We start from the raw sequence: 57,671 nt of genomic DNA on the forward strand, positions 1-57,671 counted from the left end.
GCTTCTCGACATCCTCACCTTTCTTGCCGATCACGATACCGGGACGGGCGGTGTGGATGGTGATGCGTGCGGTTTGAGCCGGGCGATGAATATCGATACGGCTTACGGACGCGCTTTTTAGTTTGTCCTGGAGGTACTCACGAACCTTCAGGTCGGCCAGCAGATAGTCCGCATAAGTGCGCTTATCCGCGTACCAGACCGAAGTGTGCTCCTTGACGATACCCAGGCGAATGCCATTGGGATGTACTTTCTGACCCATCTGATCGACTCCGTTACTTGTCCGCAACCTTGACCGTGATATGGCAAGACCGCTTCACGATGCGATCAGCACGACCTTTGGCACGCGGCATGATGCGCTTGAGCGAACGACCTTCGTTTACGAAGACGGTGGAGACCTTCAGGTCGTCCACGTCGGCGCCTTCATTGTGCTCGGCGTTGGCAACAGCCGACTCCAGCACCTTCTTCATGATTTCAGCGGCTTTCTTGCTGCTGAAAGTCAACAGGTTGAGCGCTTCGCCCACCTTCTTCCCGCGAATCTGGTCGGCGACCAAGCGGGCTTTCTGGGCGGAGATACGAGCGCCCGACAGCTTAGCGGCTACTTCCATCTTCCTTACCCCTTAACGCTTGGCTTTCTTGTCAGCCGCATGACCGCGATAGGTGCGGGTAGCAGCGAACTCGCCGAGTTTGTGGCCGACCATGTCTTCGTTCACCAGAACGGGGACATGTTGACGACCGTTGTGCACAGCGATGGTCAGGCCGACCATCTGCGGCAGGATCATCGAACGACGCGACCAGGTCTTGATCGGCTTGCGTTCGTTTTTTTCCACCGCGACTTCGATCTTCTTCAACAGGTGAAGATCGATAAAAGGACCTTTCTTCAGAGAACGGGGCACAGTCGAATCCTCTACTGATTACTTGCCGCGACGGACAATCATCTTGTCGGTACGCTTGTTGGAGCGCGTCTTGAGACCCTTGGTCTTGACGCCCCACGGCGAAACCGGATGACGGCCACCGGAAGTACGACCTTCACCACCACCGTGCGGGTGATCGACCGGGTTCATGGCAACACCACGAACAGTCGGACGCACGCCACGCCAGCGGGTGGCACCGGCCTTACCCAGCGAACGCAGGCTGTGCTCACCGTTGGACACTTCGCCCAGGGTGGCACGGCACTCGGACAGCACCTTGCGCATTTCACCGCTGCGCAGACGCACGGTGACGTAGGCGCCTTCACGGGCGACCAGCTGAGCGGAGGTACCCGCGGAACGAGCGATCTGAGCGCCTTTGCCAGGCTTCAGCTCGATACCGTGGATGGTGCTACCGACCGGCACGTTACGCAGCGGCAGGTTGTTGCCGGCCTTGATGGGCGCGCCAGCGCCGGACAGCAGCTGGTCACCGGCAGCAACGCCCTTGGGGGCGATGATGTAGCGACGCTCGCCATCGGCGTACTTCAGCAGAGCGATGTGTGCAGTACGGTTCGGATCGTATTCGATACGCTCAACGACGGCAGGGATGCCATCCTTGTTGCGACGGAAATCGACCAGACGATAGTGCTGCTTGTGACCACCGCCGATGTGGCGAGTGGTGATACGACCATTGTTGTTACGGCCGCCGGACTTGCTCTTCTTCTCCAGCAAAGGAGCGTAGGGCGCGCCTTTGTGCAGATCAGAGTTGACCACCTTGACCACAAAGCGGCGGCCAGCGGAGGTCGGCTTGCATTTTACGATTGCCATGATGCCCCCTGATTACTCGGCGCTGCTGGAAAAGTCGAGATCCTGGCCCGGCTGGAGCGCGATGTACGCTTTTTTCCAGTCGTTACGCTTGCCCAGACCACGAGCGGTGCGCTTGGTCTTGCCCTGGACGTTCAGGGTGCTGACGCTGCGAACCTTGACCTCGAACAGCTGCTCGACGGCCTTCTTGATTTCCAGCTTGGTTGCATCGGTGGCAACCTTGAATACGAACTGCTTCTGGCTGTCCGCCAGCATGGTGGCCTTCTCGGAGATGTGCGGGCCAAGCAGCACTTTGAATACGCGTTCCTGGTTCATGCCAGCAGCTCCTCGAATTTCTTCACGGCGGACACAGTGACCAGCACCTTGTCGTAGGCGATCAGGCTGACCGGGTCGGAACCCTGGACATCACGCACGTCGACGAAAGGCAGGTTGCGGGCGGCCAGATACAGATTCTGGTCGACAGCGTCGGTCACGATCAGCACGTCGCTCAGGCCCAGGCCGTCCAGCTTGCTGACCAGGGTCTTGGTCTTGGGCGCGTCGACGGCGAAGTCGTCAACCACGACCAGACGATCCAGACGGACCAGCTCGGCGAGGATGGAGCGCAGTGCAGCGCGGTACATCTTCTTGTTCAGCTTCTGGCTGTGATCCTGGGGCTTGGCTGCGAAAGCCACGCCACCGGAACGCCAGATGGGGCTGCGGATGGTACCGGCACGGGCACGACCGCTGCCCTTCTGACGCCAGGGCTTCTTGCCGCCGCCGCTGACTTCGGAACGGGTCTTCTGGGCACGGGTGCCCTGACGACCGCCAGCCATGTAGGCAACGACTGCCTGGTGAACCAGGGTCTCGTTGAATTCACCGCCGAAGGTGTGCTCGGAGACTTCGATAGCTTGAGAGCCATTCACATTGAGTTGCATGTTCTCTCTCCTCTCAACCACGGGCCTTGACAGCGGGACGCACGATCACGTCACCACCCGGCGCGCCGGGGACGGCACCCTTGACCAGCAGCAGGTTGCGCTCGGCGTCTACACGCACGACTTCCAGCGACTGAACGGTTACACGCTCCGCACCCAGGTGACCGGACATTTTCTTGCCCTTGAACACTCGACCAGGAGTCTGGCACTGGCCGATGGAACCAGGTGCACGGTGGGAAACGGAGTTACCGTGGGTGTTGTCCTGACCACGGAAGTTCCAGCGCTTGATGGTACCGGCGTAGCCCTTACCTTTGGACTGACCAGTGACATCAACCATCTGACCGGCTTCGAACAGGGCTACGGTGACTTCGTCGCCAGCCTTGTACTCACCGTCTTCCAGGCGGAATTCGAGGACGCTACGACCAGCAGCAACGCTGGCCTTGGCGAAGTGACCGGCTTGCGCCTTGGTCACGCGGGAAGCACGACGCTCGCCCACGGTTACCTGAATGGCACGGTAGCCATCGGTTTCTTCGCTTTTGAATTGGGTTACGCGATTCGGCTCGATCTCAATGACCGTAACCGGAACGGAAACGCCTTCTTCGGTGAAAACGCGGGTCATACCGCATTTACGACCGACTAAACCAATCGTCATGTTGAGAACCTCTTGAGTGTACGGGGCTTTCACCCGCTATGGCCGCCCATTTCAGAGCGTTACACGACTGAAACCTTGACGGTCTCAGCCGAGGCTGATTTGCACTTCAACGCCAGCGGCGAGATCGAGCTTCATCAGCGCATCGACGGTCTTGTCGGTGGGCTGAACGATGTCGAGCACGCGCTTGTGGGTACGAATTTCGTACTGGTCACGAGCGTCCTTGTTGACGTGCGGAGAAATCAGCACTGTGTAACGTTCCTTGCGGGTTGGCAGAGGAATCGGACCACGCACCTGAGCACCAGTACGTTTCGCGGTTTCCACGATTTCCTGGGTAGATTGATCGATCAGGCGATGATCAAAAGCCTTCAACCGAATACGGATTTGTTGATTTTGCATTTGACCTCAGACTCCAAGCTTTCCCCTCGGGCAAAAAGGTGCCCGATTAAAGGAGGCGCAATTCTAAGGATGTCGCCGACAGCTGTCAAGAACGCCTCTTTTGCCATCTGTCAATTTCATGAGGCAAGAAAAAAGGCCCCGAAGGGCCTTTTTTCGTTTCAGATCAATCGATTACTCGATGATCTTGGCAACCACACCGGCGCCGACGGTACGACCGCCTTCACGGATGGCGAAACGCAGACCATCTTCCATCGCGATCGGAGCGATCAGGGTGACAACCATCTTGATGTTGTCGCCCGGCATCACCATCTCGACGCCTTCCGGCAGTTCGCAGTTACCGGTCACGTCGGTGGTGCGGAAGTAGAACTGCGGACGGTAGCCCTTGAAGAACGGGGTGTGACGACCACCTTCTTCCTTGGACAGCACGTACACTTCGCACTCGAACTTGGTGTGCGGCTTGATGGTGTTCGGCTTGGCCAGAACCTGGCCACGCTCCACGTCTTCACGCTTGGTGCCACGCAGCAGCACGCCGACGTTCTCGCCAGCACGGCCTTCGTCCAGCAGCTTGCGGAACATTTCAACGCCGGTGCAGGTGGTCTTGACGGTGGCCTTGATACCCACGATCTCGACTTCTTCCTGGACCTTGACGATGCCACGCTCGACACGACCGGTTACCACGGTGCCGCGACCGGAGATCGAGAACACGTCTTCGATCGGCATCAGGAACGGCTTGTCGATGGCGCGCTCGGGCTCGGGGATGTAGGAGTCCAGGGTCTCTACCAGCTTGCGCACGGCGGAAACGCCCATCTCGTTGTCATCCTGACCGTTCAGAGCCATCAGCGCGGAGCCGATAACGATCGGAGTATCGTCGCCCGGGAAGTCGTAGGTGTTCAGCAGATCGCGAACTTCCATTTCGACCAGTTCCAGCAGCTCGGCGTCGTCAACCATGTCGGCCTTGTTCAGGAACACGACGATGTAGGGAACGCCTACCTGACGGGACAGCAGGATGTGCTCGCGGGTCTGCGGCATGGGGCCGTCAGCAGCCGAGCAAACCAGGATCGCGCCGTCCATCTGGGCAGCACCGGTGATCATGTTCTTCACGTAGTCGGCGTGGCCGGGGCAGTCGACGTGCGCGTAGTGACGGATCGCCGAGTCGTACTCAACGTGGGAGGTGTTGATGGTGATACCGCGAGCCTTTTCTTCCGGCGCGTTATCGATCTGGTCGAAACCACGAGCGGAACCGCCCCAGGTATCGGCACAGACCTTGGTCAGCGCTGCGGTCAGAGTGGTCTTGCCATGGTCAACGTGACCGATGGTGCCCACGTTCAGGTGCGGTTTGTTACGTTCGAATTTTTCTTTAGCCACGAGATAAAACCTCTAGTCAAAGCGCTGATTAAGCTTGTTTCTTGATGATGGCTTCGGCGATGTTCGACGGAGCTTCGGCGTACTTGGAGAACTCCATGGAGTAGCTTGCGCGACCCTGAGACATGGAGCGGACATCCGTAGCGTAGCCAAACATCTCGCCCAGCGGAACCTCGGCACGGATGACCTTGCCGGTCACGGTGTCTTCCATACCCTGGATCAGGCCACGACGACGGTTCAGGTCGCCCATGACGTCGCCCATGTAGTCTTCCGGGGTCACGACCTCGACCTTCATGATCGGCTCGAGCAGCACGGCACCACCCTTCTGGGTGAGCTGCTTGGTCGCCATGGAGGCAGCGATCTTGAACGCCATCTCGTTGGAGTCGACGTCGTGGTAGGAACCGTCGAACACAGCGGCCTTCAGGCCAAGCAGCGGATAGCCGGCAACGATACCGTTCTTCATCTGCTCTTCGATGCCCTTCTGGATCGCCGGGATGTATTCCTTCGGAATCACACCGCCCACGACTTCGCTGACGAACTCCAGACCTTCCTGACCTTCGTCGGCCGGTGCGAAGCGAATCCAGCAGTGACCGAACTGGCCACGACCACCCGACTGACGAACGAACTTGCCTTCGATCTCGCAGGTGTTGCGGATGGTTTCGCGGTAGGCGACCTGAGGCTTACCGATGTTCGCTTCCACGCCGAATTCGCGCTTCATGCGGTCCACCAGGATGTCCAGGTGCAGCTCGCCCATGCCGGAGATGATGGTCTGACCGGACTCTTCGTCGGTCTTGACGCGGAACGAGGGGTCTTCCTGGGCCAGCTTGCCCAGTGCGATGCCCATCTTTTCCTGGTCGGCCTTGGTCTTCGGCTCGACGGCGACCGAGATCACCGGCTCCGGGAAGTCCATGCGCTCGAGGATGATCGGCTTTTCGATCGAGCACAGGGTGTCACCGGTGGTGACGTCCTTCATGCCGATCAGTGCGGCGATGTCGCCAGCGCGAACTTCCTTGATCTCTTCACGGGTGTTGGCGTGCATCTGCACCATACGGCCGACGCGTTCCTTCTTGCCCTTCACCGAGTTGATGACGGAGTCACCGGAGCTCAGTACACCCGAGTAGACGCGGGCGAAGGTCAGGGTACCCACGAAGGGGTCGGTGGCGATCTTGAACGCCAGAGCTGAGAAGGGCTCGTTGTCGTCTGCATGACGCTCGTCGGTGATTTCCTCGTTGTCCGGGTTGGTACCCTTGATCGCGGGAATCTCGATGGGCGCCGGCAGGAAGTCGATCACGGCGTCCAGAACCAGGGGCACGCCCTTGTTCTTGAAGGACGAACCGCAGACGGCCGGGACGATTTCGCAGGCGATGGTACGCTGACGCAGGCCGGCCTTGATCTCGTCGATCGACAGCTCGCCCTCTTCCAGGTACTTGTTCATCAGCTCTTCGTTGGCTTCGGCAGCAGCCTCGACCATGTTGGAGCGCCACTGCTCGGCATCGGCCAGCATGCCCGCAGGAATCTCTTCCTCGCGATAGGTCATGCCCTGGTCGTCATCGTTCCAGAAGATGGCCTTCATCTTCAGCAGGTCGATCTGGCCCTGGAAGTTCTCTTCCGCGCCAATGGCCAGCTGAACCGGGACCGGAGTGTGGCCCAGGCGCTTCTTGATCTGCTCGACGACGCGCAGGAAGTTGGCGCCGGCACGGTCCATCTTGTTGACGTAGACGATGCGCGGTACGCCGTACTTGTTGGCCTGACGCCATACGGTTTCGGACTGAGGCTCGACACCGGAGGTGCCGCAGAACACCACGACCGCACCGTCCAGCACGCGCAGGGAACGCTCCACCTCAATGGTGAAGTCCACGTGGCCGGGGGTATCGATGATGTTTACGCGGTACTTGTCGTACTGCTTGGTCGAACCGGACCAGAACGCGGTGGTGGCAGCGGAGGTGATGGTGATACCACGCTCCTGCTCCTGCACCATCCAGTCCATGGTCGCAGCGCCGTCGTGAACCTCACCCATTTTGTGGTTCACGCCGGTGTAGAACAGAATCCGCTCGGTAGTAGTCGTCTTACCTGCGTCCACGTGGGCGCAGATACCGATGTTCCGATAGCGGTTAATAGCGGTTGTACGAGCCATAAGGTCCTCGCTTGATTGGAAGCGCTAGGCTTAGAAGCGGTAGTGCGAGAAGGCCTTGTTGGCTTCTGCCATGCGATGCACGTCTTCGCGCTTCTTGACTGCGGCACCCTTGCCTTCAAAAGCGTCCATGAGTTCACCCGCCAGGCGCAGAGCCATGGACTTCTCACCACGCTTGCGCGCGGAGTCCACCAGCCAGCGCATGGCCAGGGCATTACGACGGGAAGGACGAACCTCAACCGGCACCTGGTAGGTAGCACCGCCGACACGGCGGGACTTCACTTCGACCAGCGGAGCGATGGCGTCGAGCGCTTTTTCGAAAACTTCCAGGGGTTCGGCATTCTTGGAACGCTCTTTGACCTTGTCCAGAGCACCATAAACGATACGCTCGGCAACGGCTTTCTTGCCGCTCTCCATCACGTGGTTCATGAACTTGGCCAGGATCTGGCTTCCGTATTTCGGATCGTCAAGTATTTCGCGCTTGGCCGCTACACGACGTCTTGGCATTGATAAGCCCTCAAAACGGTCTTCAGGTTAGCTCGGGACTCGTTGCCCGACCTTACTCTTATCGACTCGAACAAAAAGAAAGGTGGTTACTTCGGACGCTTGGTGCCGTACTTGGAACGGCCCTGCTTGCGGTCCTTCACACCGGTGGTGTCCAGCGAGCCGCGCACGGTGTGATAACGCACACCCGGCAGATCCTTGACCCGGCCACCGCGGATCAGCACGACGCTGTGTTCCTGCAGGTTGTGACCTTCACCGCCGATGTAGGAGGTGACTTCGAAGCCGTTGGTCAGACGCACACGGCAGACCTTCCGCAGTGCGGAGTTGGGCTTCTTGGGAGTGGTGGTGTACACGCGGGTGCACACGCCACGACGTTGCGGGCAGTTTTGCAGCGCAGGTACGTCGGATTTCTCGACGATACGCTTGCGTGCACTACGCACCAGCTGGTTGATAGTTGCCATCTATAGCTCCACTGATTGTCTTGCGACATAAACGAAATAGCAGAACGTCAGTCCTGCCCATTTTCGGGGAACGAAAGTCTAAAGAGCTTCGGCGCCCCAGTCAAGACAAAGCCCCCGGACACCTGGGGCGCCGGGGGCTTTGTCAAGCGAGACCTGCTACCGAACTCAGCTGGCGCTGGAGTTCAGCGCTTCGGTCAGGGCGGCTTCGGCCTCGCTGGCGCTCACGCGCTGCGGCTTGCCGAGTTCGCGCTGGCGCTTGCGCTCGCTGTGGTAGGCCAGACCGGTACCGGCCGGGATCAGACGACCCACCACCACGTTTTCCTTCAGGCCGCGCAGGAAGTCGCGCTTGCCAGTCACGGCGGCCTCGGTCAGGACACGGGTGGTCTCCTGGAAGGAAGCGGCCGAGATGAAGGACTCGGTGGACAGCGAAGCCTTGGTGATACCCAGCAGCACGCGCTCGTACTTGGCGACGAAGCGATCATTGCCGACCAGCTGCTCGTTCTCTTCCAGGACGTGGGTCAGTTCGACCTGATCGCCCTTGATGAAGCTCGAGTCGCCGGTGTCGCTCACCTCGACCTTGCGCAGCATCTGCCGCAGGATGGTCTCGATGTGCTTGTCGTTGATCTTCACGCCCTGCAGGCGGTACACGTCCTGGATCTCGTTGACGATGTACTTGGCCAGCGCGCTGACACCCAGCAGACGCAGGATGTCGTGCGGGTTGCTCGGACCGTCGGAGATGACTTCGCCGCGGCTTACCTGCTCGCCTTCGAAGACGTTCAGGTGGCGCCACTTCGGAATCAGCTCCTCGTAGGGATCGGTGCCATCGGTCGGGGTGATGACCAGACGACGCTTGCCCTTGGTTTCCTTGCCGAAGGAGATGGTACCGCTGATCTCCGCCAGGATTGCCGGCTCCTTGGGACGACGCGCTTCGAAGAGGTCGGCCACGCGGGGCAGACCACCGGTGATGTCGCGGGTCTTGGAGGTTTCCTGGGGGATACGGGCGATAACGTCACCCACATGCACCTTGGCACCGTCGCTCAGGTTGACCAGCGCGTTCGGCGGCAGGAAGTACTGGGCCGGTACGTCGGTACCCGGCAGCAGCAGGTCCTTGCCGTTGGCGTCGATCAGCTTGACCGCCGGACGGATGTCCTTGCCGGAAGTCGGGCGATCCTTGGCGTCGAGCACCTCGATGTTGGTCAGACCGGTCAGTTCGTCGGTCTGGCGCTTGATGGTGATGCCCTCCTCCATACCGACGAAGGCCACGGTACCGTCCATCTCGGTGACGATGGGGTGGGTGTGCGGGTCCCACTTGGCGACGATGGCGCCAGCGTCGACCTTGTCGCCTTCCTTGACCGAGATCACCGCACCGTAGGGCAGCTTGTAGCGCTCGCGCTCACGACCGAAGTCGTCGGCGATCGCCAGCTCACCGGAACGGGACACGGCAACCAGGGCACCGTCGGCACGTTCGACGTGCTTCAGGTTGTGCAGGCGGATGGCACCGCCGTTCTTGACCTGGACGCTGTCGGCCGCGGAAGTCCGGCTGGCCGCACCACCGATGTGGAAGGTACGCATGGTCAGCTGGGTACCCGGCTCACCGATGGACTGGGCGGCGATGACGCCGACCGCCTCACCGATGTTGACCTGGTGACCACGGGCCAGATCGCGACCGTAGCACTTGGCGCAGATGCCATGACGGGTTTCGCAGGTGATCGGCGAACGCACCACGACTTCGTCGACGCTATTGAGCTCGAGGAACTCGACCCAGCGCTCGTCGACCAGGGTGCCAGCCGGCACGATGATCTCTTCGGTACCCGGCTTGGGCACGTCGCGGGCGATGACCCGGCCCAGAACGCGCTCACCCAGGGGCTCGACCACGTCGCCGCCTTCGATGTGCGGGGTCATGATCAGGCCGCGCTCGGTACCGCAGTCGACCTCGGTCACCACCAGATCCTGGGCCACGTCGACGAGACGACGGGTCAGGTAACCGGAGTTCGCGGTCTTCAGGGCGGTATCCGCCAGACCCTTACGGGCACCGTGGGTGGAGATGAAGTACTGGAGTACGTTCAGGCCTTCACGGAAGTTGGCGGTAATGGGCGTCTCGATGATGGAGCCGTCCGGCTTGGCCATCAGGCCACGCATGCCGGCGAGCTGACGAATCTGGGCCGCGGAACCCCGGGCGCCGGAATCGGCCATCATGTACATGGAGTTGAAGGACTCCTGGTCGACTTCCTTGCCCTCGCGGTCGATGACCTTCTCTTTCGAGAGGTTGGTCATCATCGCCTTGGACACTTCGTCGTTGGCCTTCGACCAGAGGTCGATCACCTTGTTGTACTTCTCGCCCTGGGTCACCAGGCCGGAGGCGTACTGGCTCTCGATCTCCTTCACCTCGGCGGTGGCGGCATCGATGATGCGTGCCTTCTCGTCCGGGATGACGAAGTCATTGACGCCGATGGAGACGCCGGACAGGGTCGAATAGGCGAAACCGGTGTACATCAGCTGGTCGGCGAAGATGACGGTGTCCTTCAGACCCACCACGCGGTAGCAGTGGTTGATCAGCTTGGAGATGGCCTTCTTCTTCATCGACTGGTTGACCACGTCGTACGGCAGACCGGCGGGCACGACCTGGAACAGCAGCGCACGGCCAACGGTGGTGTCGACGATGCGGGTGTTCTTGGTCAGGCTGCCGTCCTTGTGACGGATGGTCTCGTTGATGCGCACCTTGACCTTGGCGTGCAGCGCGGCTTCGCCGGCACGGAAGACGCGATCGACTTCCTGCAGGTCGGCGAACACGCGGCCTTCGCCCTTGGCGTTGATGGCTTCACGGGTCATGTAGTACAGACCCAGAACCACGTCCTGCGACGGCACGATGATCGGCTCGCCGTTAGCGGGCGACAGAATGTTGTTGGTCGACATCATCAGGGCGCGCGCTTCCAGCTGGGCTTCCAGCGTCAGCGGCACGTGCACGGCCATCTGGTCACCGTCGAAGTCGGCGTTGTACGCGGCGCAGACCAGCGGGTGCAGCTGGATCGCCTTGCCTTCGATGAGGACCGGCTCGAACGCCTGGATGCCCAGACGGTGCAGGGTCGGGGCGCGGTTGAGCAGCACGGGGTGTTCGCGGATGACTTCGGCGAGAACGTCCCAGACCTCGGGCAGTTCGCGCTCGACCATCTTCTTGGCGGCCTTGATGGTGGTCGCCATGCCACGGGCTTCCAGCTTGCCGAAGATGAACGGCTTGAACAGCTCCAGGGCCATCTTCTTGGGCAGACCACACTGGTGCAGACGCAGGGTCGGGCCCACGGTGATCACGGAACGACCCGAGTAGTCGACGCGCTTGCCCAGCAGGTTCTGACGGAAACGACCCTGCTTGCCCTTGATCATGTCGGCCAGGGACTTCAGCGGGCGCTTGTTGGAACCGGTGATGGCACGACCGCGACGGCCGTTGTCCAGCAGGGCGTCAACGGCTTCCTGCAGCATGCGCTTCTCGTTGCGCACGATGATGTCGGGCGCGGCGAGGTCGAGCAGCCGCTTGAGGCGGTTGTTCCGGTTGATGACGCGACGATAGAGATCGTTCAGGTCGGAGGTCGCGAAGCGGCCGCCATCCAGCGGCACCAGCGGACGCAGGTCCGGCGGCAGCACGGGCAGCACGGTCATGACCATCCACTCCGGCTTGTTGCCGGAGCCCTGGAAGGCTTCCATCAGCTTCAGGCGCTTGGACAGCTTCTTGATCTTGGTCTCGGAGTTGGTCTGCGGAATCTCTTCGCGCAGGCGGCCGATCTCGTGCTCCAGATCAATGGCGCCGAGCAGTTGGAACACGGCTTCCGCACCCATGCGGGCATCGAAGTCGTCGCCGAACTCTTCCAGGGCCTCGAAGTACTGTTCGTCGTTGAGCAGCTGGTACTTCTCGAGGGTGGTCATGCCCGGGTCGATCACCACGTAGCTCTCGAAGTAGAGCACGCGCTCGATGTCACGCAGGGTCATGTCCAGCAGCAGGCCGATACGGGACGGCAGCGACTTCAGGAACCAGATGTGGGCGACGGGCGAAGCCAGTTCGATGTGGCCCATGCGCTCGCGGCGCACCTTGGCCAGGGCGACTTCCACGCCGCACTTCTCGCAGATCACGCCGCGGTGCTTGAGGCGCTTGTACTTTCCGCACAGGCACTCGTAGTCCTTGACCGGGCCAAAGATCTTGGCGCAGAACAGACCATCGCGCTCGGGCTTGAAGGTACGGTAGTTGATGGTCTCCGGCTTCTTCACTTCACCGAACGACCAGGAACGAATCATCTCGGGCGAGGCCAGACCGATACGGATGGCATCGAACTCTTCGAGTTGACCCTGGTTTTTCAACAGATTGAGCAAGTCTTTCAAGGCCTTTCCTCCTCACGGACCGGAGACGACCGCCGCGCGGTCGTCTCCTCTAGGGTCTCGTGTTATTCGGTTTCCAGTTCGATATCGATGCCGAGCGAGCGGATTTCCTTGATCAGTACGTTGAAGGACTCGGGCATGCCGGCCTCCATGCGGTGATCCCCGTCCACGATGTTCTTGTACATCTTGGTCCGGCCGTTCACATCGTCCGACTTCACCGTCAGCATTTCCTGCAGGGTGTAAGCCGCGCCATAGGCCTCCAGTGCCCAGACCTCCATCTCCCCGAAACGCTGACCACCGAACTGCGCCTTACCACCCAGCGGCTGCTGGGTAACCAGGCTGTAGGAGCCGGTGGAACGGGCGTGCATCTTGTCGTCCACCAGGTGGTTCAGCTTGAGCATGTACATGTAGCCAACGGTGGTGGTGCGTTCGAAGGCGTTGCCGGTGCGACCGTCATACAGACGCATCTGGCCGCTCTCGGGCAGATCGGCCAGCTTCAGCATAGCCTTGATCTCGCGCTCCTTGGCACCGTCGAATACCGGCGTGGCCATGGGAACACCGCCACGCAGGTTCTTCGCCAGGTCGAGGATTTCCTGATCGCTCAGGTCGTCCAGCTTCTCCTGACGGCCACCGATCTCGTTGTAGATCTCGTGCAGGAAGCCACGCAGTTCGGCGACCTTGCGCTGCTCTTCGATCATCACGTTGATCTTCTCGCCCAGGCCCTTGGCCGCGAGGCCCAGGTGGGTTTCGAGGATCTGACCGACGTTCATCCGCGAAGGTACGCCCAGCGGGTTCAGCACGATGTCCACCGGCGTGCCGTTGGCGTCGTAGGGCATGTCTTCGACCGGCATGATCACCGAGACCACACCCTTGTTACCGTGGCGACCGGCCATCTTGTCGCCCGGCTGGATGCGGCGCTTGATGGCGAGGTAGACCTTGACGATCTTCAGTACGCCCGGAGCCAGGTCATCGCCCTGCTGCAGCTTGCGCTTCTTGTCTTCGAACTTGTCGTCCAGCAGCTGGCGACGGTCGGACAGGTAGGCCTGGGCCTTTTCCAGCTGCTCGTTGTGAGCATCTTCCGCCATGCGCAGCTTGAACCACTGGCCGCGCTCGAGGCCGTTCAGGTACTCGTCGGTGATAACGGCACCCTTCTTGACCGCCGGACCGCCTTCGGCGACCTGACCAACCAGAGCCTGACGCAGACGCTCGAAGGTCGCGCCTTCGACGATGCGGAACTCTTCGTTCAGGTCCTTGCGGATCTCGTCGAGCTGGGACTTCTCGATGGCCAGGGCGCGGGAGTCGCGCTCGACACCGTCACGGGTGAAGACCTGGACGTCGATGACGGTACCCTTGGTGCCGGTGGGCACGCGCAGGGAGGTGTCCTTAACATCGCTGGCCTTTTCGCCGAAGATGGCGCGCAGCAGCTTCTCTTCCGGGGTCAGCTGGGTTTCGCCCTTGGGCGTGACCTTGCCGACCAGGATGTCACCGGCACCGACTTCGGCACCGACGTAGACGATACCGGCCTCGTCCAGCTTGTTCAGCGCAGCCTCACCCACGTTCGGGATGTCGGAGGTGATCTCCTCCGGGCCGAGCTTGGTGTCACGGGCCACACAGGTCAGTTCCTGGATGTGGATAGTGGTGAAGCGGTCTTCCTGGACAACGCGCTCCGACAGACAGATGGAGTCTTCGAAGTTGAAGCCGTTCCAGGGCATGAAGGCCACGCGCATGTTCTGACCCAGTGCCAGCTCGCCCATATCGGTCGAGGGGCCATCGGCCAGGATGTCGAACTTGGCCACCTGATCACCCTTGCTCACCAGCGGACGCTGGTTGATGCAGGTGTTCTGGTTGGAACGGGTGTACTTGGTCAGGTTGTAGATGTCGACGCCGGCTTCACCGGTCTCGACTTCGTCATCGTTGACCCGCACCACGATACGGCTGGCATCGACGGAGTCGATCACGCCACCCCGACGGGCCACGACGCAGACGCCGGAGTCACGGGCGACGTTGCGCTCCATGCCGGTACCCACCAGCGGCTTGTCCGAACGCAGGGTCGGTACGGCCTGACGCTGCATGTTCGAACCCATCAACGCGCGGTTGGCGTCGTCGTGCTCGAGGAACGGAATCAGCGAGGCGGCGACGGAGACGACCTGCTTGGGCGAAACGTCCATCAGGGTGACGTCTTCGGGCGCCTTGACGGTGAATTCGTTCAGGTGACGCACGGCCACCAGCTCGTCGATCAGCCGGTTGTTCTCGTCCAGCCCGGCGGAGGCCTGGGCGATCACGTGGTTGGCTTCTTCGATGGCCGACAGGAAGACGATCTCGTCAGTGGCCACGCCGTCCTTGACCATGCGGTACGGGCTTTCGAGGAAGCCGTACTGGTTGGTGCGGGCATAGGCAGCCAGGGAGTTGATCAGGCCGATGTTCGGACCTTCCGGCGTTTCGATCGGGCAGACCCGGCCGTAGTGCGTCGGGTGTACGTCACGGACTTCGAAGCCGGCGCGCTCACGGGTCAGACCGCCCGGGCCGAGTGCGGAGACACGGCGCTTGTGGGTGATCTCCGACAGCGGGTTGTTCTGGTCCATGAACTGGGACAGCTGGCTGGAACCGAAGAATTCCTTGATCGCGGCGGCCACCGGCTTGGCGTTGATCAGGTCTTGCGGCATCAGGCCTTCGCTTTCGGCCATGGACAGGCGTTCCTTGACGGCACGCTCCACCCGCACCAGGCCCACGCGGAACTGGTTCTCGGCCATTTCACCGACGCAACGGACGCGACGGTTGCCCAGGTGGTCGATGTCGTCGACGATGCCCTTGCCGTTACGGATGTCGACCAGGGTCTTGAGCACGTCGACGATGTCTTCGCGGCTCAGGACGCCCGAGCCTTCGATGGCGTCGCGACCGATACGGCGGTTGAACTTCATGCGGCCGACGGCGGACAGGTCGTAACGCTCGGCGCTGAAGAACAGGTTGTTGAACAGGGTCTCGGCAGCTTCCTTGGTCGGCGGCTCGCCAGGACGCATCATCCGATAGATCTCGACCAGGGCTTCCAGCTGGTTGCCGGTGGAATCGATCTTCAGGGTATCGGAGATGAACGGACCACAGTCGATGTCGTTGGTGTACAGCGTCTCGAGCCGTACGACATTGGCCTTGGCCATCTTGGCCAGCATGTCCAGGGTCAGCTCGGTGTTGCACTCGGCGATGATCTCGCCGGTGGACGGGTGCACGATGGCCTTGGCAGTGGTACGGCCAATGACGTAATCGAAGGGCACTTCCAGCTCGGTGATGCCGGACTTCTCCAGCTGGTTGATGTGGCGAGCGGTCACGCGACGGCCCTGCTCCACGATCACCTTGCCGGTTTCGTCCTTGATGTCGAAGCTGGCGATGTCACCACGCAGGCGCTGGGGCACCAGTTCCAGATTCAGGGTCTCGCCCTTGATGTGGAAGACGTTGGTGTCATAGAAGGCATCCAGCACTTCTTCGGTGCTGTAGCCGAGCGCGCGCAGCAGTACCGAGGCCGGCAGCTTGCGGCGACGGTCGATACGCACGAACACGGCGTCCTTGGGGTCGAACTCGAAGTCCAGCCAGGAGCCGCGGTAGGGAATGATGCGCGCCGAGTACAGCAGCTTGCCCGAGCTGTGGGTCTTGCCGCGGTCGTGATCGAAGAACACGCCCGGGCTGCGGTGCAGCTGGGACACGATGACACGCTCGGTACCGTTGATGATGAAGGTACCGTTCTCGGTCATCAGGGGGATTTCCCCCATGTAGACTTCCTGCTCCTTGATGTCCTTGATCGCCTTGTTCGACGACTCGCGGTCGAAAATGATCAGACGAACCTTGACCCGCAGCGGGACGGCGAAGGTCACGCCGCGCAGGACGCATTCCTTCACATCGAAAGCCGGCTCGCCCAGGCGATAGCCGACGTATTCCAGGGCCGCATTGCCGGAATAGCTGATAATCGGGAAAACGGACTTGAAGGCCGCATGCAGGCCGATATCGCGGAACTGGTCTTTGCCTGCGCCCGCCTGCAGGAATTCGCGGTACGAATCCAGTTGGATAGCCAGCAAATAGGGCACGTCCATGACGTGCGGCAACTTGCTAAAGTCCTTGCGGATACGTTTTTTCTCAGTGTATGAGTAAGCCATCAGCGTTCCCCAGCTTGGTCACCAGCTTGTTTGGCCTCTCCGACGGGAGCAGCCGGAAAATCGTGCAAACCCTTGGTTTGCCGCACCCCGAGAGCGAGGTGGATACAGCGCGTTTTGCCAGGCGGATATGCTCGCCCTGCACAAAACGGCAAAAGGCCGGTGGCGTTCGCCACCAGCCATCAGCCGAACGTGAGACGTTCTGGCTGTAGACGCAAGAACCGAACTTACTTGAGCTCGACCTTGGCGCCTGCTTCTTCCAGAGACTTCTTGGCAGCCTCGGCTTCCTCTTTGGAAACGCCTTCCTTGACCACGCCCGGGGCGCCGTCAACGACAGCCTTGGCTTCTTTCAGGCCCAGACCGGTCAGTTCACGAACGACCTTGATGACGTTCACTTTCTTGTCGCCGGCTTCGGTCAACATGATGGTGAATTCGGTCTGCTCTTCGACGACAGCAGCGGCAGCAGCCGGGCCAGCGGCAACGGCGGCAGCGGCGGTCACGCCGAACTTCTCTTCCATCGCCTTGATCAGTTCCACCACTTGCATGACGGACATTTCGGATACGGCGTTGATGATGTCTTCGTTGGTCAGAGCCATGACTCTATATTCCTATAACAGGGTGCGGCTTCAGGCCGCAAATAATAAGAAAGACTTGCAGGAAACGCAGCACGCCTGATCAGGCGGCGGCAGCTTCCTTTTGGTCGCGAATGGCGGCGAGGGTACGAGCCAGCTTGCTGGTAGCGCCCTGGATGACGCTCATCAGCTGGGACACAGCTTCGTCGTAGGTCGGCAGCGATGCCAGTACGTCGATCTGGTTAGCCGGAATGAGCTTGCCTTCGAACGCGGCGGCCTTGATCTCGAACTTGTCCTGACCCTTGGCGAAATCCTTGAAGATACGGGCGGCAGCGCCCGGATGCTCCTGGGAGAACGCGATCAGGGTCGGGCCCTTGAAGGTGTCGTTGAGGACGTCGAAAGACGTACCTTCAACGGCACGACGCAGCAGGGTGTTACGTACGACACGTACATAGACACCGGCCGCGCGGGCCTCTTTACGGAGTCCGGTCATGGCACCCACAGTCACGCCACGGGCATCGGCCACGACAGCGGACAGGGCACCTTGGGCAGCCTCGTTGACTTCAGCGACGATAGCCTTCTTGTCTTCGAGTTTGATTGCCACGGGTTTAACTCCTGGATGTTACCGTTTCGCCCGATGGACTGGGCGGCGTTTTGGTGTCTGACTCGGTAACCGAATCGGGAGCACCATCTGCGTAGGCTAGGGTTTCCCCGGTTTAAGACCTGCGTCCCCTACGGTCTTGGACAGCCCCCGCCAGGCAGGGACCCCAATCTTGGCGCCGTGCCCGAGGGCACGGCGACTTGCAACTTGCTTAGGCTTCCAGGGAAGCCTGGTCGATCTGCAGACCCGGGCCCATGGTGGAGCTCAGGGTGATGCGCTTGACGTAGATGCCCTTGGAGGTCGAGGGCTTCAGGCGCTTCAGGTCGGCCAGCAGAGCTTCAACGTTCTGCTTCAGCTTCACGGGCTCGAAATCGATCTTGCCAACGGAAGCGTGGATGATGCCGTTCTTGTCGGTACGGAAGCGCACCTGACCAGCCTTGGCATTCTTGACGGCGGTAGCGACGTCCGGGGTCACGGTGCCAACCTTGGGGTTGGGCATCAGACCGCGCGGGCCGAGCAGCTGACCCAGCTGGCCAACAACGCGCATGGCGTCCGGCGAGGCGATGACGACGTCGTAGTTCAGGTCGCCGGCCTTCATTTCGGCAGCCAGTTCGTCCATGCCGACTTTCTCGGCACCAGCGGCCAGTGCAGCTTCGGCATTGGCACCCTGGGTGAACACGGCAACGCGAACCGACTTGCCAGTGCCGTTGGGCAGCACGGTGGCGCCACGGACGACCTGGTCGGATTTACGCGGATCCACGCCCAGGTTCACGGAGACGTCGATGGACTCCTTGAACTTGATGGTGGACAGCTCGGCCAGCAGGGCTGCAGCTTCTTCGAAGCCGTACTGCTTGCCAGCCTGGATTTTTTCGGCGATAGCCTTTTGACGCTTAGTGAGCTTGGCCATTACACGCCCTCCACATTCAGACCCATGCTACGAGCGGAACCGGCGATGGTACGCACGGCGGCGTCCATATCGGCGGCGGTGAGATCGGCATTCTTGGTCTTGGCGATCTCTTCCAGCTGGGCGCGGGTGACGGTACCGACCTTCTGGCTGTTGGGACGAGCGGAGCCGCTCTGAATGCCAGCAGCCTTCTTGAGCAGCACGGAAGCCGGGGTGCTCTTGATTTCGAAGGTGAAGCTGCGGTCGCTGTACACGGTGATGATCACCGGGGTGGGCAGACCGGGCTCCATGCCCTGGGTGCGGGCATTGAACGCCTTGCAGAATTCCATGATGTTGACGCCGTGCTGACCCAGCGCCGGACCGACCGGCGGGCTCGGGTTGGCTTGAGCGGCCTTAACCTGCAGCTTGATGTAAGCCTGAATCTTCTTAGCCATGTGCTACTCCAATGATGGGTTCAACGCCCCGCGGGGCTCCCCAATTACTTGCTATATCCCAGTGACGACAAAACCCCGCAGCCTGGGCTACGGGGTGAGGGATGCGGACAACCTAGACCTTTTCGACCTGGCTGAACTCAAGCTCCACAGGGGTCGACCGACCAAAGATCAGTACCGCCACGTGGATGCGACTCTTCTCGTAATTCACTTCTTCGACGACGCCGTTGAAGTCGGCGAACGGACCATCTACCACCCGAACCGTTTCGCCAGCCTCGAACAGGGTCTTCGGCTTGGGCTTGTCGCTGCTGTCGGAGACACGACGCAGGATGGCGTCCGCCTCACGATCAGTGATGGGTGCCGGCTTGTCGGCGGTACCGCCGATGAAGCCCATGACCCGAGGGGTATCCTTGACCAGGTGCCAGGTCCCTTCGTTCATTTCCATCTGCACCAGGACGTAGCCCGGGAAAAACTTGCGCTCGCTCTTGCGCTTCTGGCCATTGCGCATTTCCACCACTTCTTCGGTGGGCACGAGAATGTCGCCGAACTGGTCTTCCATTTCGTGCAGCTTGACGCGCTCGATCAACGAACGCATGACATGCTTCTCGTAACCCGAGTAGGCATGCACGACGTACCAACGCTTAGCCACGGCGAACCCTTTCAACCAACAATCGTGGAAACCAGCCAACCGAGCAGGGAGTCGAGCCCCCACAACAACAAAGCCATCACGAGCACCACGGCAACCACGATCAGCGTGGTCTGAGTGGTCTCTTGCCGGGTAGGCCAGACAACCTTGCGAATCTCGGTACGGGCGTCTTTCAGCAAGCCGAAGAAGGCCTGCCCCTTGGCGGTCTGCAGGGCAACAAAGGCAGCAATGGCTGCCAGCACCAACAGACCTACCACTCGATACAGGATGGACTGAGCAGCGAAGTAGTGGTTGGCAACAACACCGACCGCTACCAGAACGACAACCACCAGCCACTTCAGCGCATCGAAGCGCGACTCTTTGGCTTCCGCCTTGATGCTCATTGCATGAATCCTGTAAGGAGTGCCAGATGGGAATCTGGCAGGCCAGGAGGGAATCGAACCCCCAACCTGCGGTTTTGGAGACCGCCGCTCTGCCAATTGAGCTACTGGCCTGTAACTTGAATCAGGCCGACCATTATGCCGGCCTGACAGCCCAAGATCAATCGATTACTCGATGATCTTGGCAACCACACCGGCGCCGACGGTACGACCGCCTTCACGGATGGCGAAACGCAGACCATCTTCCATCGCGATCGGAGCGATCAGGGTGACAACCATCTTGATGTTGTCGCCCGGCATCACCATCTCGACGCCTTCCGGCAGTTCGCAGTTACCGGTCACGTCGGTGGTGCGGAAGTAGAACTGCGGACGGTAGCCCTTGAAGAACGGGGTGTGACGACCACCTTCTTCCTTGGACAGCACGTACACTTCGCACTCGAACTTGGTGTGCGGCTTGATGGTGTTCGGCTTGGCCAGAACCTGGCCACGCTCCACGTCTTCACGCTTGGTGCCACGCAGCAGCACGCCGACGTTCTCGCCAGCACGGCCTTCGTCCAGCAGCTTGCGGAACATTTCAACGCCGGTGCAGGTGGTCTTGACGGTGGCCTTGATACCCACGATCTCGACTTCTTCCTGGACCTTGACGATGCCACGCTCGACACGACCGGTTACCACGGTGCCGCGACCGGAGATCGAGAACACGTCTTCGATCGGCATCAGGAACGGCTTGTCGATGGCGCGCTCGGGCTCGGGGATGTAGGAGTCCAGGGTCTCTACCAGCTTGCGCACGGCGGAAACGCCCATCTCGTTGTCATCCTGACCGTTCAGAGCCATCAGCGCGGAGCCGATAACGATCGGAGTATCGTCGCCCGGGAAGTCGTAGGTGTTCAGCAGATCGCGAACTTCCATTTCGACCAGTTCCAGCAGCTCGGCGTCGTCAACCATGTCGGCCTTGTTCAGGAACACGACGATGTAGGGAACGCCTACCTGACGGGACAGCAGGATGTGCTCGCGGGTCTGCGGCATGGGGCCGTCAGCAGCCGAGCAAACCAGGATCGCGCCGTCCATCTGGGCAGCACCGGTGATCATGTTCTTCACGTAGTCGGCGTGGCCGGGGCAGTCGACGTGCGCGTAGTGACGGATCGCCGAGTCGTACTCAACGTGGGAGGTGTTGATGGTGATACCGCGAGCCTTTTCTTCCGGCGCGTTATCGATCTGGTCGAAACCACGAGCGGAACCGCCCCAGGTATCGGCACAGACCTTGGTCAGCGCTGCGGTCAGAGTGGTCTTGCCATGGTCAACGTGACCGATGGTGCCCACGTTCAGGTGCGGCTTGTTACGTTCAAACTTTTCTTTAGCCATCGACACTCTCTCCCTTCACGAATTGAGCAAAGCAATGCCGCCATTAAAACAAAGGCAGATATTTTCATATCTGCCTTTTTAAGATGGAGCTCATGAGCGGATTTGAACCGCTGACCTCACCCTTACCAAGGGTGTGCTCTACCAACTGAGCTACATGAGCGAAACATTTGCCAGTCAAACTGGAGCGGGTAGCGGGAATCGAACCCGCATCATCAGCTTGGAAGGCTGAGGTTCTACCACTGAACTATACCCGCAGAGCCTAACGCTCTAGCAATCTGGTGGAGGGGGAAGGATTCGAACCTTCGAAGTCTGCGACGTCAGATTTACAGTCTGATCCCTTTGGCCACTCGGGAACCCCTCCAAAGTGAGGCGGCATTTTCTTCATCTGCCCTCCTCTTGTCAAGGATCTTTTTAAAATCTCCTTAACAATCAGTGCTTTCGCCTCGCTCGCTAGCGTTATCAGCGAAAGCGGGCGCAGTTTATGCAACCACGGCGGAGTGCGCAACCCCAAAACGCAAAAAAAGCTTAAAAAACAAAGGCCGCCCTAGCGGCGGCCTTTGTTTGCAGACGGCGACCCCCTATTACAGCTGGGGACCGGCCGCCACGATGCCTTCGGAGACGCCGGAGAACTTCTTGAAATTCTCGACGAACTTGCCGGCCAGCTCCCGAGCGGCGGCGTCATAGGCGGCGCCATCCTGCCAGGTGTCGCGCGGATTGAGCAGAACGCTGTCCACGCCTGGCACGGCGATCGGGACATCGAGATTGATGACCGGCACATGGCGAGTCTCGGCACCGATGAGGGCGCCGCTCTGAATGGCCGCGATCACCGCGCGAGTGGTGGGGATGTTGAAGCGCTTGCCCACGCCGTAGCCACCACCGGTCCAGCCGGTGTTGACCAGGTACACCTTGGACCCGAAGCCCTGGATGCGCTTGATCAGCAGATCGGCGTACTCAGCCGCCGGGCGCGGGAAGAAGGGCGCACCGAAGCAGGTGGAGAAGGTCGACTTGATGCCGGGACCGGAACCCATCTCGGTCGAGCCGACCAGGGCGGTGTAGCCGGACAGGAAGTGATAGGCCGCCTGCTCATTATTAAGGATGGAAACCGGGGGCAGCACACCGGTGAGGTCGCAGGTCAGGAAGATGACCGCATTGGGCTCGCCACCCAGGTTGTGCTCGGCGCGCTTGTCGATCAGCTCGCGCGGATAGGCCGCCCGGCTGTTCTGGGTCAGGCTGTCGTCGGCATAGTTGGGCTGACGGGTCTGGGGATCCAGGACCACGTTCTCCAGCACGGCGCCGAACTGGATGGCCTTCCAGATCACCGGCTCGTTCTTCTCGGACAGGTCGATGCACTTGGCGTAGCAGCCACCTTCCATGTTGAAGACCGTGCCCACGCCCCAGCCGTGCTCGTCGTCACCGATGAGGTAGCGGCTCTGGTCGGCGGACAGGGTCGTCTTGCCGGTGCCGGAGAGGCCGAAGAACAGGGTGACATCCCCCTCCTCGCCCACGTTGGCGGCGCAGTGCATCGGCAGCACATCCTTTTCCGGCAGCAGGAAGTTCTGCACCGAGAACATGGCCTTCTTCATTTCGCCGGCGTAGCGCATGCCGGCGATCAGCACCTTGCGGGCCGCGAAGTTGATGATGACGGTGCCGTCGGAATTGGTGCCGTCACGCTCGGGCTCGCAGACGAACTCGGGCGCATTGAGGATCTCCCAGGCCGGCTTGGACTGGGGATTGTATTCGGCCGGATTGATGAACAGGCAGCGGCCGAACAGGTTGTGCCAGGCGGTCTGGGTGCGCATGACGACGGGCAGGTAGTGCTCGACATCGGCGCCTACATGGACGTGGGAGACGAATTGATCACGCTCGTCCAGGTAGGCGCTGACGCGCTCCCACAGCGGGGCGAACTTCTCCTCCGGGAAAGGCCGGTTGATCGGCCCCCAGTGGATGGCGTCGCGCGTGGAGGCTTCCTCGACGATAAAGCGATCTACCGGCGAACGCCCCGTGCGATGCCCCGTCTTGACGACCAGCGAGCCATTGGCGGCCAGCTCTCCTTCGCCACGTCGCAGGGACTCTTCCACTAACTGCGCGACGCTGATATCGGTATACACGTTGGCTTTCGTCATTTCGTTCCCCATGGCCCTGGGCCGTTCCTCATGCTTGTAGCTCTTACACGGCAGAACTACACGTTGCGGGATTATGCCAGAAAGCCTTCGGGCTTTTGCAACGGCTAGTGCCGGGTATTTCCTGGGGTTTGCGTGCCGCCGCCCGCAAAAATCTGCGCGATATCGGCGGCGTCGAAGACCTGCTGCTCATTGCAAAACTGACAATCGACCCGAATTTGTCCGTCCTGTTCATCGAGCAGACTCTTGACGTCCGGCTGCCCCATGCTGATCAGGGCATTGGCCGCCCGATCGCGGGAGCAGCTGCAGCTGAAGGCCACCGGTTGCTCGTCGAACAGACGCACCGTTTCCTCGTGGAACAGGCGATGCAGGATCACCTCGTTGTCGAGGCCCAGCAGTTCTTCGGCGGTGAGGGTATCGGCCAGGGTGACGACGTGCTCCCAGCTGTCCTGGCGGGCCTGGGCATCCTTGATACGCGACGGCGGCAGCTGCTGGAGCAGCAGGCCACGGGCGCGGCGACCATCGGCATTCAGCCAGAAACGGGTGGGCAGCTGTTCCGAGGTGGCGAAGTAGCCGGACAGGCATTCGGCCAGGTTCGCGCCCTCCAGCGGGACGATGCCCTGGTAACGCTGACCGTGGCGGGGATCGATGGTCAGGGCCAGGACGCCATCAGGCATGAGCTCACCCAAAGAGGCGGACGCGGTGATCTCGCTTTCTTCGTAGCGGGCGATGCCGCGCACCTCGCGCTCGCTGGAGCACTCGACCATGAGCAGCGGGATCGGCCCGCTGGAACGCGCCTGCAGCACGAGCAGCCCTTCGAACTTGAGGGTTCCGCACAGCAACGCGGCCGCCGCCAGCATCTCGCCCAGCAATTGGGCGACGGGCTCCGGATAGGCGTGCTTGGCGAGGACCTCGACATAGCTGCGATCCAAGGTGGCCAGTTCGCCGCGGACATCGGTTTCGTCGAACAGGAAGCGCTGGGTGAAATCGTGGGAAGTCATGAACTACCTATATAAGGAAGGAGGCCGCGAAGCCTGACGCTGCGGCACACGCCAGGGCCGCCGAGCGGTCCTGGCCATTGAGAGGATCCGGCGAGTCGCGACGGGATCAGTCGTCGAACGGATGGACGTACTCGCGGAACTGGTGGATCTGGCGCCGCTGCTTCTTGGTGGGACGGCCGTCGGTCTGCAGGCCGAGGTTGCCCGCCTTGCGCGCCGCAGCGGCCTGTTCGCGCGCCTTGAGGCTTTCCGGCGTCTCGGTATAGAGCTGCTGGGCCTCGGGCGCACCACGGCGGTTCTGCGACAGGGCGACGATCACCACGGTCTTCTCGTCATAGCCCTGACGGATGGTGAGGACATCGCCGACACGCGGCTCCTTGCTGGGCTTGCAGCGTTCGCCACGGCACTGGACCTTGCCGCCTTCGAGGGCCGCCTTGGCCAGCGCGCGGGTCTTGAAAAAACGTGCCGCCCAGAGCCATTTATCAAGGCGCATCCGTTCTTCAGTGTGATCTACTGCATACATCGAATAAAAGGTCCCCTATTGGGTCTTAGACTCTTCTCAAGAACTCTAAACCATCGGACCGACGCTGCAAGCGCGCCTCTGGAGAGCCATGACCACATTCTTTCCTTCCGACCTGACCGGTCAGACCCGCTGCGCGGGGTGCCAGCAGTCGGAACCCCTAGGCTTCGACTTCGACTTTGCCTATCAGCCCATCGTGGATCTGGGCAGAGGCGCGGTCTTCGCCCGGGAAGCGCTGGTGCGCGGACCAGGCGGCGAAGGCGCACTGTCGGTGCTCAATCAGTTGACCGACAGCAACCGCTATAGATTCGACCAGCTCTGCCGCACCAAGGCCATCGCCACCGCGGCGGCCCTGGGCATGCAGGAGAGTCTCTCGATCAACTTCCTGCCCAACGCCGTCTATCGTCCGGAATTGTGCATCCGCAGCACCCTGGCCGCCGCGCGCGAGCATGGCTTTCCCCTGGAGCGCCTGATCTTCGAGACGGTGGAAACCGAACACGTGGCCAGCAACCACCTGACGCACATCCTGCGCGAATATCAGCAATTCGGCTTCAAGACCGCCATCGACGACTTTGGCGCCGGTCATTCCGGCCTGACCCTGCTGGCCGAATTCCAGCCGGACCTGGTCAAGCTCGACATGGCGCTCATCCGCGGCATCGACCAGGATCAGGTGCGACGGACCATCGTGCGCAACCTCATCGTCATGTGCCGCGAACTGGGTACCCAGGTGATCGCCGAAGGCGTGGAGACCGTCGCCGAACGCGATTGCCTGCGGGACCTCGGGATCGAGCTGATGCAGGGCTATCTGTTCGCCAAACCAGCCTTCAAGCAGCTCGTTGATCCGCAACATTTAGGCGGAGGCCACTGATTTCAAGGAGCAGCGATGAGCAATTCCGCCGAACCGGTCATTATCGGCCTGAGTGAGTGGGTGGCCCTGCCCGATTTGGGCGTGGTCGGGCTGAGAGCCAAGATCGACACCGGCGCCAGTACCTCGGCGCTGCATGCGACGGAAGTCCAGCCGTTCATGCGCGGCAAGGAGCGCTGGGTGAGATTCACCGTGCACCTGGGCACCCTGGTCCAGTCCCGGCACCGCCATTGCGAAGCGCCGCTGGTGGCGAAAAAGACCATCCGCAGCTCCAATGGCATCGCCCAGACCCGTTACGTCATCCGTACCCTGCTGGCCCTGGGCGAGTGCCAGTGGCCGGTGGAATTCACCCTGGCCTGCCGCAAGAGCATGCGCTATCGCATGCTGCTCGGCTCAAAGGCGTTGATCGATGGTGGCCTGCTGGTGAATCCGGCCGTCTCCTATGCGCAAGACAAACCCCAGTTGTCCCTTACTCCGGCCTCCGGTGCCCCATGAAAATCGCCGTTCTCTCGCGTAACCCCAACCTGTATTCCACCCGGCGCCTGGTCGAGGCCGGCGTCAGCCGCGGCCATGAGGTGGTCGTGGTCGACACCCTGCGCGCGTACATGAACATCGCCAGCCACAAGCCGCAGATCCATTACCGTGGCAAGCCGCTGGAAGGCTTCGATGCGGTCATCCCGCGCATCGGCGCCTCGGTGACCTTCTATGGCTGCGCGGTGCTGCGCCAATTCGAGATGCAGGGCGTCTTTCCGCTCAACGAGAGCGTGGCCATCAGCCGTTCGCGCGACAAGCTGCGCTCCCTGCAACTGCTCTCGCGCAAGGGCATCGGCCTGCCGGTGACCGGCTTCGCCCACTCGCCGGACGACGTACCGGACCTGATCCAGATGGTCAACGGCGCCCCCCTGGTGATCAAGGTGCTGGAAGGCACCCAGGGCATCGGCGTGGTGCTGTGCGAAACCGAGAAGGCGGCCGAGTCGGTGATCGAGGCCTTCATGGGGCTCAAGCAGAACATCATGGTGCAGGAATACATCCGCGAGGCGGGCGGTGCGGACATCCGCTGCTTCGTGGTCGGCGACAAGGTGATCGCGGCGATGAAGCGCCAGGCGGCACCCGGGGAATTCCGCTCGAATCTGCATCGTGGCGGCACCGCCAGCCTGATCAAGATCACCCCCGAGGAGCGCATGACCGCCCTGCGCGCGGCCCGGGCCATGGGCCTGAGCGTGGCCGGGGTGGACATCCTCAGATCCAACCACGGCCCGCTGGTGATGGAGGTCAACTCCTCGCCCGGCCTGGAAGGCATCGAGCAGACCACCGGCAAGGACGTGGCCGGGATCATCATCGAATACCTGGAAAAGAACGCCGAGCCGGGGCTGACACGGACCAAGGGCAAGGGCTGAGGCCGTGGTTTGGGAGGTTGGGCTGCGCTGGCGTCTGGCCCAACCTCCCTATCTCCTGATAGATCGCGCGCGAGCCCGATGTCGAGGCCATTTCGCTATGTCACAGCATCGCGGCCATGGCGGTCCGCCGATGCGGCCGCTCCTACAAAGTGCAGAAGCAGCGTTCGGCGTCAGCTGGCGCTGCGGGGCAGCAGCAGGCCCAGGGGCAGCAGTACCCGGGCTTCCACCCCGCCACCTTCGCGATTGCGCAGCTCGGCACTGCCTCCGTGCTGCGCGGCAATGCGCTTGACGATGGCCAGGCCCAGCCCGGAACCGCTGACGGTGCGGGCGCGATTGCCGCGGGTGAAGGGATTGAAGATGTCCTGCAGATCCTTGGGATCGATGCCGGGACCGCGATCCATCACGCTCAGGGCGACATAGGGCGCCGTGGCGGAGCCCGCGACCTGTCCGACCACCTCGATACTGCCACCGCCGCCATGGCGCAGGGCGTTTTCCACCAGGTTGGTCAGTAGCCGCTTGAAGGAGATGCGCCGCACCGGCAGCGGCGGCAGCACGTCCAGCATCAGCCGTACCCGCTCCGCCTCCTGGTTGTAGGGCGCCACCACCTGGCGGGCCAGTTCGTTGAGGTTGGTGAGCTCCTGGGGTTCGTCCCGCCCATCGCGGACGAAGGCGAGGAACTGGTCGAGGATGGCGTTCATGTCCTCGATGTCGCGGATCATGTCCTCGGCTTCTTCGCGCTCCGCCGGCGGCATAAGCTCCACCGCCAGGCGCAGGCGGGTCAGGGGCGTGCGCAGGTCGTGGGAGACCCCGGCCAGCATCAGCTCGCGTTCGCGGCCGGCCTGCTCGACGTCTTCGGCCATCTGGTTGAAGGCGTGGTAGACATCCTGGATCTCGCTCGGGGCATCGGTCTCCGGCAGCCGCACACTGCGGCCCTTGCCCAGCTCGCGCGCGGCGTTCACCAGGCGCCGCAAGGGCTGGTTGAGCTGCCGCACGAAGACCCAGGCGGCGCCCACGGACAGCAGGCCGATGGCGAAAAACCAGCCGAGCACGCTCCAGATGTGCTGGCCACGCAGCGGATGGGCCATCAGCGGAATCTTGATCCAGTCCGGTCCCAGGCTCGGCGCCAGCACCCAGAGCGCCGGACCGTGCTGGACCCGCACCCGCACCTCGGTCTCCTCGCCCAGTTCCTGTTTCATCTGGCGCTCGAAGATCTCGCTATAGGGCCAGTGGTATTCCCCGGCCGGCACGGTTTCCGGTGATTCGTAGCGCAGACCGGCGGCCTGGGCGATGCGCGGTCGCTCGGACTCCGGGGTGGCCCAGTAGGCCTTGAGCGTCAGGGCCGCGCCATGGCTGTACTGGCGATCGACCAAGACGTCCTCATTGAGCAGCAGATAGACCAGGGTCAGCGCCTTGGAAAACAGCACCGCGAGCAGGACCATCCACAGCGAGCGGGCGAAGAAACTCTGGGGAAACCAGCTGGGCGCCTTCATTGGCCAGGATTTCCGCGCAAAACGGCGCGAAAGCCATCACAACCTCTGGGATTGCAGGGTCCAGATAGGCCACCGGACGCGGACACATTCGGATACATTTGCTCGTCCATTTCTTCCCTTCAACCTGGAGTTCTCTCGTGTCCGACATCTGCCAGACCGGCCTGGACATCGGCTTCGCCTCGCTCAGCTACGCGCAGATCGCCTTTCTCGGCGTGGTGCAGGGTATCACCGAGCTGCTTCCCATTTCGTCCACGGCACACATGCGGGTGGTACCCGCCCTGCTCGGCTGGCGCGACCCCGGCTCGGCCTTTTCCGCTGCCATGCAGATGGCGGCGCTGGCCGCGGTGATCAGCTATTTCTGGCGCGATGTGAGTGGCGTGACCCGCGGCAGCCTGGCCGCGGTGCGCCAGCGCGACTTCGACAGCCCGGACTTCCTGCTGGCGGTGATGATCGTGCTGGCGACCATTCCCATCTGCATCGCCGGTCTGCTGCTGGCGCCCCTGCTCAACGCCTGCGACTCGCCGCTGCGCGGCCTCAGCGTCATCGGCTACGCCTGCCTGGCCATGGCCGCGCTGCTGGCGCTGGCGGAGCGGATCTGCCGGCACAACAGGGACATCTCGCAAATGCGGCTGCGCGATGCGCTGATCGTGGGGATCGCCCAGGTCGGAGCGCTGATTCCAGGCGTGTCCCGCTCGGGCTCGACCCTGACCGCCGCCATGTTCCTCAATCTGCGTCGCGAAGAAGCCGCACGCTTCTCCTTCCTGCTGGGTCTGCCGGCCATCGCCCTGGCCGGACTCAAGGAGCTGGTGGTGCTCTGGCACGCGCACATCCCGGCCGAAGCCTGGTCGCTGCTGCTGGTGGGATTGCTGGTGGCGAGCCTGTCGGCCTTTGCCGCGATCTGGGGCCTGATGCGCTTTCTGGAGCGCTTCTCGACCTGGCCCTTCATCATCTATCGCGCGCTGCTGGGGATTTTCCTGCTGATCGGCGTGCATCAGGGGCTGTTCGCCTGAGCCTATTCAAAGTCAGCTGCGCGTCGGCCAAACAGCGTTGAAAAGACCTTCGGAATGCTCATTTACGCCTTGTAAACTCCGCTTCCTCAGGTCTTTTCGCCTCGTTTGACTCTAGCTCGCAAGACTTTGAACACGCTCTGTATCGTCGACACCTAAGTGTGGCGGTGAGAGCTTATTTGCCGGCGCCGTCCGGTACGAAGACGTAGCCCACGCCCCAGACGGTCTGGATATAGCGCGGCTTGGACGGATCGGGTTCGATCATCCGGCGCAGGCGCGAGATCTGCACGTCGATGGAGCGCTCCAGGGCGTCCCATTCGCGACCGCGGGCCAGGTTCATCAGCTTGTCGCGGGTCAGCGGCTCGCGGGCGTGGTCGACCAGTGCCTTGAGCACGGCGAATTCGCCGGTGGTGAGCATGTGGGTCTCTTCGCCGCGCTTGAGTTCGCGGGTGGCCAGGTGCAGGGCGTAGTCGCCAAAGGTCACCACCTCGTCGGTCCCGGCGGGGGCGCCGGGCACCACCGGCGCCTGACGGCGCAGCACGGCCTTGATGCGAGCCACCAGCTCCAGCGGATTGAAGGGCTTGGCCAGATAGTCGTCGGCGCCCTGGTCGAGGCCCTGGATGCGGCTGCCTTCGTCGCCCTTGGCGGTCAGCATGATGATGGGGATGCGGTTGCCGCTCTCGCGCAACCGGCCGCAGGCGGACAGGCCGTCTTCGCCGGGCATCATCAAGTCCAGCACGACCAGGTTGAAGACCTCGCGCGCCAGCAGGCGGTCCATCTGTTCGGCGCTCTCGACGGTGCGCACGCGATAACCCTGCTCGGCCAGAAAACGCTCCAAGAGGCGACGCAACCGGGCGTCGTCGTCGACGACCAGGATCTTTTCACCTTCCGGGGCAACGGGGGTGCTCATAATATCTCCTTGTGATCTAGCACTGGATTATGCCGTAGGCCATCCGACCGCGGCATTGGGCCATTGTTAGCAGATTTTGCCCACTCCGGGGTGGCGGTGCCGGCATGGGAGGCAGGGCTCCGGCGGGCTCGGGTATACTGCCGCCCGCTTTTTCTCGTGCAAGCCAGGTAGCCCGATGGATATCAATAGCCGCATCGCCGAAGAGCTCGGCGCCCGCCCGCAACAGGTCGCCGCCGCCGTGGCCCTGCTCGACGAAGGGTCGACCGTGCCCTTCATCGCCCGTTACCGCAAGGAAGTCACCGGCAGCCTGGACGACACCCAGCTGCGTCATCTCGAAGAGCGGCTGCGCTATCTGCGCGAGCTGGAAGAGCGCCGCGGCGCGGTGCTGGCCTCCATCGAGGAGCAGGGCAAGCTGACCCCCGAACTGGCCCGCGAGATCAACCTGGCCGACACCAAGACTCGCCTGGAAGACCTCTATCTGCCCTACAAGCAGAAGCGCCGCACCAAGGGCCAGATCGCCCTGGAAGCCGGTCTCGGCCCGCTGGCGGAGGCGCTGCTGCAGGATCCGACCCTGACCCCGGAGTCCGAAGCCGCCGGCTATGTCGACGCGGACAAGGGCGTGGCGGACGTCAAGGCCGCCCTGGAAGGCGCCAAGTACATCCTCATGGAGCGCTTCGCCGAAGACGCCGACCTGCTGGCGCGGCTGCGCGGCGTCCTGCAGCAGGACGCCATCCTCAGCGCACGACTGGTGCCTGGCAAGGAGACCGAAGGCGCCAAGTTCAGCGACTACTTCGAGCATGACGAGCCCTTCAAGGCGGTGCCCTCGCACCGCGCCCTGGCGATCTTCCGCGGCCGCAACGAGGGCATCCTCAGCGCCGCGCTCAAGCTCGGCGAAGAAGGCCCGGGCATCGCCCATCCCTGCGAAGGCCTGATCGCCGCGCATTTCGAGCTGAAGAACCAGGGCCGCGCCGCGGACAAGTGGCTTTCCGAGGTGGTGCGCTGGACCTGGAAGGTCAAGCTCTATACTTCCCTGGAAACCGACCTGCTCGGCGAGTTGCGCGAAAAGGCCGAGGAAGAGGCCATCGCGGTCTTTGCCCGCAACCTGCACGACCTGCTGCTGGCCGCACCGGCCGGCCCGCGCACCACCCTGGCGCTGGACCCGGGTCTGCGTACCGGCTGCAAGGTCGCCGTGGTGGACGCCACCGGCAAGCTGCTGGCCACCGACACCGTCTATCCCCATGCGCCGCGCAATCAGTGGGACCAGACCCTGGCCACCCTCGGCGTGCTCTGCACCAAGCATGGCGTGGACCTGATCGCCATCGGCAACGGTACCGCCAGCCGCGAGACCGACAAGCTGGCCGGCGAGCTGATCAGCAAGTACCCGGGACTCGGCCTGACCAAGGTGATGGTCAGCGAAGCCGGCGCCTCGGTGTATTCCGCCTCGGAACTGGCTGCCCGGGAATTCCCCGAGCTGGACGTCTCCCTGCGCGGCGCCGTGTCCATCGCCCGCCGCCTGCAGGATCCACTGGCCGAGCTGGTGAAGATCGAGCCCAAGTCCATCGGTGTCGGCCAGTACCAGCACGACGTCTCCCAGCTCAAGCTGGCGCGCAGCCTGGACGCCGTGGTGGAAGACTGCGTGAACGCCGTGGGCGTGGACGTGAATACCGCCTCCGCCGCCCTGCTGGCGCGGATCTCCGGGCTCAACGCCACCCTGGCGCAGAACATCGTGCAATTCCGCGATGCCAACGGCGCCTTCGCCACACGTGAGGCCCTGAAGAAGGTGCCGCGCCTGGGCGACAAGACCTTCGAGCAGGCCGCCGGCTTCCTGCGCGTGATGAGCGGCGCCAATCCGCTGGACGCCTCGGCGGTGCACCCGGAGACCTATCCCCTGGTGCAGCGCATCGCCGCCGACACCGGTCGCGACATCCGCTCGCTGATCGGCGATTCGGCCTTTCTCAAGCGTCTGGATCCGAAGAAGTTCACCGATGAGAGCTTTGGCCTGCCGACGGTGACCGACATCCTCCAGGAACTCGACAAGCCGGGTCGCGATCCGCGTCCGGAGTTCAAGACCGCGGTGTTCCAGGACGGCGTGGAAAAGCTTTCCGACCTCAAGCCCGGCATGGTGCTGGAGGGCGTCATCACCAACGTCACCAACTTCGGGGCCTTCGTCGACATCGGCGTGCACCAGGACGGCCTGGTGCACATCAGCGCGCTGTCGGAGAAGTTCGTCAAGGATCCCTACGAGGTGGTCAAGGCGGGCGACATCGTCAAGGTAAAGGTGATGGAGGTGGACGTGCCGCGCAATCGCGTGGGACTGTCCATGCGCATGGGCGACACCCCCGGCGAGAAGGTCGACGGCAAGCCCGGCGGCCAGGCCCGCGGCAACGGTGGCAAGCCGCGCACCGACAAGGGCGCCCCGCGCCAGACCCAGGCCGCGCCGGCCAACAATGCCATGGCGTCCCTGTTCGCCAACGCCAAGCAACTGAGGAAATAGGCATGAGCGGTTCTCTTGCAGGCAAAGACAGCGCCTTCAGCACCCTGCTGGGCATGACCATCCACAAGGCCGAGGGTGGCGAGTCCGAGGTGCGCATGAGCGTGCAGGACACGCTCATCAACCTGCACGGCAAGCTGCACGGCGGTGCCATCTTCTCGCTGATCGACACCGCCCTGGGCCAGGCCAGCCACAGCCTGTTCGATGGCCAGGCCGGCAGCGTGACCCTGGAATGCAAGGTCAACTACGTGCGTGGCGTGAGCGACGGCGAACTGGTCTGCCGCGCCCGGGTGATCCACCCGGGCCGCAAGACCCATGTGCTGGAAGCCCAGGTGCATCAGGGTGACAAGCTGATCGCCCTCGCCCAGGCGACCTTCGCCTGTCTGTGACCGGCCAGAGCGGGCGGCAGCGAAGCGGCGCATATCGCCCTTTGCCGTCGCCTGAGCTACGCTGGGAGACAACTGAGCGGGTTGCGGTCTGAGGCTTGAACCCGGACCGCAGCAGTGACTGCTGCCCCCGCGTCGGCCCTGGCCGGCAACCCTCATTTCAGTCGGTTTCTTCTACCCTGCCCGGGGCGAGTACCGCCATAGGAAGTCAACTTGAGCGATATCCTGTCCCGCCGCCTGGCCCTGCTCGGCGCTGATCCCACCCTTCTCGCCGAATGCCTGCACGGCATCGAGCGCGAGACCCTGCGGGTGGACGCCCGTGGCCAGCTGTCCCGCCGCCCCCATCCCCGGGCGCTGGGCTCGGCCCTGACCCATCCGCAGATCACCACGGACTACTCCGAGGCCCTGCTCGAATTCATCACCCCCACCGGTACCCGCACGCCCGAGGTGCTGGACGCGCTGGATCGGGTGCATCGCGCCGCGGTCGCCGAACTCGACGGCGAGCGCCTCTGGAGCGGCTCCATGCCCTGCGCGCTGCCGGCGGAGGACGAGATCCCCATCGCCGACTACGGCAGCTCCAACATCGGCCGGCTCAAGCACGTCTACCGCCGCGGCCTGGCCCTGCGCTACAGCCGCACCATGCAGTGCATCGCCGGCATCCACTACAATTTCTCGCTGCCGGAAGCGGCCTGGGAGCTCCTGCGCCAGCAGGAAGGTGACGCCCGCGATGCCCGCGACTACCAGTCGGCGCGCTATATCGCCCTGATCCGCAACTTCCGCCGCTACAGCTGGCTGCTGATGTACCTGTTCGGCGCCTCGCCGGCGCTGGACCTAGGCTTCCTGCGGGGTCGGCCACATCGGTTGCAGACCCTCGACGAGCGGACCCTGTACCTGCCCCATGCCACCAGCCTGCGCATGAGCGACCTGGGCTATCAGAGCAACGCCCAGGCCAGCCTGACGCCGGACTACAACGATCTGACCACCTATACCGAGAGCCTGAGACGCGCGGTGGGTACGCCCTACCCGCCCTATGCGGAGATCGGCACGCACCAGAACGGCGAGTGGGTGCAGCTCAACACCAACATCCTGCAGATCGAGAACGAGTACTACGCCACCATCCGCCCGAAGCGCGTCACCCGCAGCGGCGAGCGGCCGGTGCAGGCGCTGATGGCGCGCGGCGTGCAGTACATCGAGGTGCGCTGCCTGGACATCGATCCCTTCCTGCCGCTGGGCATCGATACCACCGCCGCGCTGTTCCTCGACGCCTTCCTGCTCTATTGCGCCCTGGAAGGCAGCCCGCCGCTCAACGGCGAGTGCAGCGAATGCACCGACAACTTCGCCAGCGTGGTGCGCGAAGGCCGCAAGCCGGGCCTGCGCCTGCAGCGTCATGGCGCCTCGGTGACCATGATCGACTGGGCGGCGGAGATGCTCGATCAGATCGAGCGCTGCGCCGAGACCCTGGACGCCAGCCTGGGCGGCGACGCCCATCGCCGGGCGGTGGCGGTGCAGCGGCAGAAGGTCGCCGATGTCCGCCTCACCCCCTCGGCGCGGGTGCTGCAGGAGCTGCGCGAAAGAGGCGAGAGCTTCGCCGACTTCGGTCTGCGCCAGAGCGAGGCTCATGCGGCCTATTTCGCCAGCCACCCGCTGAGCGCCGGCGAGCAGGCCTGCTATGCCCAGATGGCACGCCAGTCGCTGGAAGAGCAGGCGGAGATCGAGGCGGCGCCCCAGGGGGATTTCGATACCTTCGTGGCGGCGTATCAGGCGAGCATTCTGGCGACGATCGGGGTGTAGATACGTAGGTTAGGTTGAGCGAGAGCGAAGCCCAACATTGCGGTGCCAAGTGCCGAAGAGCTTGTTGGTGCCTTAGCTGATTGTCGTGCTTTGCTGATGGATCTTGTTTCGCCCCCTCGGGCGACTCACTTTTTTCAGTCGCGGCTGCGCGCCCCGGAAAAAAGTAAGCAAAAACGCTTGCCCCGACCATCCGGCCCTCCGCTGCCCTCCGGGTGACTCGCGTTGCTCGCCCTTCGGGCCAGCCTTCGGCTGTTACTTCGCTACGCTACGTTTCGCTCACGCCAGTGCCGTTCCGGGGTCGGTCCAGATGGGCCGTCCATGGCCCACTGGACCTCTCGCCGCATCCATGCGGCTCGACCCACTCCACGACACTGGCGCTCGCCCTGCTGAACGGGGCGATTCGCCAGCCTGGAGGTTCTGGATGAAGAACCCTGAACAGCCCGCAGCCCGCAGCCCGTAGCCCGTAGCCCGTAGCCCGTAGCCCGTAGCAGGGACAGCGGCGAAGCCTTGTCCGCTGAGCAACGGAGCCCATTAGTGGAAAACGCTGCGCGGTTTTCCACGCTACGTCTCCAGACGCCAGCGGGCGACTCGATGGTTGACGAGTGCGCCTTCCGGTATCGATGCAGGAAGGGCCAGCTCCGCCTTGCAGCGGTTTCCGTTGGGACTGGTGCTATCGCGGCCATGGGCCGCTCCTACAGGCGTGCCTTGAATCTGTAGGAGCGGCCCATGGCCGCGATGACGGTGGGACTTGGCAGTATTGGCTTCGACGATGCAGCCGTCTCAGCCCAACCTACGAGCGCGCCCTTACAAGCCTTTCTCGAAGATCTTCGAATTGCGCTGGAAGTTGTACAGCGATGCCCGCGCCGCAGGGAGGCGCTCCACGCTGCTGGGTTCGAAGCCGCGTTCGCGGAACCAGTGGGCGGTCTTGGTGGTGAGCACGAACAGGGTGCTCAGGCCGCGCTCGCGGGCGCGTTGTTCGATGCGGGCCAGCAGGGCGTCGCCGCGACCGCCGTGGCGGTAGTCGGGATTGACCGCGAGGCACGCCAGCTCGCCCGCCGCCGAGTCGGCGATGGGATAGAGCGCCGCGCAGGCGATGATCAGGCCTTCGCGTTCGACGATGCTGAATTGCTCGATCTCGCGCTCCAGCACCTCGCGGGAACGGCGCACCAGGATGCCCTGTTCTTCCAGCGGGCGGATCAGCTCCATCAGGCCGCCGACGTCGGCGATGGTCGCCTCGCGCAGGGTCTCGAAGGGTTCCTGGGCCACCAGGGTGCCGCTGCCGGCGCGGGTGAAGAGTTCGGTGAGCAGGGCGCCGTCCTCGGCGTAGCCGACGATGTGGCAGCGACGTACGCCGCCGCGGGTGGCCTGGGCGGCGGCGTCGAGCAGTTCGGCCTGGTAGGAGCTGCCCAGGCGCGCCAGATGGGTGGGGATCTGTTGCGGGCCGATCTCGCGGATCAGGGCGCCGTGTTCGTCCAGCAGGCCCGGCTCGGCGCCGTAGAGCACCAGCTTGTCGGCGCCCAGGTCGATGGCGGCGCGCATGGCGACGTCTTCGCAGGCCAGGTTGAAGGTCTCGCCGGTGGGCGAGTAGCCCAGCGGCGAGAGCAGCACGATGGTGCGCTCGTCGAGCAGGCGGCCGATGCCGCGGCGGTCGATGCGGCGGACTTCGCCGGTGTGGTGGAAGTCGACGCCATCCTGTACGCCCACCGGGCGCGCGGTGACCAGATTGCCGCTGGCGACGCGCAGCCGCGAGCCCTGCATGGGCGAGGCGGCCATATCCATGGACAGGCGCGCCTCGATGGCACTGCGCAGGCTGCCGACGGCATCGATCACCGCTTCCAGGGTCGGGCCGTCGGTGATGCGCAGGTCGTTGTAGAAGCGCGGCTCGATGCCGCGCGCGGCCAGGCGCGATTCGATCTGCGGACGGGAGCCGTGCACCAGCACCAGGCGCACACCCAGGCTGTGCAGCAGCACCAGGTCATGGACGATGTTGCCGAAGTTGGGGTGGGCGACGCCGTCACCGGGCAGCATGACGACGAAGGTGGCGTCGCGGTGGGCGTTGATATAGGGCGAGGCGTGGCGAAGCCAGTTGACGTATTCGTGCATCGAGACGAAGACCCTTGGAGGATAGGCGGGAGGGTGAACGAGGGCAGGCAGGGCGTTCAGCGTCGTCGCAGCACGGGGGTTCCTCGACAGGGAGCGGATGGGCAGACAGCCTCAGTAGACCGTCTGGAGTTTACAAAAAGTCACGCCGAACGCGCGGGTCTGTTCATCGGACCGCGGCGGCTGCGCCCAGGCAGTAGTGGCCGATCAGCTGCTGCAGCAGCTCGACGGTAGGCGCGATCCGCGCCAGCGCCAGGTGCTCCTCGGGCTGGTGCGCGCAGCTGATGTCGCCGGGGCCGAGCACCAGTACCTCCTGGGTGATCGCCTGCAGATAGGGCGCCTCGGTGGCGAAGGCCACGGCCTCGGCGCGGTGGCCGGTGAGACGCTCGGCCAGGCGCACCAGTTCGGCCTCGGCGGGCTGCTCGAAGGGCGGCACGGCGGGAAACAGCGGCTGGTAGTCGATCCGCACCCCGAAGCGTTCGGCGACCGGCAGCAGCCGCCCGCGGATGGCCTGGCGCAGGGCTTCGGGCTGCATGCCCGGCAGGGGGCGCAGGTCGAATTCCAGAGCGCACTGGCCGCAGATGCGGTTGGGATTGTCGCCGCCATGGATGCAGCCCAGATTCAGCGTCGGCTGGGGCACCAGGAACAGCGGATTGCGGTATTCACGCTGCCACTGGGCGCGCAGGTCGAGCAGCTCGCCCATCACCGCCTGCATGGCGTCCAGGGCGCTGTGGCCCAGGCTCGGATCGGAGGAGTGGCCGCTCTGGCCGAGGATGTCGATGCGCTCCATGAGGATGCCCTTGTGCAGGCGGATCGGCCGCAATCCGGTCGGCTCGCCGATCACTGCGGCGCGGCCCAGGGGGCGGCCGGCTTCGGCCAGTACCCGGGCGCCGTCCATGGAGGATTCCTCGTCGCAGGTGGCCAGCACGATCAGCGGCTGGCGCAGCTGGCGCGGATCCAGGTCGCGTACCGCCTCGAGGATCAACGCGAAGAAGCCCTTCATGTCGCAACTGCCCAGGCCGTACCAGCGATCGTCGGCGTCGCGCAGACGCAGGGGATCGGCCTGCCAGAGCGCGGCGTCATAGGGTACGGTATCGGTATGGCCGGCCAGCACCAGACCGCCCGGCCCGCTGCCCAGGGTGGCGATCAGGTTGAACTTGCCGGGTGCTACCTCCTGGGTCTCGCAGGCGAAGCCCAGGGCGCCGAACCAGTCGCTCAGGCGGGCGATGACGCCAGCGTTGGACTGGTCCAGGGCGGGCTGGGTGCAGCTCACCGAGCTTTCGGCGATCAGGGTTGAGAACAGAGCTTTCAGCGCGGGCAGGGTCATGCGGGGTCTCCTGGTCACGCCTCCATCATGGCGCCATCCGCCGCGCGATGAAACCTTCATGCGCCAGGGGGGCGGGACGGGCTAAACTAGCGCCCACGTTCTCGCCGTCCGTCGTCATGACGCGCTCGGCACGGAGCCGGACCGTTCTCTTCCGGCGCCAGGATCCTCCAATGGCCAAAGAAACCGAAATCAAGCTGCGCGCCAGTGCGGCGACCCTCGACGCCCTGCGCGCTCATCCGCTGCTGAAGAAGCGTTGCAAGGACGGCTGGCAGCGCCACGAGCTGTCCAACTGCTATTACGACACCGACACCCGCGACCTGGCCCATGCCAAGGTCGCCCTGCGTGTGCGCCGTGATGGCGAGCGTTTCATCCAGACGCTCAAGAGTCGCGGCCAGAGCCTGGCCGGGCTGTCCGAGCGCAACGAGTGGGAATGGCCGCTGGCCGATGCCACCCTGGACACCGCGCTGTTCGACGACAGCTGCTGGCCGGCGGAACTGGCCGACCTGGACCTGCGCCGCCTGCAGCCGGTGTTCGACACCGATTTCGTCCGCGACGCCGCGGAGATCGCCTGGGGCCGGGGCAAGGCCCGGACCATCATCGAAGTCGCCCTCGACCAGGGCGAGGTGCGTGCCGGCGACCAGCGCGAGGCCATCGCCGAGGTCGAGCTGGAATTGCGCCAGGGCGAACCGGCCGCGCTGCTGGAACTGGCCGAGCAACTAGCCGCCGAATTCCCGCTGATGCCCTGCGACATCAGCAAGGCCGAGCGCGGTTATCGCCTGCACGATGCGGCGAGCTACACCCTCTATCTCTCTGCGCCGGAACTCGACGCCGAGACGCCGCTGGACGAGGCCGTCGCCCGCCTCGGCGGACACCTGCTGGCCGGCAGCCAGCGCCTGGCCGAACAGTATCGCTGGAACGGCCACTGGCGCCTGCTGGTGGACTGGGTGCACCAGCTGATCGACCTGCGCGCCCTGCTCGGCAGCCTTGGTCAGGCCGCGCCGCGGGCCACCAGCCGCGACCTGCGCCAGACCCTCGACGAGCTGCTCGCCGACTGGCGCCCGCTGGCGGCCATCGGCCAGGACGACGAGGAAGCCCGCCGCCAGGCACCGCAGCGCTTCGCCGCCGAACTGGAGCAGCCGCGCTGGGGCCTGTTCTCCCTGCGCGCCGCGCGCTGGCTGCACGAGCGCGCCTGGACCCAGGGCCGCACCGGCCGTGGCGAACGCCAGGGCGCGACGCCCCTGGGCCAGTGGCTGCCGCGCTTCCTCGCCCTGGAAGCGGCCGAGCTGCCGCTGCTACGCGCCATCACCGAACCCGAGTTGATCGAGCAGCAGCTGCCGCGCCTGGAGCGCATGCAGGTCTGGCTGCACCTGGCGCGGGGCGCGCTGGACCTGCCCGAAGCCGATCGGCTGTATGGCGAACTGGGCAAGCTGGCGCCGCTGAGCGCCCATGGCGATCTCGCCGGGGTGGCCGAGCAGGCGCGCCTGGTCCATGGCCTGGCGCCCTGGAAAGCCCTGGCCTGAGCCGCCGAATGGCGGGAACGGCTGGCGCATCCGGCCGTCCATCCTGATGGCACAAGGCCGCGAGCGATTCCTTAATACAAAATCGCTATGCTGGAGGAGGCGACCAACCTGGCGGGTAGCGCAGGCGGGTCGTCCCCGGTCAGGCACCGGGCGCCACCCCGAGTGCGACCACCTTTTCAAGGAGTCCAGATGTCCGCCATAGCTTCCCCTTCCGCTGATCGTTGGCTCGACCTGGGCGACATCCTGCGCGAGCTGGTCAGCCAGCAGCGGATCGACCAGCAGACCGCCGAACAGTGCCTGCTCCTGCGCCGCGGTTCGGCCAATCCGCAGCAGCACCCGCTGGAGTTCCTGGCGGCGCAGAGCGTGGACGACCTCAGTCGCCCGGGGCGCAAGCTGGATCTGGACAGCCTCACCCGCTGGCTCGCCGAGTATTCGGGCCAGCCTTTCTACCGCATCGATCCGCTCAAGGTGGACGTGGCCTCGGTCACCCCGCTGATGTCCTACGCCTTCGCCCAGCGCAACAAGATCCTCGCCGTGGCGGTGAGCCCGGACGAGGTGACGGTGGCCAGCGCCCAGCCCTTCGTGCACAGCTGGGAAAGCAACCTCACCCATGTGCTGCAGCGGCCGATCAAGCGCGTGGTGGCCAGCCCGGCGGACATCACCCGCTACACCCAGGAATTCTTTCGCCTGGCGCGCTCGGTCACCGGCGCCTCGGCGGTGGAGCAGAAGACCAGCGGCGTCGGCAACTTCGAGCAGCTGGTCAATCTCGGCGCCGCCGATGGCGAGCCGGATGCCAACGACGCCCACATCGTCAACATCGTCGACTGGCTGTTCCAGTACGCCTTCCAGCAGCGCGCCAGCGATATCCACGTCGAGCCGCGTCGCGAGCAGGGCGCGGTGCGCTTTCGCATCGACGGGGTGCTGCACACCGTCTACCAGTTCCCGGCCCAGGTCACCCTGGCGGTGGTCAGCCGGATCAAGAACCTCGGCCGCATGAACGTCGCCGAGAAGCGCAAGCCCCAGGACGGCCGGATCAAGACGCGCATGGCCGGCGAGAAGGAAGTCGAACTGCGCCTGTCGACCATGCCCACCGCCTTCGGCGAAAAGCTGGTGATGCGGATCTTCGACCCGGACGTGCTGCTCAAGAGCTTCGACCAGCTCGGCTTTTCCGCCGACGACCTGCGCCGCTGGGCCGGCATGACCGGGCAACCCAACGGCATCATCCTGGTCACCGGTCCCACCGGTTCGGGCAAGACCACCACGCTGTACACCACCCTCAAGCAGCTGGCCACGCCCGAGGTCAACGTCTGCACCATCGAAGATCCCATCGAGATGGTGGAGGACGCCTTCAACCAGATGCAGGTGCAGCCCAACATCGAGGTGACCTTCGCCAGTGGCGTCAGGGCGCTGATGCGGCAGGACCCGGACATCATCATGATCGGCGAGATCCGCGACCTGGAAACCGCCGAGATGGCCATCCAGGCGGCCCTGACCGGGCACCTGGTGCTCTCCACCCTGCACACCAACGATGCCCCCAGCTCGGTGAGTCGCCTGATCGAACTGGGCGTGCCCTACTACCTGATCCGCGCCACGGTGCTCGGCGTCATGGCCCAGCGGCTGGTGCGGACCCTCTGCCCGGCCTGCAAGACGCCCACCGAATTGGACCCGGCCGCCTGGCAGGAACTGACCAAGCCGTGGAACGCCCCGCTGCCCACCGGCGCCATGCAGCCGGTGGGTTGCCCGGAATGTCGTGACACCGGCTATCGCGGTCGTGCCGGGGTATACGAAATCCTCACCCTCTCCGATAGTCTGCGCGAACTGGTGACGGCGGATACCGACATCACCGCGCTGCGGCGGCAGGCGTTCAAGGAAGGCATGCGCAGCCTGCGGCTGTCCGGTGCGCAAAAGATCGCCGCCGGCTTCACCACCGTGGAAGAAGTCTTGCGCGTCACGCCCCAGAGCGAACGTTAGGTCCAGCAGCCCGCGAGCGGAACAAGGATAGCCAGCCGTGCAGACAACCGTCGTGAACCCTGCCGTGGGTGCCGAGGACGCCGAGCAGCGCCGTCGCCGCCAGGCGCTCCTGGCCACCTGCGGCCTGCTCGACGGCCAGCCGGAGCCGGCCCTCGACGACCTGGTGGAACTGGCGGCCACCCTCTGCGAGACGCCCATCGCCGCGGTCAACCTGCTTGGCGAGGAGCAGCAGCTGTTCATCGCCGAACGCGGCCTGGGCGTGGCGGAAATTCCCCTGGCGCTGTCCTTCTGCCAGCACCTGCACGATGCCCGGGAGGCGCGGCAGATCGAGGACCTGAGCCAGGATCCGCGCTTTACCGACAATCCGCTGGTGACCGATCCGGCCGGGCTGAGATTCTATGCCGGCGCCCCGCTGCGGACGGCCGAAGGCGTCTTTCTCGGCACCCTCTGCGTGCTCGACTGGCAACCGCGCGAGCTGAACGCCGCACGCCTGAGCGGCCTCGAACGCCTGGCGCGCCAGGTGCTGCGCCTGTTCGAGACGCGGCTGCAGGCGGCCTCGCCGGCGCGGCACAGCACCCTCGACGAAACCCACTACCGCGCGCTAATGGACGTCAATCCGCAGATCATCTGGTTCGCGCGGCCCGATGGCAGCTTCGAATACGCCAATCGCTACTGGTACGAATACAGCGGCCTGAGTCCGGCCAGCGTGGTCGCCGACCCCGATCTCTGGGCCGGCGCCATCCATCCCGAGCAGCGTCCGCAGCTGTTGCGGCGCTGGCGCGAGGTGCGCGAGCAACGCGTCGCCGGCAGCCTGGAATTGCAGCTGCGCGATGCCGAGGGTCACTATCGCTGGTTCGAAACCCGCACCATGCCCTTCACCAATGCCAGCGGCGAGATCGAGCACTGGGTGGGCGTGGCCCAGGACATCGACAGCCGCAAGCGGGCGGAAACGGCGCTGCGGGAGAGCGAGGCCTTCGCCCACCTGCTGCTCGAATCGACCCACGAGGGCTTCTGCGCCCTGGATCGCCAGGGCCGTGCCACCCTCTGCAACCGCGCCTTCCGGCAGATGCTCGGCTTGCCCGAGGACCGCGACATCCTCGGCGAGCGCCTGGACACCCGGCTCAGCTCCGCCCGCAGCGAGGATGGCGCCCGCGCCCTGCAGCGCGCCGCCAGCGAAGGCGCCACCCTGCACCTGTCCGCCGACGCCCTGCTGCGCGAGGACGGCAGTCTGCTGCCGGTGGAATGGCGCGCCCAGCCGCTCTGGCGCGACGGCGAGGTCCAGGGCGCCATCTGCACCTTCGTCGACCTCAGCGAACGCATCCGCAGCCATGACCGCCAGCGCTTTTTGCTCGAACTGGGCGACCTGCTGCATGGCGTGACCCACACCGGCGAAGTCGCCTCGGTACTGGGCGACAGCCTCGGCCACCTGCTCGCCGTGCAGCGCATCGGCTATGCCCGGGTCGGCCGCGACGGCAGCCTGACCATCGACAGCGACTGGCTCGAACAGGGCCGAACCCACCGTCTCAACCTGCCCAGCCTGGCGCACTGGCACACCTCGGCGGTGGAGGAGCTGCGCCGCGGCATCATCGTCAGCGTGGAAGACAGCACCCAGGACAGTCGCCTGGGCGAGATGCGCACCCAGTTGGTGGAGCATGGCGTGCGCGCCGGCCTGGTGGTGCCCCTGCTCGCCGAAGAACAGCTGGTGGGTCTGCTGTTCCTCTATGCCGACACGCCCCGCCACTGGACCATCGGCGACGTCGCCCTGGTACGCGAGGTGGCCGAGCGCATCCGCATCGTCATCGAGCGCACCGCCGCAGCCGACGCCCTGCGTCTGGCCGAGCAGCGCATCGCCCTGGCCATGGACGTGGCCGACTTGGGCGTCTGGGACTATGACATCGACCGCGACCTGATCAGCTGGGATTCGCGCCTCGCCCATCTGGTCGGGGCCACGGAGCGCCGCTGCACCCTGCGCGGCGCGGCGCTGCTGCGCGCCCTGCACCCCGCCGATGCGCCCCGGGTGCGAGCCTATGTCAGCGCGGCCATCCAGGGCGGCGGCAATGCCTATGACCTGCGGCTGACCTTTCGCGTGCGCAGTCCGCGCCAGGGCGAACCGGTGTGGCTGAGCATCCGCGGCCGCGAACGCCTGGAGCCCGGCGGTCAGCGGCGGCTGGTGGGCATCGCCCGCGACATCACCCGCGAACGCCATGACGCCGATCGCATCAGCGAGACCAATCGCCAGCTGCGCCGGCAGATCGAGGAGCGCCGCGCCGCCGAAGCCCGCCAGCACGCCCTCATCGAACTGGGCGACCGCCTGCGCGAAGGCGACCCGGAAAGCGCCGGGGTGGCCGCGGCCCTGGAACTGGTGGGTACCCGACTGGGCCTGCGCCGGGTCGGCTATGCCCGTCTGGACGAGAGTCGCGGCACCTTCGTCCCGCACCAGATGTGGACGCCCAATGGCCACTTCGACCAGGCCCTGGCCTATCCGCTGCTCGCCCCCGACAGCCTGGGCAGCCAGGAGGGCGAAGCGCCCCTGGTGATCGACGACGTCAGCCAGGACCCGCGCGCCCAGGCCAATGCGCAGCGCCTGCTCGATCTGGAGATCGCGGCGCTGGTGGACATCCCGCTCTATGAAGACGGTCGCCTGCGCGCGCTGTTCGTCGCCCATGATCAGCGCGCCCGGTTGTGGACGGAAGGCGAGGTGCAATTTCTGCGCGACGTCACCGACCGGCTCTGGTCGGCCATCTGCCGGCAGCGCTCCCAGGACGCCCAGCGCGAGAGCGAGGGCCGTTTCCGGCTCATGGCCGACAGCGCCCCGGTGCTGATCTGGGCCTGCGACGCCGACGGCCAGCTGCAATTCGTCAACCAGCGCTTCGCCAGCGAATTCGATCTGCACGACGCCGATCTGCACGACCAGGGCTGGAGCGCCCTGCTGCCGGACAGCGAATGCCCGGCCTTCGAGGGCGCCTTCAAGCAGGCCGTCGCCACCCACAGCGCGCTGCGTGCCGAGGTGCGGGTGCGCAACGCCCAGGGCGAATGGCGCTGGCTGCGCCTGGAGGGCACCCCGCGCCTGGAGCTCGACGGCGAATTCCATGGCCTGGTGGGCTGTGGCGTGGACGTCACCGAGGCACGGCAGACCACCGACCAGCTGGAGCAGCGCATCGCCGAACGCACCCAGGAACTGGGGCGCAGCCATGCGCGGCTGATCGCCGAGATCTACGAACGCGAGCGCACCGAGGAAGCCCTGCGCCAGTCGCAGAAGATGGAAGCCATCGGCCAGCTCACCGGCGGCATCGCCCACGACTTCAACAACATGCTCACCGGCATCGTCGGCGCCCTCGACCTGATCCGTCTGCGCATCGCCAACGGCCGCACCCAGGACCTGGATCGCTACATCAACGCCGCGGTCAATTCGGCCGACCGCGCCGCCGCCCTCACCCACCGGCTGCTGGCCTTCGCCCGCCGCCAGACCCTGGACCCGCAGCCGGTGGACGTCCACCAGCTGGTTGGCTCGCTGCAGGACCTGCTGGTGCGCACCGTGGGCGAAAACGTCGCCCTGCGCCTGGATCTGGCAGCGGTCGCCTGGCTGGCCCACAGCGATACCCACCAGCTGGAAAACGCCCTGCTCAACCTGGTCATCAATGGCCGCGACGCCATGCCCGCCGGCGGCGAGCTATGCATCGCCACCGCCAACCTCAGCCTCGACGCCGAGGCGGCTGCACGCGAATCCCTGACGCCGGGCGACTATGTGCGCCTGAGCGTGGCCGACACCGGCACCGGCATGCCACCGGAGGTCAAGGCCAAGGCCTTCGAACCCTTCTTCACCACCAAGCCGGCCGGCCAGGGCACGGGGCTCGGCCTGTCGATGATCTACGGCTTCGTCAAGCAGTCCGGCGGCACCGCGCGCATCGACACCGAACAGGGCCAGGGCACCACCATCAGTCTCTATCTGCCGCGCCATCCGGAGGTGGCTGCCGCCGCCACCGATCAACCGACGCTCAAGGTCGCGCCCCGCGCCGAAGCCGGCCAGACCGTGCTGGTGGTGGAGGACGAATACGCGGTGCGCATGATCGTGCTGGAGGTGCTCGCGGAGCTGGGCTACACCGCGCTGGAGGCGAGCGATGCCGATGGCGCCCTGCCGATCATCGAGAGCGATCAGCGGCTGGACCTGCTCATCAGCGACGTCGGCCTGCCCGGCATGAACGGCCGCCAGCTCGCCGAGATCGCCCGTGGTCGGCGCCCCGAGCTCAAGGTGCTGTTCATCACCGGCTATGCCAAGAACGCCAAGGTGCGCGGCGAATTCCTCGGCGAGAACATGGACATGCTGATCAAGCCCTTCGACATCGATGCCCTGGCGGAGCGCATCCACAGCATGATCCAGCACTAGGCGCCGGCGAAGAAGCCGGCACAGGGCGCTGGAACTCAAAGGACGTCTGAGCTCTCTATAGGAAACCTCATGAAGGAGATCTCATCCATGCGCCTGAAGAAGCTTGCTCTGGTTTCCCTGATCGGCCTGCCGCTGCTGGCCGCGACCACCGCCGCCAATGCGGATGCCCGGTTCTGGCGGCATGCCGCGACCCTCGGGGCGACCTCGGGCTCGTTCTATACCACCAGCCGTGACGACCACAAGATCGTCGCCGCCACCCAGGACGACGCCAGCTCCTACCTGGCCAGCAACGGCCAGATCCGTGGCCCCTACCTGGAGGCCGCGCTGCGCGACATGCGCGCCGCCGAGCCGGGCCTCAAGGCCAGCGACAGCGATCTCGCCATGCGTATCCTGACCCAGTAAGGGTCAGGCAAAAAAGAACCCCGCCGGCCACGCCGCGCGGGGTTCTTTTTTGCTCGGGGTCCGGGCGGCGGATGGCGCCTCAGCTCTCGCTGGCGGCGCGATAGCCGTCGGCGTCGAGCAGCTTGTCCAGCTCGGCCGCATCCTGCGGCTTGAGCTTGAAGAACCAGGCGCCATAGGGCTCGCCATTGACCTGCTCGGGGGCGTCGGCCAGGGCCTCGTTGACGGCGATCACCTCGCCGCCCACCGGGGCATAGATGTCCGAGGCCGCCTTCACCGATTCCACCACCCCGGCCTGGTCACCGGCGGCGAGAGTCTTGCCGACTTCCGGCAGTTCGATGAAGACCACATCGCCCAGGGCTTCCTGGGCATGGTCGGAAATGCCGACGGTCACGCTACCGTCGGCTTCCAGACGGGCCCATTCGTGGCTGGCGGCATAACGCAGGTCGGCGGGAATCTGGCTCATGAGAGGTCCTCGGGGCTGGCACGGTTAAAAGGCAAGGGTAGCCTGCCGACCCCGGGGACCGCCATCGCTGGCCGGGCTTATTTGGGACCGATGCTCGCGCAGCTGCTGCTGTCGACGTACTTCTTCAGGGTCGCCCACTGGGGTCGATCCACGCCGTTGATGGGTTCCACCGCCAGGTTGTAGTTGCCCCAGCCGGGACCGGCGGCCCAGTAGCTGGCCGGAATGCAGTGCTGCTTGAGATAGGCCAGCATGTTGTCCATGGCCACCAGCCAGCGCGGATCGTCGTCCGGCACGCCGAATTCGCCGATGTAGCCCTGCTTGCCGTTCTTCTTCAGCCAGTCGACGAAGGGCTTGACGCGATTCACCCCGACCATGGGGTCGAAGCCGCTCATGTCCTTGCTGGCGTACTGGCCGCCACCGTCATTGTCGAAATAGACGTGGGCGGAAAAGATCAGCTTGTTGGCCGGGTCCTTGAGCGCCAGCAGCGGATCGTTCCACTGCGGCCAGCGCGCGGCGCTGGACCAGCCGTTGCCCTCGACGATGATGGGGTGGACGCTGTCCACGGTACGGATGCCGTTGATGCCGTGCTGGGCGGCGGTCGGCCAGAAGGCCACGGCGTCGTGGGGCTCGTTCATGATGTCGTAACCGAAGAGCGCCGGGTGCTTGCCGAAGCGGAAGGCCAGGCGATAGGTCACGTCCCAGTAGTTGAAGTAGGTGACCTTGCCCGCGCCGATCACCTCGCCGCGATAGCGCGCATAGTTGTGCAGGTCGAGGATCACCTTGACGCCATACTTCTGGGCGTAATTCAGCGTCTGGGTGACCAGGGCGCCATAGTCCGGATCCAGCATCGAATTCAGGTTGGGCTGGATGCGCTCCCAGATGATCGGAAAGCGCACCAGCTTGATGCCCTTGGCGCTCCAGTCCTTGAAGTGCTGTTCGCTGGGAAAGATGTAGTTGCGGTTGTTGAGGCCGGGTAGCACCTGGCTGGCGAAGCCGGCACCGGAGAAGTTGAGACCGACCAGGTCGACCGCCTGGGCCGAACCCAGGAGTGCGCTGCTCAGGGCCAGGGTACCGGCCAGCCGCAGGGAAAACTGGCGCAAGCGCCGGGTAAGGGATTGCATGACTGCACCTGTGAAAAGAAAGACTCCCCGCCCCCGCAAGCTAGCGGGTCCTGGCGTAGGCGAGTTCAGGCGGCCGCGTCCGCTTGCGGCGCCACTGGGTGCGACTTCGTCGTCATTGTTGGGGCAGCTATCGGCGTCAGCTGCGCCAGCTTTAGTGAATTTTTTCGTTCAAAAACAGATGGTTACGCTTTGATTTACGTCAGATAGCCGGCGCTTTTCCGCAGACCTCGGCGCAGTCCCGCTAACACCTTGAATCGGCAAGACTTTCCGTATCCGTGAAAAAACGAGCGCAGCGCCCGAGCACTCAAAAAGACCGACTGGGGAAAAAGAGTCATTTTCAAAACCGGACTGCACAGATGCCCAGGATGGCCACGGAACCAGCCCCGGAACGTTCGCCGGCAGCCGGGCTCTATCCTGCGAGCCCCTCGCGAGAGCCCTGCCATGCCCCTGAGCACGCCCCATCCCTTGCGTACCCTGGCCCTGACCCTGGCCGCCGTGACCCTGCTCGGCTGCGGCGAGACCGCGCGCCTGCAGCGCGAAGCCGGCTATGGGCCGACGCCGACCCTGCCGGAACCCCACAAGACACTGCTGCCGACCATCAACGTGGCCCCGGCGGTCGGCTGGCCCGAAGGCGGCAAGCCCACTGCCGCGCCCGGCACCCAGGTCCAGGCCTTCGCCCGTGGCCTGGACCATCCGCGCTGGCTCTATGTGCTGCCCAATGGCGATGTGCTGGTGGCGGAAAGCAATGCGCCCAAGCGCGAGGGCTTTCCCGGGATCAAGAACTGGATCGCGGGTCTGTTCATGAAGAAGGCCGGCGCCGGGGTGCCCAGCGCCGACCGCATCACCCTGTTGCGCGATGCCGACGGCGATGGCGTCGCCGAGACCCGCACCGTCTTCGCCGAACAGCTGCATTCGCCGTTCGGCATGGTGCTGGTGGGCGAGGACTTCTATGTCGCCAATGCCGATGCCCTGGTGCGCTTCTCCTATCGCCCCGGTGCGACTCGCCTGGAAGGCCAGCCGGTGACGGTCACCGAGCTACCGGCGGGCATCAATCACCACTGGACCAAGAACGTCATCGCCAGTCGCGACGGCAAGAAGCTCTATCTCACCGTGGGCTCCAACAGCAACGTCGGCGAAAACGGCCTGGATATCGAGGAAGGCCGCGCCGCCATCTGGGAGCTGGATCGCGCCAGCGGCCAGAAACGCCTGTTCGCCACCGGTCTGCGCAACCCCAATGGGCTGGACTGGGAGCCCAGCACCGGCAAACTGTGGACGGTGGTCAACGAACGCGACGAGATCGGCAGCGACCTGGTGCCGGACTATGCCACCTCGGTGCAGGACGGCGGCTTCTATGGCTGGCCCTACAGCTACTGGGGCAAGACCGTGGACAGCCGGGTACAGCCGCCCCGCCCGGATCTGGTGGCCAAGGCGCTGACCCCGGACTACGCCCTGGGTACCCACACCGCCTCCCTGGGCCTGGCCTTCGCGAGCGCCGACAGCGGGTTGCCGACGGCGTTTCGCCACGGCATGTTCGTCGGCCAGCACGGCTCCTGGAATCGCGATCCCAAGAGCGGCTACAAGGTCGTCTTCGTGCCCTTCCAGAACGGCAAGCCCAGCGGCCCGCCGCGCGACCTGCTGACCGGTTTCCTCAATGGCAAGGAAGAGGCCCAGGGACGTCCGGTCGGGGTGGTCAACGATGGCCACGGCGGCCTGCTGGTGGCCGACGATGTCGGCAATACGATCTGGCGGGTCAGCGCCCAGCGTCCCTGAGCCGTGTTAATCCGGCCTTAAGCGCCCTGGCCTAGGCTGGAGGCTGACCATCCTGGAGATGGTCACCGCTCTTGCCGAGGCCGGCCCGGAGCGGTAAAACCGCTCAACCGCCTGGGAAAATCCGATGAGAATACTGCTGGCCGAAGACGACATGCTGCTGGGCGACGGCATCCGCGCCGGCCTGGCCCTGGAAGGCGATACCGTCGACTGGGTGACCGATGGCCAGGCCGCCCAGGCTGCGCTGGAAACCGATCCCTTCGATCTGGTGGTGCTCGACATCGGCCTGCCCCGCCGCTCGGGACTCGAGGTCCTGGCCGCGCTGCGCAAGCGCGGCGACGCCACCCCGGTGCTGATCCTCACCGCCCGCGACAAGGTCACCGACCGGGTCACCGGCCTGGACACCGGCGCCGACGACTACCTGACCAAACCCTTCGACCTGGACGAACTGCTCGCCCGGGTCCGCGCCCTCACCCGCCGCAGCGCCGGCCGGGCCCTGCCGCAACTGGAGCACAACGAGCTGCGGGTCGATCCGGCCACCCACCGGGTGACCCTGGCCGGCCAGCCGGTGGAGCTGGCACCGCGGGAATACGCCCTGCTGCGCCTGCTGCTGGAAAACATGGGCAAGGTGCTCTCGCGCAATCGCCTGGAGCAGGCGCTCTATGGCTGGGACGGTGACGTCGAGAGCAACGCCATCGAGGTGCATATCCATCACCTCAGACGCAAGCTCGGCACCAGCCTGATCCGCACCGTGCGCGGCATCGGCTACGGCATCGACCAGCCCGAGCGGCCGGCTCCATGACCGACGGCCCGGCCGTCTCGCTGCGCCGGCGGCTGCTGACGCTGCTGCTGTGCGGCATCTTCGCCTGCTGGCTGATCGCCGCCCTGGTGACCTACCAGCTGGTCCTGCGCCAGGTGAATCGCCTGGCGGACGAGGACATGCTCGACTTCGGCTCGGCCGCCCTGCACCTGGCCACCCTGGGCGAGGGCGGTGACCGCAGTCTGCCGCCCGCGGCCCGGGCCCTGGAGCGCAGCCGCACGGCCATCGCCGACCTGCCGCTGTTCAAGCGGCGCAACGCCCTGGGCTATCTGCTGCAGGCCGGTGATCAGCGCCTCGGCACCCCGGCGCCGCCGGTCGGTCTGGCCGACCAGCCGCCCGGCTTCAGCAGCCTGCTGGCCGAGGGGCAGCACTGGCGCGTGCTGCGGCTGAGCAGCGGCGAGGGGCGCATCTGGATCTACGAAAACCTGGCCGATCGCCGCGGCGCCACCAACCTGCTGCTGCTCGGCTCGCTGTTTCCCCTGGCCCTGGCCCTGCCGGTGCTGGCCGCCCTCATCTGGTTCGGCGTCACCCGCGGTCTGGAACCCCTGCGCCAGCTGGCCGCGCAGATCAAGCAGCGCTCCGCCCAGCGCCTGGAGCCGTTGCCGCTGAGCCGGGTGCCGCTGGAAGCCGCGGTCCTGGTGGAGGAGATCAACGCCCTGCTGGAACGCCTGGACGGGGCCCTGGAGGCGGAGCGCCGGCTGACCAGCGACGCCGCCCACGAGATCCGCACCCCCCTCGCCAGTCTGCTGACCCACACCCAGGTCGCCCTGAGGTCCAGCGACCCCCAGGCCCATGCCCGCGGCCTGGTGCAGGTGCGTCGCAGCGCCGAACGCATCAGCCAGCTGATGGAGCAGATCCTGCTCCTGGCGCGGCTGGACAGCGGCGCCCTGCAGGAGCAGTTCGTCCCCGTCCATCTTGGCCGGCTGGCGGCGGATACCCTGTCGGAACTCGCGCCCCTGGCCATCGAGAAGAACATCGACCTGGTGCTGGAGGATCAGGAGGTCAGGCTGTCGGGTATTCCCACCTGGCTGGGCGTGCTGCTCACCAACCTGGTGGGCAATGCCATCCGCTATACCCCCAGCGGCGGCCAGGTGCTGGTCCGGGTCGTCGAGGAGGTGCCCGGCCAGGTACGTATCGACGTCTGCGACAGCGGCCCCGGGGTCAGTCCGGAAGAACGGGCGGTGATCTTCACTCGTTTCTACCGCAGCGAGAGCGCTGGCCAGAACGTCGGCAGCGGCCTGGGGCTGCCCATCGTCAAGCGCATCGTCGAAATCCATGGCGGCAGCCTGCACCTGGGCGAAGGCCTGCAGGGACGCGGGCTGGGGGTATACGTCGAGCTACCCGGCCTGGCCTGATCCGGCCACCTACGACCAAGGCCATCTTTTACCCGGGACGGCCTAGGGCTTACAGTGCAGGGATTCGCCACAAGCGAATGCAGTCCTGCCTTCTGGAGAGCCCGGCCCATGTCCATGATCCTGTACCACACTCCCGCCTCGCCCTTCGGTCGCAAAGTCGTGGTGATGCTCCACGAGACGGACCTGATCGAGCAGGTGGAGGTGGAAATCGTCCAGCAGACGCCGCTCAACCCCAATCGCGACGTCCTCGATACCAACCCCGCCGGCAAGATTCCTGCCCTGCGCCTGGCCGATGGCACCTGCCTGCACGACAGCCGCGTCATCCTCGACTACCTGGATACCCTGCACGCGCGCACCCCGCTGATCCCGCGGCAGGGCCCGGAGCGCTGGCGGCGCCTGACCCTGGCCTCGCTGTGCGACGCCATGATGGAAGCCGCGGTGCAGATCCGCTACGAGAGCTTCATGCGCCCACCGGGCATGCAGTGGAAGCTCTGGCTGGACAACCAGCAGGAAAAGATCGCCCGGGCGCTGGACTACTTCGAGCGCGAGGCCATCGCCGAACTGGAGGGCGAATTCGACGTGGCCAGCCTGGGCATGGCCTGCCTGCTCGGCTATCTGGACTTCCGCATCCCCACCTGGGCCTGGCGCAGCGACTGTCCGCGCATCGCCGCCTGGTACGCCCGTACCGGCGAGCGGCCCTCGCTGCAGGCGACCCGCCCCTGAGCCGGCGCTAGGCCTGCTGCCAGAGCCGCTCCAGATTGCGAAAGCCCCACTCCTGCGGATCTTCCCGCCGCACGATGCGTTCGTCGGCGGGCGGCCGGGCGAGATCCAGCAACCGCTGCGGCAGCGGCGTGCGCGAACGCGCGGAAAAGAATACCCGCACCCGCGGGGTCAGCAGGCTGTCCGGGTGCTGCTCGACCACCACCGCCAGCTGCTCGTTGCTCAGCCGCACCAGGGAGCCGATCGGATAGATGCCCAGCGTCTTGACGAAGGCCTGGAACACCCGGGGATCGAAGTGCCCCTTCCACTCCGCCATGCGCCGGATCGCCTCGGCCGGACTCCAGGCGGTCTTGTAGGGCCGGGTCGAGGAGACGGCGTCATAGACGTCGCAGACCGCGGCGATGCGCGACAGCAGACTGATCTGGTTGCCGGCCAACCCATGGGGATAGCCGCTGCCATCGAATTTCTCGTGATGGTGCAGGCAGACGTCGATGACCTCCGCGGATGCGCCCCACTGCTGCAGCAGGGCGACGCCTTCCTCGGGATGCCGCCGCATCACGGCGAATTCGGCCTCGGTCAGCCTGCCCGGCTTGTTGAGCACCTCGACGGGGGTGCGCATCTTGCCCACGTCGTGCAGCAGACCGGCCTGACCGGCCAGCAGCACCTGCTCAGCCGGCAGGTCCATTTGCCGCGCCACCGCCGTCATCAGGGCGCAGACCGACACCGAATGGATGTAGGTATACTCGTCGACCGTGCGCAGCCGCGTCAGGCTGATCAGTGCCGTGGGGTGCCGCAACACCGACGCCGAGATCTGCTCGACCACGGTCGCCACTTCGCTCAGCTCGATGGCCTGGCCCAGGCGCACGTCCTGGAACAGCCGCGCCACCTCCTGCTTGGCGTGGGCGCTGACCGCCGACGCCTGCGCCATTTCCTGCGGACAACTGATGGCGGCGACCGGTGCGGTGTCCGTCTCCGGGGTCGGAGCGGCAGCGGGGAGCGCCGCGGGGGCAGCGACCGGCGCGGCAACGGGCTCAGGGACCGCCACCGGTTCCAGGGCGGATGAGCACTCGCTCGGGGACCGGCAATCCAGGCCCTTGGCAATATCGATCCACACCGCGGTCACCGCGCTGTCCTGGATCTTCTGCAGGTCGCGTGGCTCCTGCAGCAGGAAGCGCGCCTTCCAGAACGGATGGTCGATCCAGCTGCCTTCGAATTTGTGGATGTACATGCCGAGGCAGACCTCGGCACTGGTAACCTTTTTGAGCATGGCGTTCACTTCGCAGCGGATCGGCGGCAGCCATCCAGAGGCGGATGATCGCAAAATGCTATGTCACGCCAAAGACTATCGCCCCAAGTTCTAGACGAGAGAATCCATGCACCTCCTGACCGGTATCACCGTCTCTGCGCTGCTCCTGTTGAACACCCTGGTCATGATCGGTCCGCTACTGGTATTCGCCCTGATCAAGCTGCTGCCCCTTGTCGCGCTGCGCGACCTCTGCTCCCGGGTGGTCACCGCCATCGCCGAGACCTGGGCCGAGATCAACAAGGCCATCTTCGCCCGCCTCACCCCCACCGACTGGGACATCCGCGGCACCGAGGCGCTCAGCCGTGACCGCTCCTACCTGGTCATCTGCAATCACCAGTCCTGGGTCGATATCCCCGCGCTCATCGAGACCTTCAACGGCAAGGTGCCCTATTTCAAGTTCTTCCTGAAGAAGGAGCTCATCTGGGTACCCTTCCTGGGGCTCGCCTGGTGGGCGCTGGACTACCCCTTCATGAAGAGATACACCCGCGCCCAGCTGGCCCGCCGCCCGGAACTCAAGGGCGCGGACCTGGCCATCACCCGCCGCGCCTGCGAGAAATTCCGCCGCCAGCCGGTGACCATCGTCAACTACCTGGAAGGCACCCGCTTCACCGCCGCCAAGCATGCGGAGCAGCAGTCGCCCTATCGCCACCTGCTCAAGCCCAAGGCCGGCGGCATGGCCTTCGTCCTCGCCGCCATGGGCGAGCAGCTGGACACCCTGCTGGACGTCACCCTGGTCTATCCCGACGGTCGCGTGCCCGGCTTCTGGGACCTGCTCTGCGGACGAGTCAAACGCGTTATCATCGATATTCGCGCGCGACCTCTGGATCCGGCGCGCTGGGCGGGTGACTACAGCGAAGATGCGGAATTCCGCGCAGGCTTCCAGCAGTGGGTCAGCACGCTCTGGGCAGAGAAGGACCAGCGGATCGAGGCGCTGCTAGATTCCCGCTCGCGCTGAAGGAGCGGGGCACCCTGCCGCCGCCAGACAGTCAGAGAGCGGGTAGTCGGCTGTCTCGACAAGGACCTCCCATGCCCTCCCCGACCCTGGATACCACCACGGCCCGCTGGCTTCCCTGGCTGATCGCCGTGGCCTTCTTCATGCAGTCGCTGGACGCGACCATCGTCAACACCGCCCTGCCGCGCATGGCCGCCGACCTCGGCGAGAATCCGCTGCGCATGCAGGGGGTGGTGATCGCCTACCTGCTCACTGTCGCGCTGCTGATTCCCGCCTCGGGCTGGATTTCCGATCGCTTCGGCAGTCGCCGCGTCTTCTTCACCGCCATCGCCCTCTTCACCTTTGGCTCGCTGCTCTGCGCCCTGGCGCCCAGCCTCAACCTGCTGATCGCCGCCCGGGTAATCCAGGGCCTCGGCGGTTCGCTGATGCTGCCGGTGGGGCGCCTGGTGATCCTGCGCGTCTATCCGCGCAGCGAGCTGGTCCGCATCCTCAGCTTCATCACCATTCCCGGCCTGATCGGCCCTCTGGCCGGCCCGGCCCTGGGTGGCTGGCTGGTGGAAGCCGTGTCCTGGCACTGGATCTTCCTGATCAACCTGCCAGTGGGCATCCTCGGCTGCCTGGCCACCCGCCGCCTGCTGCCGGATCTGCGCAGCCCCCTGCCGCAACGCTTCGACGGCCTGGGCTTCCTGCTCTTCGGCACTTCCATGATCCTCATCAGCATCGCCCTGGAAGGCCTCGGCGAATTGCACCTGCCCCATGTGCGGGTGGTGCTGTTGCTGATGGCCGGCATGGCCTGCATGGTGGCCTACTGGCTGCGCGCCCTGCACCACGACCAGCCACTGTTCTCCGCCGAGCTGTTTCGCATCCGCAGCTTCGCGGTGGGAATCTTCGGCAATCTCTTCGCCCGCCTCGGCAGCGGCGCCCTGCCCTTTCTCATCCCGCTGCTGTTCCAGGTGGGCCTCGGCTACTCGCCGACCCAGGCCGGCCTGCTGATGATGCCCCTGGCGCTGTCGGCGATGCTGGCCAAGCCCATCGCCGGTCCGCTGATCGGGCGCCTCGGCTATCGCCGCCTGCTGGTGGGCAACACCCTGCTACTGGGTTGCCTGATCGCCAGCCTCGCCCTGATCGGTCCCTCGACGCCCTTCGTCTGGCTGCTCATCCACCTCGGCATCCTCGGCGCGGTGAATTCCATGCAGTTCACCGCCATGAACACCATTACCCTCATCGACCTGCACGACCAGCAGGCGGCCAGCGGCAACAGCCTGCTGTCGGTGGTGATGCAACTGGCCATGAGCTTTGGCGTGGCCTGTGCGGCCGCCCTGCTGGGCGGTTTCCAGGACGACTATGGCGACACCGAGGTGCTGTCCGCCTTTCGCGCGACCTTTCTCTGCGTCGGCGCGCTCTCGATGCTGGCGGCGGCGATCTTCCTGCAGGCCTCGCGGGAGACCGGGCGCCGGGTCAAGCCGCTGGCGGCCGAACCGGAAAAGAGCGCGCAGAACGTCGAGTGAAGCGGGCTATAGCACCGCTCGACACGCCATAAACGAAAAACCCCGGCCTGGCCGGGGTTTTTCGTGAGCTTCGGGCGACGTCAGGTGTCAGATGACCTGTACGTGCTCTGCCTGCATGCCCTTCTGGCCTTGCACGACTTCGAAGCTGACCTTCTGGCCTTCAGCCAGGGTCTTGAAACCTTTGCCTTCGATTGCGCGGAAGTGAACGAACACGTCCGGACCGCTCTCGGGAGTAATGAAGCCGTAGCCTTTGGTTTCGTTGAACCATTTGACGGTGCCGTTCTGACGATTCGACATGACGGGTGTTGCTCCTTGGAATAACGGGTTTGTTATGACAGGTGCTGGCGCGGCAGCGCGTTGCATAGACCAGGCACCCGGTACTGAGTTGCAAGGAGTAACAAGAATCGAGCAGCAAGGGGTGGACGGAAAGCCTACCGCC

The 57,671-nt window shown here is 64.6% G+C and carries 49 protein-coding genes and 4 tRNA genes (1 of these 53 running past the window's edge); 17 read left to right on the forward strand and 36 right to left on the reverse strand.

The window, feature by feature from the left end; all coding sequences use genetic code 11:
• The 28 genes from rpsC to DBY63_RS06295 all read right to left on the reverse strand — a co-directional run.
• Positions 1-259, reverse strand: partial view of a 30S ribosomal protein S3 gene (gene rpsC / locus DBY63_RS06160; RefSeq protein WP_007161245.1) — the beginning only. It extends 431 nt beyond the left edge of the window; the window shows 259 of its 690 coding nt (coding positions 1-259); it begins with the start codon at positions 257-259; its stop codon lies beyond the left edge, outside the window.
• Positions 260-272: 13 nt separating this feature from the next.
• Positions 273-605, reverse strand: a complete 333-nt coding sequence (gene rplV, locus DBY63_RS06165) for a 50S ribosomal protein L22 (RefSeq protein ID WP_007161246.1) — start codon at positions 603-605, stop codon at positions 273-275.
• A gap of 12 nt (positions 606-617) precedes the next feature.
• The gene (gene rpsS, locus DBY63_RS06170) at positions 618-893 is read right to left on the reverse strand and encodes a 30S ribosomal protein S19 (RefSeq protein ID WP_007161247.1); all 276 of its coding nucleotides are present in this window, start codon (positions 891-893) and stop codon (positions 618-620) included.
• Between the two features lie 18 nt (positions 894-911).
• On the reverse strand, positions 912-1,733 hold the full coding sequence (rplB, locus tag DBY63_RS06175) for a 50S ribosomal protein L2 (protein WP_007161248.1): 822 nt from the start codon (positions 1,731-1,733) through the stop codon (positions 912-914).
• 12 nt (positions 1,734-1,745) lie between these two features.
• Positions 1,746-2,045 carry a 50S ribosomal protein L23 gene (rplW, locus tag DBY63_RS06180; protein WP_007161249.1) on the reverse strand — a complete coding sequence of 100 codons (300 nt, stop codon included), beginning with the start codon at positions 2,043-2,045 and terminating at the stop codon, positions 1,746-1,748.
• Positions 2,042-2,644 carry a 50S ribosomal protein L4 gene (gene rplD, locus DBY63_RS06185; protein WP_007161250.1) on the reverse strand — a complete coding sequence of 201 codons (603 nt, stop codon included), beginning with the start codon at positions 2,642-2,644 and terminating at the stop codon, positions 2,042-2,044. Before rplD ends, rplW begins: the two co-directional genes overlap by 4 nt.
• A 13-nt stretch (positions 2,645-2,657) precedes the next feature.
• Positions 2,658-3,293: a 50S ribosomal protein L3 gene (gene rplC / locus DBY63_RS06190; RefSeq protein ID WP_007161251.1), complete on the reverse strand. Its 636-nt coding sequence runs from the start codon at positions 3,291-3,293 to the stop codon at positions 2,658-2,660.
• An 84-nt stretch (positions 3,294-3,377) separates the two neighbouring features.
• A complete protein-coding gene (gene rpsJ, locus DBY63_RS06195; RefSeq protein ID WP_003243886.1) occupies positions 3,378-3,689 on the reverse strand; it encodes a 30S ribosomal protein S10 in 312 nt (103 codons plus the stop codon).
• A 171-nt stretch (positions 3,690-3,860) separates the two neighbouring features.
• Positions 3,861-5,054: an elongation factor Tu gene (gene tuf, locus DBY63_RS06200; RefSeq protein WP_027603089.1), complete on the reverse strand. Its 1,194-nt coding sequence runs from the start codon at positions 5,052-5,054 to the stop codon at positions 3,861-3,863.
• A 28-nt stretch (positions 5,055-5,082) separates the two neighbouring features.
• The gene (gene fusA, locus DBY63_RS06205; protein ID WP_027599186.1) at positions 5,083-7,185 is read right to left on the reverse strand and encodes an elongation factor G; all 2,103 of its coding nucleotides are present in this window, start codon (positions 7,183-7,185) and stop codon (positions 5,083-5,085) included.
• A 30-nt stretch (positions 7,186-7,215) separates the two neighbouring features.
• Positions 7,216-7,689, reverse strand: coding sequence for a 30S ribosomal protein S7 (gene rpsG, locus DBY63_RS06210; RefSeq protein ID WP_007163088.1), 474 nt, complete (start codon positions 7,687-7,689; stop codon positions 7,216-7,218).
• Positions 7,690-7,775: 86 nt separating this feature from the next.
• Positions 7,776-8,147, reverse strand: a complete 372-nt coding sequence (gene rpsL, locus DBY63_RS06215; protein ID WP_007163089.1) for a 30S ribosomal protein S12 — start codon at positions 8,145-8,147, stop codon at positions 7,776-7,778.
• Between the two features lie 165 nt (positions 8,148-8,312).
• Positions 8,313-12,512 carry a DNA-directed RNA polymerase subunit beta' gene (rpoC, locus tag DBY63_RS06220; RefSeq protein WP_017641871.1) on the reverse strand — a complete coding sequence of 1,400 codons (4,200 nt, stop codon included), beginning with the start codon at positions 12,510-12,512 and terminating at the stop codon, positions 8,313-8,315.
• Positions 12,513-12,574: 62 nt separating this feature from the next.
• Positions 12,575-16,648 carry a DNA-directed RNA polymerase subunit beta gene (gene rpoB / locus DBY63_RS06225; protein ID WP_027599187.1) on the reverse strand — a complete coding sequence of 1,358 codons (4,074 nt, stop codon included), beginning with the start codon at positions 16,646-16,648 and terminating at the stop codon, positions 12,575-12,577.
• A 224-nt stretch (positions 16,649-16,872) separates the two neighbouring features.
• Positions 16,873-17,241: a 50S ribosomal protein L7/L12 gene (gene rplL / locus DBY63_RS06230; protein ID WP_017641869.1), complete on the reverse strand. Its 369-nt coding sequence runs from the start codon at positions 17,239-17,241 to the stop codon at positions 16,873-16,875.
• A 79-nt stretch (positions 17,242-17,320) separates the two neighbouring features.
• Complete coding sequence (gene rplJ, locus DBY63_RS06235; RefSeq protein WP_007163093.1) at positions 17,321-17,821, reverse strand: 50S ribosomal protein L10; 501 nt, start codon at positions 17,819-17,821, stop codon at positions 17,321-17,323.
• Between the two features lie 208 nt (positions 17,822-18,029).
• Positions 18,030-18,725, reverse strand: coding sequence for a 50S ribosomal protein L1 (gene rplA / locus DBY63_RS06240; RefSeq protein WP_007163094.1), 696 nt, complete (start codon positions 18,723-18,725; stop codon positions 18,030-18,032).
• Positions 18,725-19,156, reverse strand: a complete 432-nt coding sequence (gene rplK, locus DBY63_RS06245; protein WP_007163095.1) for a 50S ribosomal protein L11 — start codon at positions 19,154-19,156, stop codon at positions 18,725-18,727. Before rplK ends, rplA begins: the two co-directional genes overlap by 1 nt.
• Positions 19,157-19,268: 112 nt before the next feature.
• Positions 19,269-19,802, reverse strand: a complete 534-nt coding sequence (nusG, locus tag DBY63_RS06250) for a transcription termination/antitermination protein NusG (protein WP_007163096.1) — start codon at positions 19,800-19,802, stop codon at positions 19,269-19,271.
• Between the two features lie 11 nt (positions 19,803-19,813).
• Positions 19,814-20,182 (reverse strand): preprotein translocase subunit SecE, encoded by a 369-nt coding sequence (gene secE, locus DBY63_RS06255; protein ID WP_027601417.1) that lies wholly within the window; start codon positions 20,180-20,182, stop codon positions 19,814-19,816.
• 35 nt (positions 20,183-20,217) lie between these two features.
• Positions 20,218-20,293, reverse strand: a tRNA-Trp gene (locus tag DBY63_RS06260).
• A 54-nt stretch (positions 20,294-20,347) separates the two neighbouring features.
• A complete protein-coding gene (gene tuf / locus DBY63_RS06265) occupies positions 20,348-21,541 on the reverse strand; it encodes an elongation factor Tu (RefSeq protein WP_027603089.1) in 1,194 nt (397 codons plus the stop codon).
• Between the two features lie 84 nt (positions 21,542-21,625).
• Positions 21,626-21,701, reverse strand: a tRNA-Thr gene (locus DBY63_RS06270).
• A gap of 20 nt (positions 21,702-21,721) precedes the next feature.
• Positions 21,722-21,795: transfer RNA gene (locus DBY63_RS06275), tRNA-Gly, on the reverse strand.
• 22 nt (positions 21,796-21,817) lie between these two features.
• Positions 21,818-21,902 (reverse strand) — tRNA-Tyr (locus DBY63_RS06280).
• 220 nt (positions 21,903-22,122) lie between these two features.
• Positions 22,123-23,664, reverse strand: a complete 1,542-nt coding sequence (locus tag DBY63_RS06285) for a phosphoenolpyruvate carboxykinase (RefSeq protein WP_027603088.1) — start codon at positions 23,662-23,664, stop codon at positions 22,123-22,125.
• Between the two features lie 104 nt (positions 23,665-23,768).
• Complete coding sequence (gene hslO, locus DBY63_RS06290) at positions 23,769-24,662, reverse strand: Hsp33 family molecular chaperone HslO (RefSeq protein WP_108581499.1); 894 nt, start codon at positions 24,660-24,662, stop codon at positions 23,769-23,771.
• Between the two features lie 106 nt (positions 24,663-24,768).
• Positions 24,769-25,152: a S4 domain-containing protein gene (locus DBY63_RS06295; protein WP_007161254.1), complete on the reverse strand. Its 384-nt coding sequence runs from the start codon at positions 25,150-25,152 to the stop codon at positions 24,769-24,771.
• 118 nt (positions 25,153-25,270) lie between these two features.
• Here DBY63_RS06295 and DBY63_RS06300 point away from each other — a divergent pair, with 118 nt between their 5' ends.
• The 3 genes from DBY63_RS06300 to rimK are packed head-to-tail and all read left to right on the forward strand — an operon-like array spanning position 25,271 to position 27,441.
• Entirely contained in the window at positions 25,271-26,047 is a 777-nt protein-coding gene (locus DBY63_RS06300) for an EAL domain-containing protein (protein ID WP_108581500.1), read from the forward strand.
• A 15-nt stretch (positions 26,048-26,062) separates the two neighbouring features.
• A complete protein-coding gene (locus DBY63_RS06305) occupies positions 26,063-26,539 on the forward strand; it encodes an ATP-dependent zinc protease (RefSeq protein ID WP_027598255.1) in 477 nt (158 codons plus the stop codon).
• Complete coding sequence (gene rimK / locus DBY63_RS06310; protein WP_027598254.1) at positions 26,536-27,441, forward strand: 30S ribosomal protein S6--L-glutamate ligase; 906 nt, start codon at positions 26,536-26,538, stop codon at positions 27,439-27,441. Before DBY63_RS06305 ends, rimK begins: the two co-directional genes overlap by 4 nt.
• Before the next feature lie 170 nt (positions 27,442-27,611).
• On the opposite strand, the gene DBY63_RS06315 is transcribed toward rimK, so the two are convergent.
• Positions 27,612-28,931 (reverse strand): ATP-binding protein, encoded by a 1,320-nt coding sequence (locus DBY63_RS06315; protein ID WP_108581501.1) that lies wholly within the window; start codon positions 28,929-28,931, stop codon positions 27,612-27,614.
• A gap of 137 nt (positions 28,932-29,068) precedes the next feature.
• Between DBY63_RS06315 and DBY63_RS06320 the strand changes: the two genes are divergently transcribed.
• Positions 29,069-29,941, forward strand: coding sequence for an undecaprenyl-diphosphate phosphatase (locus DBY63_RS06320; RefSeq protein ID WP_027603084.1), 873 nt, complete (start codon positions 29,069-29,071; stop codon positions 29,939-29,941).
• A gap of 172 nt (positions 29,942-30,113) precedes the next feature.
• Here DBY63_RS06320 and ompR read toward each other — a convergent pair whose 3' ends face one another.
• Positions 30,114-30,848 carry a two-component system response regulator OmpR gene (gene ompR, locus DBY63_RS06325; protein ID WP_027598251.1) on the reverse strand — a complete coding sequence of 245 codons (735 nt, stop codon included), beginning with the start codon at positions 30,846-30,848 and terminating at the stop codon, positions 30,114-30,116.
• Positions 30,849-31,023: 175 nt separating this feature from the next.
• Between ompR and DBY63_RS06330 the strand changes: the two genes are divergently transcribed.
• The 3 genes from DBY63_RS06330 (at position 31,024) to gshA (ending at position 35,516) form a co-directional block, all read left to right on the forward strand.
• The gene (locus DBY63_RS06330) at positions 31,024-33,342 is read left to right on the forward strand and encodes a Tex family protein (RefSeq protein ID WP_042135393.1); all 2,319 of its coding nucleotides are present in this window, start codon (positions 31,024-31,026) and stop codon (positions 33,340-33,342) included.
• A 2-nt stretch (positions 33,343-33,344) separates the two neighbouring features.
• Positions 33,345-33,728, forward strand: coding sequence for a PaaI family thioesterase (locus tag DBY63_RS06335; protein ID WP_051398714.1), 384 nt, complete (start codon positions 33,345-33,347; stop codon positions 33,726-33,728).
• Positions 33,729-33,938: 210 nt separating this feature from the next.
• Entirely contained in the window at positions 33,939-35,516 is a 1,578-nt protein-coding gene (gene gshA / locus DBY63_RS06340) for a glutamate--cysteine ligase (RefSeq protein WP_108581502.1), read from the forward strand.
• An 804-nt stretch (positions 35,517-36,320) separates the two neighbouring features.
• Here gshA and argA read toward each other — a convergent pair.
• Together argA and argE are read right to left on the reverse strand one after the other, a co-directional pair.
• The gene (argA, locus tag DBY63_RS06345; protein WP_007161264.1) at positions 36,321-37,619 is read right to left on the reverse strand and encodes an amino-acid N-acetyltransferase; all 1,299 of its coding nucleotides are present in this window, start codon (positions 37,617-37,619) and stop codon (positions 36,321-36,323) included.
• A 163-nt stretch (positions 37,620-37,782) separates the two neighbouring features.
• A complete protein-coding gene (argE, locus tag DBY63_RS06350; RefSeq protein WP_108581503.1) occupies positions 37,783-38,943 on the reverse strand; it encodes an acetylornithine deacetylase in 1,161 nt (386 codons plus the stop codon).
• A 170-nt stretch (positions 38,944-39,113) separates the two neighbouring features.
• Between argE and DBY63_RS06355 the strand changes: the two genes are divergently transcribed.
• From DBY63_RS06355 to DBY63_RS06370, 4 genes are all read left to right on the forward strand, one after another.
• Entirely contained in the window at positions 39,114-40,463 is a 1,350-nt protein-coding gene (locus DBY63_RS06355) for a CYTH domain-containing protein (protein WP_027598247.1), read from the forward strand.
• Between the two features lie 189 nt (positions 40,464-40,652).
• A complete protein-coding gene (locus tag DBY63_RS06360; RefSeq protein WP_027598246.1) occupies positions 40,653-42,434 on the forward strand; it encodes a GspE/PulE family protein in 1,782 nt (593 codons plus the stop codon).
• Between the two features lie 37 nt (positions 42,435-42,471).
• Positions 42,472-46,818 (forward strand): PAS domain S-box protein, encoded by a 4,347-nt coding sequence (locus DBY63_RS06365; protein ID WP_108581504.1) that lies wholly within the window; start codon positions 42,472-42,474, stop codon positions 46,816-46,818.
• Between the two features lie 87 nt (positions 46,819-46,905).
• On the forward strand, positions 46,906-47,220 hold the full coding sequence (locus DBY63_RS06370) for a DUF2388 domain-containing protein (RefSeq protein WP_007161269.1): 315 nt from the start codon (positions 46,906-46,908) through the stop codon (positions 47,218-47,220).
• Positions 47,221-47,299: 79 nt separating this feature from the next.
• On the opposite strand, the gene gcvH is transcribed toward DBY63_RS06370, so the two are convergent.
• Together gcvH and DBY63_RS06380 are read right to left on the reverse strand one after the other, a co-directional pair.
• A complete protein-coding gene (gene gcvH, locus DBY63_RS06375; RefSeq protein ID WP_007161270.1) occupies positions 47,300-47,683 on the reverse strand; it encodes a glycine cleavage system protein GcvH in 384 nt (127 codons plus the stop codon).
• Positions 47,684-47,760: 77 nt separating this feature from the next.
• Positions 47,761-48,804, reverse strand: a complete 1,044-nt coding sequence (locus DBY63_RS06380; protein WP_027598243.1) for a glycoside hydrolase family 5 protein — start codon at positions 48,802-48,804, stop codon at positions 47,761-47,763.
• Positions 48,805-49,245: 441 nt separating this feature from the next.
• On the opposite strand from DBY63_RS06380, the gene DBY63_RS06385 reads away from it, so the two are divergent.
• From DBY63_RS06385 to DBY63_RS06400, 4 genes are all read left to right on the forward strand, one after another.
• Positions 49,246-50,574, forward strand: coding sequence for a sorbosone dehydrogenase family protein (locus DBY63_RS06385; RefSeq protein ID WP_108581505.1), 1,329 nt, complete (start codon positions 49,246-49,248; stop codon positions 50,572-50,574).
• Positions 50,575-50,698: 124 nt separating this feature from the next.
• Positions 50,699-51,373, forward strand: a complete 675-nt coding sequence (locus DBY63_RS06390) for a response regulator (protein ID WP_027598241.1) — start codon at positions 50,699-50,701, stop codon at positions 51,371-51,373.
• Positions 51,370-52,746 carry an ATP-binding protein gene (locus tag DBY63_RS06395; protein ID WP_108581506.1) on the forward strand — a complete coding sequence of 459 codons (1,377 nt, stop codon included), beginning with the start codon at positions 51,370-51,372 and terminating at the stop codon, positions 52,744-52,746. Before DBY63_RS06390 ends, DBY63_RS06395 begins: the two co-directional genes overlap by 4 nt.
• Positions 52,747-52,854: 108 nt before the next feature.
• Positions 52,855-53,469: a glutathione S-transferase family protein gene (locus DBY63_RS06400; protein ID WP_037007333.1), complete on the forward strand. Its 615-nt coding sequence runs from the start codon at positions 52,855-52,857 to the stop codon at positions 53,467-53,469.
• 7 nt (positions 53,470-53,476) lie between these two features.
• Here DBY63_RS06400 and DBY63_RS06405 read toward each other — a convergent pair whose 3' ends face one another.
• The gene (locus tag DBY63_RS06405; protein WP_108581507.1) at positions 53,477-54,733 is read right to left on the reverse strand and encodes an HD-GYP domain-containing protein; all 1,257 of its coding nucleotides are present in this window, start codon (positions 54,731-54,733) and stop codon (positions 53,477-53,479) included.
• 106 nt (positions 54,734-54,839) lie between these two features.
• Between DBY63_RS06405 and DBY63_RS06410 the strand changes: the two genes are divergently transcribed.
• Positions 54,840-55,727, forward strand: coding sequence for an acyltransferase (locus DBY63_RS06410; RefSeq protein ID WP_077171364.1), 888 nt, complete (start codon positions 54,840-54,842; stop codon positions 55,725-55,727).
• A 71-nt stretch (positions 55,728-55,798) separates the two neighbouring features.
• Positions 55,799-57,232, forward strand: a complete 1,434-nt coding sequence (mdtD, locus tag DBY63_RS06415) for a multidrug transporter subunit MdtD (RefSeq protein ID WP_007161278.1) — start codon at positions 55,799-55,801, stop codon at positions 57,230-57,232.
• 87 nt (positions 57,233-57,319) lie between these two features.
• Here mdtD and DBY63_RS06420 read toward each other — a convergent pair whose 3' ends face one another.
• Positions 57,320-57,529, reverse strand: a complete 210-nt coding sequence (locus DBY63_RS06420) for a cold-shock protein (protein ID WP_007161279.1) — start codon at positions 57,527-57,529, stop codon at positions 57,320-57,322.
• Positions 57,530-57,671 lie beyond the last annotated feature (142 nt).

This window comes from Pseudomonas sp. RIT411, assembly GCF_003057735.2.
Taxonomy (GTDB): Bacteria; Pseudomonadota; Gammaproteobacteria; order Pseudomonadales; family Pseudomonadaceae; genus Chryseomonas; species Chryseomonas oryzihabitans.

Bases quoted from the DNA above. Each gene is read 5' to 3' on its own strand.
- rplD (WP_007161250.1), bottom strand. From the start codon at position 2,644: ATGCAACTCAATGTGAATGGCTCTCAAGCTATCGAAGTCTCCGAGCAC.
- DBY63_RS06300 (WP_108581500.1), top strand. From the start codon at position 25,271: ATGACCACATTCTTTCCTTCCGACCTGACCGGTCAGACCCGCTGCGCG.
- DBY63_RS06305 (WP_027598255.1), top strand. From the start codon at position 26,063: ATGAGCAATTCCGCCGAACCGGTCATTATCGGCCTGAGTGAGTGGGTG.
- fusA (WP_027599186.1), bottom strand. From the start codon at position 7,185: ATGGCTCGTACAACCGCTATTAACCGCTATCGGAACATCGGTATCTGC.
- rplB (WP_007161248.1), bottom strand. From the start codon at position 1,733: ATGGCAATCGTAAAATGCAAGCCGACCTCCGCTGGCCGCCGCTTTGTG.
- argA (WP_007161264.1), bottom strand. From the start codon at position 37,619: ATGCACGAATACGTCAACTGGCTTCGCCACGCCTCGCCCTATATCAAC.
- DBY63_RS06315 (WP_108581501.1), bottom strand. From the start codon at position 28,931: ATGAAGGCGCCCAGCTGGTTTCCCCAGAGTTTCTTCGCCCGCTCGCTG.
- DBY63_RS06385 (WP_108581505.1), top strand. From the start codon at position 49,246: ATGCCCCTGAGCACGCCCCATCCCTTGCGTACCCTGGCCCTGACCCTG.
- DBY63_RS06295 (WP_007161254.1), bottom strand. From the start codon at position 25,152: ATGCGCCTTGATAAATGGCTCTGGGCGGCACGTTTTTTCAAGACCCGC.
- rplK (WP_007163095.1), bottom strand. From the start codon at position 19,156: ATGGCTAAGAAGATTCAGGCTTACATCAAGCTGCAGGTTAAGGCCGCT.
- mdtD (WP_007161278.1), top strand. From the start codon at position 55,799: ATGCCCTCCCCGACCCTGGATACCACCACGGCCCGCTGGCTTCCCTGG.
- DBY63_RS06410 (WP_077171364.1), top strand. From the start codon at position 54,840: ATGCACCTCCTGACCGGTATCACCGTCTCTGCGCTGCTCCTGTTGAAC.
- rpsJ (WP_003243886.1), bottom strand. From the start codon at position 3,689: ATGCAAAATCAACAAATCCGTATTCGGTTGAAGGCTTTTGATCATCGC.
- rimK (WP_027598254.1), top strand. From the start codon at position 26,536: ATGAAAATCGCCGTTCTCTCGCGTAACCCCAACCTGTATTCCACCCGG.
- ompR (WP_027598251.1), bottom strand. From the start codon at position 30,848: ATGAGCACCCCCGTTGCCCCGGAAGGTGAAAAGATCCTGGTCGTCGAC.
- rpoB (WP_027599187.1), bottom strand. From the start codon at position 16,648: ATGGCTTACTCATACACTGAGAAAAAACGTATCCGCAAGGACTTTAGC.
- rplV (WP_007161246.1), bottom strand. From the start codon at position 605: ATGGAAGTAGCCGCTAAGCTGTCGGGCGCTCGTATCTCCGCCCAGAAA.
- DBY63_RS06390 (WP_027598241.1), top strand. From the start codon at position 50,699: ATGAGAATACTGCTGGCCGAAGACGACATGCTGCTGGGCGACGGCATC.
- DBY63_RS06335 (WP_051398714.1), top strand. From the start codon at position 33,345: ATGAGCGGTTCTCTTGCAGGCAAAGACAGCGCCTTCAGCACCCTGCTG.
- rplL (WP_017641869.1), bottom strand. From the start codon at position 17,241: ATGGCTCTGACCAACGAAGACATCATCAACGCCGTATCCGAAATGTCC.
- argE (WP_108581503.1), bottom strand. From the start codon at position 38,943: ATGACCCTGCCCGCGCTGAAAGCTCTGTTCTCAACCCTGATCGCCGAA.
- DBY63_RS06360 (WP_027598246.1), top strand. From the start codon at position 40,653: ATGTCCGCCATAGCTTCCCCTTCCGCTGATCGTTGGCTCGACCTGGGC.
- rpsL (WP_007163089.1), bottom strand. From the start codon at position 8,147: ATGGCAACTATCAACCAGCTGGTGCGTAGTGCACGCAAGCGTATCGTC.
- DBY63_RS06400 (WP_037007333.1), top strand. From the start codon at position 52,855: ATGTCCATGATCCTGTACCACACTCCCGCCTCGCCCTTCGGTCGCAAA.
- gcvH (WP_007161270.1), bottom strand. From the start codon at position 47,683: ATGAGCCAGATTCCCGCCGACCTGCGTTATGCCGCCAGCCACGAATGG.
- DBY63_RS06330 (WP_042135393.1), top strand. From the start codon at position 31,024: ATGGATATCAATAGCCGCATCGCCGAAGAGCTCGGCGCCCGCCCGCAA.
- DBY63_RS06380 (WP_027598243.1), bottom strand. From the start codon at position 48,804: ATGCAATCCCTTACCCGGCGCTTGCGCCAGTTTTCCCTGCGGCTGGCC.
- rplW (WP_007161249.1), bottom strand. From the start codon at position 2,045: ATGAACCAGGAACGCGTATTCAAAGTGCTGCTTGGCCCGCACATCTCC.
- DBY63_RS06370 (WP_007161269.1), top strand. From the start codon at position 46,906: ATGCGCCTGAAGAAGCTTGCTCTGGTTTCCCTGATCGGCCTGCCGCTG.
- rplC (WP_007161251.1), bottom strand. From the start codon at position 3,293: ATGACGATTGGTTTAGTCGGTCGTAAATGCGGTATGACCCGCGTTTTC.
- DBY63_RS06405 (WP_108581507.1), bottom strand. From the start codon at position 54,733: ATGCTCAAAAAGGTTACCAGTGCCGAGGTCTGCCTCGGCATGTACATC.
- DBY63_RS06355 (WP_027598247.1), top strand. From the start codon at position 39,114: ATGGCCAAAGAAACCGAAATCAAGCTGCGCGCCAGTGCGGCGACCCTC.
- DBY63_RS06285 (WP_027603088.1), bottom strand. From the start codon at position 23,664: ATGACGAAAGCCAACGTGTATACCGATATCAGCGTCGCGCAGTTAGTG.
- DBY63_RS06420 (WP_007161279.1), bottom strand. From the start codon at position 57,529: ATGTCGAATCGTCAGAACGGCACCGTCAAATGGTTCAACGAAACCAAA.
- rplA (WP_007163094.1), bottom strand. From the start codon at position 18,725: ATGGCCAAGCTCACTAAGCGTCAAAAGGCTATCGCCGAAAAAATCCAG.
- DBY63_RS06395 (WP_108581506.1), top strand. From the start codon at position 51,370: ATGACCGACGGCCCGGCCGTCTCGCTGCGCCGGCGGCTGCTGACGCTG.
- rpsG (WP_007163088.1), bottom strand. From the start codon at position 7,689: ATGCCAAGACGTCGTGTAGCGGCCAAGCGCGAAATACTTGACGATCCG.
- tuf (WP_027603089.1), bottom strand. From the start codon at position 21,541: ATGGCTAAAGAAAAGTTTGAACGTAACAAGCCGCACCTGAACGTGGGC.
- secE (WP_027601417.1), bottom strand. From the start codon at position 20,182: ATGAGCATCAAGGCGGAAGCCAAAGAGTCGCGCTTCGATGCGCTGAAG.
- hslO (WP_108581499.1), bottom strand. From the start codon at position 24,662: ATGACTTCCCACGATTTCACCCAGCGCTTCCTGTTCGACGAAACCGAT.